59 protein-coding genes (1 of these 59 cut by a window edge) are annotated in these 55,801 nt (G+C 68.2%); 34 read left to right on the forward strand and 25 right to left on the reverse strand.

Going from position 1 to position 55,801, the window contains the following annotated elements:
• Positions 1-115: 115 nt before the first annotated feature.
• Positions 116-571, forward strand: coding sequence for a GNAT family N-acetyltransferase (locus tag EV191_RS23195; protein WP_132879403.1), 456 nt, complete (start codon positions 116-118; stop codon positions 569-571).
• Here the strand turns inward: EV191_RS23195 and EV191_RS23200 are convergent.
• Positions 540-1,679, reverse strand: a complete 1,140-nt coding sequence (locus EV191_RS23200; RefSeq protein ID WP_132879584.1) for an 8-amino-7-oxononanoate synthase — start codon at positions 1,677-1,679, stop codon at positions 540-542. The genes EV191_RS23195 and EV191_RS23200 overlap by 32 nt on opposite strands.
• Positions 1,680-1,834: 155 nt before the next feature.
• Between EV191_RS23200 and EV191_RS23205 the strand changes: the two genes are divergently transcribed.
• Positions 1,835-2,569, forward strand: a complete 735-nt coding sequence (locus tag EV191_RS23205; RefSeq protein WP_132879405.1) for a PIG-L deacetylase family protein — start codon at positions 1,835-1,837, stop codon at positions 2,567-2,569.
• A 65-nt stretch (positions 2,570-2,634) separates the two neighbouring features.
• Here EV191_RS23205 and EV191_RS23210 read toward each other — a convergent pair whose 3' ends face one another.
• Positions 2,635-3,963 (reverse strand): DEAD/DEAH box helicase, encoded by a 1,329-nt coding sequence (locus tag EV191_RS23210; RefSeq protein ID WP_243659186.1) that lies wholly within the window; start codon positions 3,961-3,963, stop codon positions 2,635-2,637.
• A gap of 586 nt (positions 3,964-4,549) precedes the next feature.
• Here EV191_RS23210 and EV191_RS23215 point away from each other — a divergent pair.
• Entirely contained in the window at positions 4,550-5,674 is a 1,125-nt protein-coding gene (locus EV191_RS23215) for an NAD(P)/FAD-dependent oxidoreductase (RefSeq protein ID WP_132879408.1), read from the forward strand.
• Here the strand turns inward: EV191_RS23215 and yaaA are convergent.
• Positions 5,664-6,404: a peroxide stress protein YaaA gene (gene yaaA / locus EV191_RS23220; RefSeq protein WP_132879410.1), complete on the reverse strand. Its 741-nt coding sequence runs from the start codon at positions 6,402-6,404 to the stop codon at positions 5,664-5,666. The genes EV191_RS23215 and yaaA overlap by 11 nt on opposite strands.
• A 164-nt stretch (positions 6,405-6,568) precedes the next feature.
• On the opposite strand from yaaA, the gene EV191_RS23225 reads away from it, so the two are divergent.
• Positions 6,569-7,519 (forward strand): aminoglycoside phosphotransferase, encoded by a 951-nt coding sequence (locus tag EV191_RS23225; protein WP_243659169.1) that lies wholly within the window; start codon positions 6,569-6,571, stop codon positions 7,517-7,519.
• Between the two features lie 60 nt (positions 7,520-7,579).
• Here EV191_RS23225 and EV191_RS23230 read toward each other — a convergent pair whose 3' ends face one another.
• Both EV191_RS23230 and EV191_RS23235 read right to left on the reverse strand, forming a co-directional pair.
• Positions 7,580-8,236 (reverse strand): formylglycine-generating enzyme family protein, encoded by a 657-nt coding sequence (locus EV191_RS23230; RefSeq protein ID WP_207894637.1) that lies wholly within the window; start codon positions 8,234-8,236, stop codon positions 7,580-7,582.
• Between the two features lie 68 nt (positions 8,237-8,304).
• A complete protein-coding gene (locus EV191_RS23235; protein ID WP_132879411.1) occupies positions 8,305-8,661 on the reverse strand; it encodes a VOC family protein in 357 nt (118 codons plus the stop codon).
• A 110-nt stretch (positions 8,662-8,771) separates the two neighbouring features.
• On the opposite strand from EV191_RS23235, the gene EV191_RS23240 reads away from it, so the two are divergent.
• The gene (locus EV191_RS23240; RefSeq protein WP_132879413.1) at positions 8,772-10,520 is read left to right on the forward strand and encodes a proline--tRNA ligase; all 1,749 of its coding nucleotides are present in this window, start codon (positions 8,772-8,774) and stop codon (positions 10,518-10,520) included.
• A 59-nt stretch (positions 10,521-10,579) separates the two neighbouring features.
• Here EV191_RS23240 and EV191_RS23245 read toward each other — a convergent pair whose 3' ends face one another.
• Positions 10,580-11,521, reverse strand: a complete 942-nt coding sequence (locus EV191_RS23245) for a DUF8017 domain-containing protein (RefSeq protein ID WP_132879415.1) — start codon at positions 11,519-11,521, stop codon at positions 10,580-10,582.
• A 140-nt stretch (positions 11,522-11,661) separates the two neighbouring features.
• On the opposite strand from EV191_RS23245, the gene EV191_RS23250 reads away from it, so the two are divergent.
• Positions 11,662-12,747: a YhgE/Pip domain-containing protein gene (locus tag EV191_RS23250; protein ID WP_132879417.1), complete on the forward strand. Its 1,086-nt coding sequence runs from the start codon at positions 11,662-11,664 to the stop codon at positions 12,745-12,747.
• Here the strand turns inward: EV191_RS23250 and EV191_RS23255 are convergent.
• The gene (locus tag EV191_RS23255; protein ID WP_132879418.1) at positions 12,685-13,095 is read right to left on the reverse strand and encodes a YjbQ family protein; all 411 of its coding nucleotides are present in this window, start codon (positions 13,093-13,095) and stop codon (positions 12,685-12,687) included. The genes EV191_RS23250 and EV191_RS23255 overlap by 63 nt on opposite strands.
• 134 nt (positions 13,096-13,229) lie before the next feature.
• Here EV191_RS23255 and EV191_RS23260 point away from each other — a divergent pair, with 134 nt between their 5' ends.
• The 3 genes from EV191_RS23260 to EV191_RS23270 all read left to right on the forward strand — a co-directional run bounded on the left by EV191_RS23260 (position 13,230) and on the right by EV191_RS23270 (position 16,395).
• Entirely contained in the window at positions 13,230-14,384 is a 1,155-nt protein-coding gene (locus EV191_RS23260) for an NAD(P)/FAD-dependent oxidoreductase (protein ID WP_132879420.1), read from the forward strand.
• A gap of 40 nt (positions 14,385-14,424) precedes the next feature.
• Positions 14,425-15,444, forward strand: a complete 1,020-nt coding sequence (locus EV191_RS23265) for an aminotransferase class V-fold PLP-dependent enzyme (RefSeq protein WP_424565497.1) — start codon at positions 14,425-14,427, stop codon at positions 15,442-15,444.
• 114 nt (positions 15,445-15,558) lie between these two features.
• Positions 15,559-16,395, forward strand: a complete 837-nt coding sequence (locus tag EV191_RS23270; protein ID WP_132879423.1) for a hypothetical protein — start codon at positions 15,559-15,561, stop codon at positions 16,393-16,395.
• A 21-nt stretch (positions 16,396-16,416) separates the two neighbouring features.
• Here EV191_RS23270 and EV191_RS23275 read toward each other — a convergent pair whose 3' ends face one another.
• Positions 16,417-17,349 carry a ferritin-like domain-containing protein gene (locus EV191_RS23275; protein ID WP_243659171.1) on the reverse strand — a complete coding sequence of 311 codons (933 nt, stop codon included), beginning with the start codon at positions 17,347-17,349 and terminating at the stop codon, positions 16,417-16,419.
• A gap of 256 nt (positions 17,350-17,605) precedes the next feature.
• On the opposite strand from EV191_RS23275, the gene rimP reads away from it, so the two are divergent.
• The 6 genes from rimP to rbfA all read left to right on the forward strand — a co-directional run bounded on the left by rimP (position 17,606) and on the right by rbfA (position 23,767).
• On the forward strand, positions 17,606-18,220 hold the full coding sequence (rimP, locus tag EV191_RS23280; RefSeq protein WP_243659172.1) for a ribosome maturation factor RimP: 615 nt from the start codon (positions 17,606-17,608) through the stop codon (positions 18,218-18,220).
• Entirely contained in the window at positions 18,221-19,321 is a 1,101-nt protein-coding gene (nusA, locus tag EV191_RS23285; RefSeq protein WP_132879426.1) for a transcription termination factor NusA, read from the forward strand.
• 23 nt (positions 19,322-19,344) lie between these two features.
• Complete coding sequence (locus tag EV191_RS23290) at positions 19,345-19,656, forward strand: YlxR family protein (RefSeq protein ID WP_132879427.1); 312 nt, start codon at positions 19,345-19,347, stop codon at positions 19,654-19,656.
• Between the two features lie 200 nt (positions 19,657-19,856).
• Positions 19,857-22,865 (forward strand): translation initiation factor IF-2, encoded by a 3,009-nt coding sequence (gene infB, locus EV191_RS23295; protein ID WP_132879429.1) that lies wholly within the window; start codon positions 19,857-19,859, stop codon positions 22,863-22,865.
• 91 nt (positions 22,866-22,956) lie between these two features.
• Entirely contained in the window at positions 22,957-23,253 is a 297-nt protein-coding gene (locus EV191_RS23300; protein ID WP_132879431.1) for a DUF503 domain-containing protein, read from the forward strand.
• A gap of 37 nt (positions 23,254-23,290) precedes the next feature.
• Positions 23,291-23,767, forward strand: a complete 477-nt coding sequence (rbfA, locus tag EV191_RS23305) for a 30S ribosome-binding factor RbfA (protein ID WP_132879433.1) — start codon at positions 23,291-23,293, stop codon at positions 23,765-23,767.
• A 41-nt stretch (positions 23,768-23,808) separates the two neighbouring features.
• Here the strand turns inward: rbfA and EV191_RS23310 are convergent, their stop codons facing one another.
• The gene (locus tag EV191_RS23310; RefSeq protein ID WP_132879434.1) at positions 23,809-24,846 is read right to left on the reverse strand and encodes a TRM11 family SAM-dependent methyltransferase; all 1,038 of its coding nucleotides are present in this window, start codon (positions 24,844-24,846) and stop codon (positions 23,809-23,811) included.
• 119 nt (positions 24,847-24,965) lie between these two features.
• Between EV191_RS23310 and EV191_RS23315 the strand changes: the two genes are divergently transcribed.
• Both EV191_RS23315 and EV191_RS23320 read left to right on the forward strand, forming a co-directional pair.
• Positions 24,966-25,964, forward strand: a complete 999-nt coding sequence (locus EV191_RS23315; protein ID WP_243659174.1) for a DHH family phosphoesterase — start codon at positions 24,966-24,968, stop codon at positions 25,962-25,964.
• Positions 25,961-27,319: an MATE family efflux transporter gene (locus tag EV191_RS23320; RefSeq protein WP_207894632.1), complete on the forward strand. Its 1,359-nt coding sequence runs from the start codon at positions 25,961-25,963 to the stop codon at positions 27,317-27,319. Before EV191_RS23315 ends, EV191_RS23320 begins: the two co-directional genes overlap by 4 nt.
• Before the next feature lie 6 nt (positions 27,320-27,325).
• Here the strand turns inward: EV191_RS23320 and EV191_RS23325 are convergent, their stop codons facing one another.
• Positions 27,326-27,886 carry an isochorismatase family protein gene (locus EV191_RS23325; protein ID WP_132879437.1) on the reverse strand — a complete coding sequence of 187 codons (561 nt, stop codon included), beginning with the start codon at positions 27,884-27,886 and terminating at the stop codon, positions 27,326-27,328.
• Positions 27,887-27,900: 14 nt separating this feature from the next.
• Entirely contained in the window at positions 27,901-29,205 is a 1,305-nt protein-coding gene (locus EV191_RS23330) for a nicotinate phosphoribosyltransferase (protein WP_132879439.1), read from the reverse strand.
• A gap of 144 nt (positions 29,206-29,349) precedes the next feature.
• On the opposite strand from EV191_RS23330, the gene clpS reads away from it, so the two are divergent.
• From clpS to EV191_RS23375, 9 genes are all read left to right on the forward strand, one after another.
• Complete coding sequence (gene clpS, locus EV191_RS23335; RefSeq protein ID WP_132879441.1) at positions 29,350-29,649, forward strand: ATP-dependent Clp protease adapter ClpS; 300 nt, start codon at positions 29,350-29,352, stop codon at positions 29,647-29,649.
• A gap of 12 nt (positions 29,650-29,661) precedes the next feature.
• Positions 29,662-30,219, forward strand: coding sequence for a DUF2017 domain-containing protein (locus EV191_RS23340; RefSeq protein WP_132879442.1), 558 nt, complete (start codon positions 29,662-29,664; stop codon positions 30,217-30,219).
• Positions 30,216-31,283 (forward strand): P1 family peptidase, encoded by a 1,068-nt coding sequence (locus EV191_RS23345; RefSeq protein ID WP_243659175.1) that lies wholly within the window; start codon positions 30,216-30,218, stop codon positions 31,281-31,283. Before EV191_RS23340 ends, EV191_RS23345 begins: the two co-directional genes overlap by 4 nt.
• Before the next feature lie 50 nt (positions 31,284-31,333).
• Complete coding sequence (locus tag EV191_RS23350) at positions 31,334-31,801, forward strand: M67 family metallopeptidase (RefSeq protein WP_279388453.1); 468 nt, start codon at positions 31,334-31,336, stop codon at positions 31,799-31,801.
• Positions 31,802-31,880: 79 nt separating this feature from the next.
• On the forward strand, positions 31,881-32,159 hold the full coding sequence (locus EV191_RS23355) for a MoaD/ThiS family protein (protein WP_132879445.1): 279 nt from the start codon (positions 31,881-31,883) through the stop codon (positions 32,157-32,159).
• A 9-nt stretch (positions 32,160-32,168) separates the two neighbouring features.
• Positions 32,169-33,119 (forward strand): PLP-dependent cysteine synthase family protein, encoded by a 951-nt coding sequence (locus EV191_RS23360; protein WP_132879447.1) that lies wholly within the window; start codon positions 32,169-32,171, stop codon positions 33,117-33,119.
• Positions 33,120-33,213: 94 nt separating this feature from the next.
• Positions 33,214-33,981, forward strand: coding sequence for a rhomboid family intramembrane serine protease (locus EV191_RS23365; RefSeq protein WP_243659176.1), 768 nt, complete (start codon positions 33,214-33,216; stop codon positions 33,979-33,981).
• On the forward strand, positions 33,978-34,856 hold the full coding sequence (gene murI, locus EV191_RS23370) for a glutamate racemase (RefSeq protein WP_132879595.1): 879 nt from the start codon (positions 33,978-33,980) through the stop codon (positions 34,854-34,856). The genes EV191_RS23365 and murI overlap by 4 nt, the downstream gene beginning before the upstream one ends.
• Positions 34,847-35,617, forward strand: coding sequence for an MBL fold metallo-hydrolase (locus EV191_RS23375; RefSeq protein WP_132879448.1), 771 nt, complete (start codon positions 34,847-34,849; stop codon positions 35,615-35,617). The genes murI and EV191_RS23375 overlap by 10 nt, the downstream gene beginning before the upstream one ends.
• On the opposite strand, the gene EV191_RS23380 is transcribed toward EV191_RS23375, so the two are convergent.
• Positions 35,508-36,614: a lysylphosphatidylglycerol synthase transmembrane domain-containing protein gene (locus tag EV191_RS23380; protein ID WP_165913068.1), complete on the reverse strand. Its 1,107-nt coding sequence runs from the start codon at positions 36,612-36,614 to the stop codon at positions 35,508-35,510. The genes EV191_RS23375 and EV191_RS23380 overlap by 110 nt on opposite strands.
• Positions 36,615-36,713: 99 nt before the next feature.
• Here EV191_RS23380 and rph point away from each other — a divergent pair, with 99 nt between their 5' ends.
• The gene (gene rph / locus EV191_RS23385; RefSeq protein WP_132879451.1) at positions 36,714-37,505 is read left to right on the forward strand and encodes a ribonuclease PH; all 792 of its coding nucleotides are present in this window, start codon (positions 36,714-36,716) and stop codon (positions 37,503-37,505) included.
• The gene (gene rdgB, locus EV191_RS23390) at positions 37,502-38,107 is read left to right on the forward strand and encodes an RdgB/HAM1 family non-canonical purine NTP pyrophosphatase (RefSeq protein WP_132879453.1); all 606 of its coding nucleotides are present in this window, start codon (positions 37,502-37,504) and stop codon (positions 38,105-38,107) included. Before rph ends, rdgB begins: the two co-directional genes overlap by 4 nt.
• Before the next feature lie 61 nt (positions 38,108-38,168).
• Here rdgB and bcp read toward each other — a convergent pair whose 3' ends face one another.
• The 7 genes from bcp to EV191_RS23425 all read right to left on the reverse strand — a co-directional run bounded on the left by bcp (position 38,169) and on the right by EV191_RS23425 (position 43,649).
• Positions 38,169-38,642, reverse strand: coding sequence for a thioredoxin-dependent thiol peroxidase (bcp, locus tag EV191_RS23395; protein ID WP_132879454.1), 474 nt, complete (start codon positions 38,640-38,642; stop codon positions 38,169-38,171).
• Positions 38,643-38,682: 40 nt separating this feature from the next.
• Positions 38,683-39,201, reverse strand: coding sequence for a hypothetical protein (locus EV191_RS23400; RefSeq protein ID WP_132879456.1), 519 nt, complete (start codon positions 39,199-39,201; stop codon positions 38,683-38,685).
• A gap of 284 nt (positions 39,202-39,485) precedes the next feature.
• Positions 39,486-39,668 (reverse strand): hypothetical protein, encoded by a 183-nt coding sequence (locus EV191_RS23405; protein ID WP_132879457.1) that lies wholly within the window; start codon positions 39,666-39,668, stop codon positions 39,486-39,488.
• A 54-nt stretch (positions 39,669-39,722) separates the two neighbouring features.
• Positions 39,723-41,276 (reverse strand): ArnT family glycosyltransferase, encoded by a 1,554-nt coding sequence (locus EV191_RS23410; RefSeq protein WP_132879459.1) that lies wholly within the window; start codon positions 41,274-41,276, stop codon positions 39,723-39,725.
• Positions 41,273-42,937, reverse strand: a complete 1,665-nt coding sequence (locus EV191_RS23415) for a PH domain-containing protein (protein ID WP_243659177.1) — start codon at positions 42,935-42,937, stop codon at positions 41,273-41,275. Before EV191_RS23415 ends, EV191_RS23410 begins: the two co-directional genes overlap by 4 nt.
• The gene (locus EV191_RS23420; protein WP_341539638.1) at positions 42,934-43,479 is read right to left on the reverse strand and encodes a PH domain-containing protein; all 546 of its coding nucleotides are present in this window, start codon (positions 43,477-43,479) and stop codon (positions 42,934-42,936) included. Before EV191_RS23420 ends, EV191_RS23415 begins: the two co-directional genes overlap by 4 nt.
• Positions 43,476-43,649 (reverse strand): hypothetical protein, encoded by a 174-nt coding sequence (locus tag EV191_RS23425; RefSeq protein WP_243659178.1) that lies wholly within the window; start codon positions 43,647-43,649, stop codon positions 43,476-43,478. Before EV191_RS23425 ends, EV191_RS23420 begins: the two co-directional genes overlap by 4 nt.
• A gap of 216 nt (positions 43,650-43,865) precedes the next feature.
• Between EV191_RS23425 and EV191_RS23430 the strand changes: the two genes are divergently transcribed.
• From EV191_RS23430 to EV191_RS23440, 3 genes are all read left to right on the forward strand, one after another.
• On the forward strand, positions 43,866-45,149 hold the full coding sequence (locus tag EV191_RS23430; protein WP_132879462.1) for a sensor histidine kinase: 1,284 nt from the start codon (positions 43,866-43,868) through the stop codon (positions 45,147-45,149).
• A 5-nt stretch (positions 45,150-45,154) separates the two neighbouring features.
• Complete coding sequence (locus EV191_RS23435; RefSeq protein ID WP_132879599.1) at positions 45,155-45,805, forward strand: response regulator transcription factor; 651 nt, start codon at positions 45,155-45,157, stop codon at positions 45,803-45,805.
• 189 nt (positions 45,806-45,994) lie between these two features.
• Complete coding sequence (locus EV191_RS23440) at positions 45,995-47,005, forward strand: ArsR/SmtB family transcription factor (protein WP_132879464.1); 1,011 nt, start codon at positions 45,995-45,997, stop codon at positions 47,003-47,005.
• On the opposite strand, the gene EV191_RS23445 is transcribed toward EV191_RS23440, so the two are convergent.
• Positions 46,971-47,663 carry a phosphatase PAP2 family protein gene (locus EV191_RS23445; protein WP_132879465.1) on the reverse strand — a complete coding sequence of 231 codons (693 nt, stop codon included), beginning with the start codon at positions 47,661-47,663 and terminating at the stop codon, positions 46,971-46,973. The genes EV191_RS23440 and EV191_RS23445 overlap by 35 nt on opposite strands.
• A gap of 112 nt (positions 47,664-47,775) precedes the next feature.
• On the opposite strand from EV191_RS23445, the gene EV191_RS23450 reads away from it, so the two are divergent.
• Complete coding sequence (locus EV191_RS23450) at positions 47,776-48,780, forward strand: DUF368 domain-containing protein (protein WP_132879467.1); 1,005 nt, start codon at positions 47,776-47,778, stop codon at positions 48,778-48,780.
• A gap of 229 nt (positions 48,781-49,009) precedes the next feature.
• Positions 49,010-50,080 carry an IS110 family RNA-guided transposase gene (locus EV191_RS23455; RefSeq protein WP_132879468.1) on the forward strand — a complete coding sequence of 357 codons (1,071 nt, stop codon included), beginning with the start codon at positions 49,010-49,012 and terminating at the stop codon, positions 50,078-50,080.
• Positions 50,081-50,161: 81 nt separating this feature from the next.
• On the opposite strand, the gene EV191_RS23460 is transcribed toward EV191_RS23455, so the two are convergent.
• From EV191_RS23460 to EV191_RS23470, 3 genes are read right to left on the reverse strand one after another with little or no spacing between them, the layout of a single operon-like run.
• Positions 50,162-52,246: a M28 family peptidase gene (locus EV191_RS23460; RefSeq protein ID WP_132879470.1), complete on the reverse strand. Its 2,085-nt coding sequence runs from the start codon at positions 52,244-52,246 to the stop codon at positions 50,162-50,164.
• 57 nt (positions 52,247-52,303) lie between these two features.
• Positions 52,304-53,308: an adenosine deaminase gene (locus EV191_RS23465; protein ID WP_132879471.1), complete on the reverse strand. Its 1,005-nt coding sequence runs from the start codon at positions 53,306-53,308 to the stop codon at positions 52,304-52,306.
• A gap of 14 nt (positions 53,309-53,322) precedes the next feature.
• Entirely contained in the window at positions 53,323-53,559 is a 237-nt protein-coding gene (locus EV191_RS23470) for a MerR family transcriptional regulator (protein ID WP_132879473.1), read from the reverse strand.
• 107 nt (positions 53,560-53,666) lie between these two features.
• On the opposite strand from EV191_RS23470, the gene EV191_RS23475 reads away from it, so the two are divergent.
• Positions 53,667-54,335, forward strand: coding sequence for a molybdopterin-dependent oxidoreductase (locus EV191_RS23475; protein WP_132879474.1), 669 nt, complete (start codon positions 53,667-53,669; stop codon positions 54,333-54,335).
• 16 nt (positions 54,336-54,351) lie between these two features.
• Here the strand turns inward: EV191_RS23475 and EV191_RS23480 are convergent, their stop codons facing one another.
• Positions 54,352-54,816: an SRPBCC family protein gene (locus EV191_RS23480; RefSeq protein ID WP_132879475.1), complete on the reverse strand. Its 465-nt coding sequence runs from the start codon at positions 54,814-54,816 to the stop codon at positions 54,352-54,354.
• A 63-nt stretch (positions 54,817-54,879) separates the two neighbouring features.
• Positions 54,880-55,801, reverse strand: the 3' portion of a protein-coding gene (locus EV191_RS23485) for an o-succinylbenzoate synthase (RefSeq protein ID WP_132879477.1). The gene runs 65 nt beyond the window's last position; only the last 922 of its 987 coding nucleotides appear in the window; the start codon falls outside the window, past its right edge; its stop codon occupies positions 54,880-54,882.

Here is a 55,801-nt window from a genome sequence, read left to right on the forward strand (position 1 = left end):
TCGAGGTTGTTCGTCACACAATGATCTTGGAAGCCCTCCACCTACTTCCCCAGCGCGACACGCTTCACGTGATCTTCACGGAATCATTCATCTAGCGGGCGGTAAGCTCGGCGCGGTGGCACCCATCTTGCACTCCGCGACGGGACCCGAACTGACGGCGGCGCAGCTCTACCAGCTGCTCCGGCTGCGCACCGAGGTGTTCATCGTCGAGCAGGAGTGCGCCTACCAGGAGTTGGACGGGCGGGATCTCGCCCGCGATACGCGGCACTGGTGGCTCGCTGCGCCCGCCGCGCCGGACGAGCCGCTTGCCTACCTGCGCGTGCTCACCGAGCCGGCCGGCGGCTACCGGATCGGCCGGGTGGTCACCGCCAGCGCCGCCCGTGGCGACGGACTCGCCGGCCGGTTGTTCGGCGCAGCGCTTGCCGATCTCGGCGATGTGGACTGCGTACTCGACGCGCGCACCTATGTGCAGCACTTCTACGCGGGCTACGGGTTCACGCCGGTCGGTGCGGAGTTCCTCGAAGACGGCCTCGAGCACATCAGGATGCGCCGGGCGGCGCCTGTTCGGTGATCACCTCGACCACCTTGGCCAGGTCGGCCTCGGTGAGGTCGGCGCGGGCGGTCAGCCGCAACCTGGACACCCCGTCCGGCACCGAAGGCGGCCGGAAACAACCCACCACGACCCCGGCGGCCCGGCAACCGTCCGCCCAGGCCACCGCCGCCTCCGGGGACGGCGCGCGCACCGAGACCACCGCCGCGGCCGGCGTGCTCACGGTGAATCCGGCGGTGCTGAGCGCGGTACACAACGTGGCCGCGTTATCCACCGCGCGGGCGGCCAGATCCGGTTCGTCCCGCAGCACCTGCAGCGCCGCGAGCGCGGCCGCCACGCTGCCAGGGGCGAGCCCGGTGTCGAAGATGAAACTCCGCGCCGTCTCGATGAGCTGCCGGATCACCCTGCGCGGGCCGAGCACGGCGCCACCTTGCGCGCCGAGTGATTTGGACAGTGTGAAGGTGGTGACCACGTCCGGATCGGCAATCAGCTTGGCCTCGGCCACCGCGCCCCTGCCGCCAGCGCCGAGCACCCCGAAACCGTGCGCGTCGTCCAGCAGCAGCCCGGCGCCGTGCTGCCGGCAGGCCGTGGCCAGTTCGGGTAGCGGCGCGAGATCCCCGTCCACGGAAAACACCGTGTCGCTGACCACCAGGGCTCGCTCGGTGCGACGGGTGGCCAAGGCATGCGCGATGGCCGCGTGGTCACCATGCGGCATGGCGGCCACGTCCGCCCTGGAGAGCCGGCAGCCGTCGATCAGCGAGGCATGGATGTACTTGTCCGTGACGATCGCCGAGCCCTGCCCGGACAGCGCGGTGACCGCCGCGAGATTGGCCAGGAAACCGGAGGAGAAGACCAGCGCGGCCTCGGTGCCGCAGAACGCGGCCAGCTCGCGTTCCAGATCGCCGTGCAGCTCGGTGGTACCGGTGACCAGCCGAGAGCCGGTGGAACCCGCGCCCCAGCGCAGCGCGGCAGCCGCGGTCGCTCCGGCGACTCGCTTATCCCTGGCCAGTCCCAGATAGTCGTTGCTTGCCAGATCCAGCTGCGCCGCATCCGCTGGACGCGGCCGCAGCCGTCGGACCAGCCCAGCCGCGCGGCGCTGCTCGGCCTTCTCGTCCAGCCAGTCGAACACCGCCTCGGGCGGTTTCCCGTACCCGGACTGGTTGGCGCCGGACTGGTCAGGGGCGGGCTGGCTGCTGCTGGGTTGGTTCACACCCGGCAGTTTCGCACTATCGCCGGCATCGGTTGGCGCGCAGGTACGTCGGCACTGTCGCTACCGTGGTGCCTATGACGGAACAGGAGCAAGGCGCGGAACTCGCGCCGATGCCGGAGGACTGGCAACGGGCATTGGCCGTGGTCGCGCATCCGGACGATATGGAGTACGGCAGCGCGGGAGCGGTCGCCAAGTGGACCGATGAGGGTCGCTCGGTTGCCTACCTGCTCGCGAGCAAGGGCGAGGCCGGCATTGACGGGATGTCGCCGGAGGAAGCCGGACCGCTGCGGGTTCAGGAACAGATCGCCAGTTCGGCGGTCGTGGGCGTGCACGACGTGGAGTTCCTTGACCATCCGGACGGGGTCATCACCGATCAGCTCGCGCTGCGCAGGGACTTCGCGGCGGCGATTCGCCGGTACCGGCCGGAGCTGGTCATCACGGTGAACCACCGCGAGTACTTTCCCGGCGGGATGTTCAACATGGCCGACCACCGGCACGTCGGGACGGCGGTGCTGGACGCCGTGCGGGATGCCGCGAATCGCTGGGTGTTCCGGGATCTGGAGCTACCGCCGTGGCAGGGCGTGCGGTGGATCGCCATCGGCGGATCGACGATGGACACCCATGCCGTGGACATCTCCACGACGATGGATCGGGCGGTGGCCTCGCTGCGGGAGCACCGCGCCTATCTGGCCGCGCTCGGCGAGCACGGCATGGCCGATCCCGCTCCGTTCCTGCGCGAGCACGCCGAGGAAACCGGAAAACGGTTCGGCGGAGTGCTGGCTACCTCGTTCGAACTGATGCCGGTCTAAGCCTGAAGAACGCGAAAACGCCCCGTGACCGCAAGATCGCGGTCACGGGGCGTCTGGTGCGCGGGCTATCCGTGGAACCGGCGTCCACTTCGGCGCGGCGCGCCGCTGCCCCCGTTCCGGTGTTCCCCGTTCCGATGCTCGCGAGCCCTACGCTCCGCGCGGTTTCCGGTGAACTGGCTCCGGTTACCTGGCCGCCGGTTGCGTGCGGGACCCCGGCCGCCACCGCGTTCCTTCTGCTTCGGCTCGGGTACCGGTACACCGCTCGGCGTCTGCGCGCCGGTGATCTGTGCCAGCTCCTCGGCGCCAGGGCTCACGTTGGTGCTCTTCGGCCGTACCCCGGCGCGTTCGGTCAACCGCCGAACGGTCCGCCGCTGCTCGTGCGTGACCATGGTGACCACGGTGCCCGAGGCGCCGGCGCGCGCGGTGCGGCCAGCCCGGTGCAGGTAGTCCTTGGCGTCCGCGGGCGGGTCGACATGCACCACAAGGCTGACGTCCGGCACGTGGATACCGCGGGCGGCCACATCGGTAGCGACCAGCACCGGGGTGGTGCCGGAGCGGAACTCGCTGAGTACCCGGTTGCGGGCGCCCTGCGTTTTGCCGCCGTGCAGCGCGCCGGCCGCGACGCCGGAATTGCGCAGGTTCTCGGTCAACGTGTCCACATAGGTCTTGGTGCGCACGAACAGGATCGTGCGGCCCTCGCGGGCGGCGACCTCGGTGACCACATTCGTCTTGTCCCGTGCGGCGACCACCAGCAGGTGGTGATCCATCAGACCGGAGCTCTCGGCGCTGGCCTGTGCCGCATGCGTCACAGGGTCGGTGAGGTAGCCACGCACCAGCGTGTCCACCTCGCCGTCCAACGTCGCGGAGAACAGCAGCCGCTGCCCATCGGCCGGAGTCTGGTCGAGGATCTCGCAGATCTGCGGCAGGAAGCCCATATCGGCCAGCTGGTCCGCCTCGTCGATCGCGGTGACCTGCACATCGGACAGGTCGCAGGTGCCCTGGCGCATGTGGTCGGCCAACCGGCCCGGCGTGGCGATCAGCACATCGATGCCCTTACGCAGCGCCTGTTCCTGGCGGACGAAGGCCATCCCGCCGACGCTCACCCCGCACCACAGGCCCATGGCCTTGGCGAGCGGGATCAGCGCGTCGTTGACCTGCAGAGCCAGCTCCCTTGTCGGCACCAGGACCAGCGAACGCGGTTTACGGGACGCCGATTTTCCGCCCTGCAACTTGGTCAGCAGCGCGAGTCCGAAGGCCAGTGTCTTTCCGGAACCGGTGCGTGCCCTGCCGAGCACATCGCGGCCGGCGAGCGCGTCCGGCAGGGTGGCTGCCTGGATCGGGAAAGCCTTCTCCATGCCCTGCGCGCTCAGCGCGTCCAGAAGCTTCTCCGGCAGACCGAGCTCGGCGAAGGCCGTCGTCGGCGCCTCGCTGTCCGGCTGCTCGCTGACCTCCCAGACCGCGGGCTCGGTGTTCGCCGGCTGCTCGACCGGTGCTTGCCGGGCGTCCCTGCCGTGGCTGGACCGGTGCCGTGGCCGGCCACGACGGGCGTTGTCGTTGTCGCCGCGGCGCTCCGCTACAGCACGGTTCTGGGCTCCGGCACGGCTCTGGGCTCCGGCACGGTTCTTGCCAAAGCGTTCGGGCCGCTGCTTGCGGGATTGGCTGGAATTCCGGCGCGCGGCGGCGCCGGCTGACGATGGGTGTGGCACTGTGACCTCTCCGAGCACGCGGCCACACTGACGGCACCCCAGGCAAACGGGCCCGCGAACGGCTACGGCTGAATACTGTGAAATGGTTTCGGTGAATCGTTGAACACGACCGCCGCCGCACCGCGCGCGGTACGCGACTCATAGTACTTTACCGTACGGCTATCCTGCGGTTTTCCCGGCCCCGTCCTGGCCAGCTGGGCAGGCTTGTTCGTAACGCTGTTCGTTTACTGGCGCCATGCTTGATCGTGACTGACGTGACCTGTTGGGTGTTGGTATGCGGGTCATCGTGGTCGGTTCCGGGATCGCCGGAATGAGCTGCGCGTATCAGCTGGTGCGGCAGGGCGTGCGGGTGCTGGTCGTGGATGCCGGGTTGTCCGGTCTTGCCACCGCGGCCGGCGCCGGGATCATCTCGCCGTGGACCAGCCGCAGCCTCGCCGGTCCGACGTATCAGTTGGCCGCGCGGGCGGCCGCGTACTACCCGGAGCTGGTTGACCAGCTCGCCGAGGACGGTCAGCGGGAGACCTCGTTCGAGATCGTGGGTGCGCTCACGGTGGCCGAAGATCCGGCCGAGCTGGACGCGGCCTACCAGCGGGCGACGGAGCGAGCGGCAGCGGAGCCCGCGGTCGGTACCGTGCGGCGGCTCGACTCCGCCGAGGCCGGCGCGCTGTTTCCGCCACTGGCGGCGGAGTTGGGTGCGGTGCATGTTTCCGGCGCGGGTCGGGTGGATGGTCGAGTGTTGCGGACCGCGCTGGGCGCCGCGATCCGGGCGCTTTCCGGTGAGTTCGTTACCGGTACGGCCACGCTGAACGTGGCCGCGGCCGGCACGGTGCGGGGCGTGCAGGTCGCCGGTACGAGCTACGAAGCCGATGCGGTGGTCGTCGCCGCTGGCGCGTGGAGCGGCGAATTGCTCGCGCCACTCGGGGTCAGGCTGCCGATCGCCCCGCAACGCGGCCAGATCGTCCACCTCGGTCTGGACGGCCGGGACACCTCGGCGTGGCCAGTGGTCCAGCCGATGTCCAGCCACTACCTGCTCGCCTTTCCCGGCTCGCGGGTGGTCGTGGGTGCCACCAGGGAAACCGGCGCCGGATTCGACTACCGGGTCACCGCGGCCGGTCAGCACCAGGTGCTTGGCGCGGCGTTGCGGGTCGCCCCCGGTCTCGGCGCGGCGACCGTGCTGGAGACGCGGGTCGGGTTTCGTCCCGCGGTGCCGGATGGCAGCGCGGTGCTCGGTCCGCTGCCGGACAATCCCGAAGTGCTGCTCGCCACCGGATACGGCGCCAGCGGGCTCACGCTCGCCCCGTACGGCGGGGCGGTACTCGCCGAGCTGGCCGTTGGTCGTCCGGCGCCGATCGACCTCACGCCATTTCGCCCGGAGCGGTTGTGGACGACTACGGGGTGAGCAGTTCGAGCTCGCCAGGCCCGGTCTGGTCCAGCTGGATACCGGCGGCGGTGGCGACCGCGAGCAGGTCTCGCATGTTCGCCGGTTCCTTTCGTGCGCTGCCAAGTACCCGGGCGAGCTGGCCTTTGTACGCCTTGTTGTGGTGGCTCACGGTGACCCGCTTGCCGGCCGCGTTACGGGTGACGACGCGAACGGTCACCGCATCGGGAATCCGGGCGAGTGCGGCGTAGGGGCCGGAGCGGAGGTCGACGACCAGTCCTGCACGTTCGGCGAGCACGGGTTCCAGCACGGGGCGCCAGAACGAGCGCAGCGTGCCGATCCCGGGCAGCGTGGTGCCGCCGGAAAGTCGGTAGGCGGGGATAGCGTCGGTGCCGTGCACGATGCCGAACAGCGCGGAGGCGACCGCGAGCCGCCGGTCGGCGCGGGCCTGCTCGGTGCGGCTGAGCCCGGCGAGATCCAGCGCGTCGTAGAGCACGCCGGTGTAGCGGCGCAGCGCGGGCATGGTCGGCGCGCTGTGCAGCTCGGCGTTGCGGCTCACCTCGGCCTCCTGGCGTGCCGAGATGCCAAGTACGCGCAGGCTTTCCGGGATATCGGCGGCCAGCGTGCGCAGCGCGTCGGTGAGCTTGCGGCGCGCGGGGGCCAGTTCGGGCAGCGAAAGGCCGTCGATGTCCAGTGGCGCGCCGGTACCACCGGTGGCTTTGGTTTCCGAGGGCGGAAGGATGACCAGCACGCTACCGAGGGTAAGCAGTATGGATTCGCGACAGCGCAACCGGGGCGGGGGCTCATTCCGTAAGATGATCTTTGTTGCGCTGAGTGTCGCTCGCGCGATCCGGTACGCGGGGAACCCTGGACGGTATGTGAGCACTACGGGAGTGGTGGCTGGGTGGTGAAGGCATGACCTCGATCGCTGATCCAGCGGGCGTCGTCGCCCGGTCCTGGAGCGAGCTGCCCGATCGCGTGCATCGGGCGGTACAAGCTGAGCTCGGCGTCGAGGTCATTCGCTCGTTGCGGCAGACGGGGGAGATCGACGGCAGTGTGGTCTGTCGACTGCGGCTGGCCGATGGCAACTGGGCATTCGCCAAAGCGCTGCCGACCGGGCATCCGTTGATCGGTACCTACCGGGCCGAAGCGGAGGTATCCGCGCATCTGCCGGAGCTCGCGCCGGTACCGCAGCTGCGCGGCGTGGTGGAGCAGGATTGGTTGGTGCTGCTGTTCGCCGATATCGACGGGACCAAGCCGAATCTACGGCCCGGCTCGCCGGACCTTGGCAGCGTGCTGGCGACGCTCGGCCGTGCCGCGCGCACGCTGACGCCCGCGCCGATCCCGGATGCTCGGGAAGCCCTGGACGACCTCGGCCTGCTGTTGCGGGGCTGGCAGGAACTACAGGCCATCCCCGGGGTTGCGCTCGATCCCTGGGCCGAGCGCAACCTCGATTCGCTGGTCATGCTGGAAAGCGCGTGGCATCCATGGGCGGCGGGAGACACCCTGCTGCACAACGACATCCGGCCAGAGACCATGGTCAAGGTGGGGCCGGGCAAGGTGTTGCTCGTGGACTGGTGCTACCCGGCGCGGGGCGCGGCCTGGCTGGATACCGCTTCGCTGGTACCGCAGCTGCTGCTTGCCGGGCACGCGGTAGGCAAAGCGGAACGGCTGGTGCTCCGCCGGCCGGAGCTGGTCGATGTGCCTGCCTGGGCGGTCACCGGTTTCGCCACCGCGCTCGCCGGGCACTGGGAACGCTGCTCGCGGTTGCCGGAACAGGTTGGGCTGGAAGGTAATCGGGCTTATCAGGCACGGGCCGCGGCGGCAGCGCTGCGTTGGGTCGCGCACCGCACGCGGTGGAGCTAGCCGGGAACGTCCTCGCCGAACCGCAATCTTTAGGGATCTTGCGGTCCAGCGGCGTCCAAGCTAGCCGGTCGTGCCTGGCGAACGGGCGAGGCGGAATCCCACGTCGTCGATCCGCAGCGTGGGGTGACTACGCCGGCGTACCGAGGCGCGGCAGCTCCAGTGCTCGTCGAACCAGCCGCCACCGCGCAACACGCGATAGCTGCCGTACACCTCCGCGTCGTACAGGTCCCAGCACCACTCCCAGACGTTGCCCAGCATGTCGTAGAGACCCCAGGGATTCGGTTGCTTGCCGCCGACGTCGTGGCTTCGTTCCCGAGAGTTGGCCCGGTACCACGCGATATCGTCGAGCTCCCCGTACCGAGGCCCGGTAGTTCCCGCGCGACAGGCGTGCTCCCACTCGGCTTCGGTCGGCAGCCGGTATCCGTCCGCGGTGGGGTCCCACTCGATGTCGTCATCCGCATCGGCTATCCGATACGCGGTCGCCAATCCCTCGCGTTCGGACAGTGCGTTACAAAAGCGGACCGCGTCCCACCACGAAACCTCGTCGACCGGAAGCCGCGCGGTCTCGACGGGGCCCAGCCGCATACCGGTGACCGTCGCATAGCGCGAGCTGGTGAGAGCGAACGTCGCGAGCTGGAAGGGCGCGACGTCGACCACCCAGCTGCGCCGCGTTCGCCGGTCCGTCAGGGACACCTGTCCCGGCGGAATCGACCGCATCCCGTCCTGGCCAGCACCCATTCCACGTGCTTCGTCCGCCGTCACGAACAGGAAATCTAGCCAATCATTCAGTGGTTGGCGACGCAGAACACGTTGCCCTCCGGGTCGGTCAGCACAGTCCAGGTGAACTCGCCGTCTGGCGAGGTATTCGTTTCGTGCTCGGTAGCTCCCAACTCGACCAGCCGGCGCACCTCGGCCTGCAGATCGTCAACGCCGAAGTCCGGATGCATGCGGTTCTTGCCCTGTCGCGGCTCGTCGACCCGTTGCAGGGCGATCGCCGGCTGCCCTTCTTGCTTTGAGCTCAGCATCATGAACTGACCGTCGTAGTCGAAGGCGACCTCGAGGTCGAGAGCGGCCACCCAGAACTTGGCGAGCTCGCTCGGGTCGACACAGTCGATGGTGAGCATGGCTAGTTGGTATCTCATCGCGGCGAAGCTACCCGGCGGGTCCGACAGAGTTCCGGCCGCTTGAGCCGCCCGGACCGGCGTTGACTACGCTCGCGGCTACCTCTGCGATCGGACGAGGAGTCGAAGCCGTGATCACCAGGATGTCGTCGTTGTTCCTGCGCACGCTGCGTGAGGACCCGGCGGACGCCGAACTGCCCAGCCACAAACTTCTGGTACGCGCCGGGTACATCCGGCGGGTGGCCCCAGGCGGCTACGCCTGGCTGCCGTTGGGTATCCGGGTGCTGCGGAACATCGAAAAGGTCGTTCGCGCGGAGATGAACCGGATCGGCGGCCAGGAAATCCAGTTCCCCGCGCTGCTGCCGCGCGAACCGTACGAGGCCAGCGGCCGCTGGACCGAGTACGGCCCCGCGCTGTTCCGGATCAAGGATCGCAAGAACGCCGACTTCCTGCTCGGCCCCACCCATGAGGAACTGTTCACGCTGACCGTCAAGGGCGAGTACAGCTCCTACAAGGACTTCCCGGTGATCCTGTACCAAGTCCAGACCAAGTACCGGGACGAGGAGCGGCCGAGGGCGGGACTGCTGCGCGGCAGGGAGTTCGTGATGAAGGACTCCTACTCGTTCGACCTGGACGATGCCGGACTGGACAACTCGTACCAGGCACACCGCGGCGCCTACATCAAGCTGTTTGACCGGCTCGGGCTCAAGTACGTGATCGTCTCCGCCATGTCGGGCGCCATGGGTGGCTCCAAATCCGAGGAGTTCCTCGCGGAAAGCCAGTACGGCGAGGACACCTTCGTGCGTTGCCTCGAATCGGGTTTCGCGGCGAATGTGGAAGCCGTGCGGACCCCGGCCCCGCCGGCGATCCCGATCGACGGTCAGCCCGAGGCGCAGGTGCACTACACGCCGAACACGCCGACCATCGAGACCCTGGTCGACTACCTCAACGCCGAGGATCTCGGCCGGACCTTCACCGCCGCGGACACCTTGAAGAACGTGCTGGTGAAGACCCGCGAGCCGAACGCGAAGGAATGGACGCTGCTCGGCATCGGCGTGCCTGGTGACCGCGAGGTGGACGTCAAACGCCTCGAAGCGGGTATGTACCCGGCCGAGGTCGCACTGCTCGAGGAAGCCGACTTCGCCGCGAACGCCTTCCTGGTGAAGGGTTACATCGGGCCGAAATCCCTACAGGACAACGGAGTTCGCTATCTCGTTGACCCGCGTGTGGTTTCCGGCACGCGGTGGGCGACCGGCGCGGACAAACCCGACCACCACGTGGTGGATCTGGTCTGCGGTCGTGACTTCACCCCGGACGGCACGATCGAGGCCGCCGAGGTGCGCGAGGGTGACGCGTCCCCGGACGGGGCCGGCGAGCTGGTCGCCGCGCGCGGTATCGAGATCGGGCATATCTTCCAGCTCGGCCGCAAGTACGCGGACACCTTCGAGCTGGACGCGCTCGGTCCGGACGGCAAACCGGTCCGGATCACCATGGGTTCCTACGGGGTTGGTGTTTCCCGGCTGGTCGCGGCGATCGCCGAGCAGCACCACGATGATCTCGGACTGGTCTGGCCGCGCGAAGTGGCGCCGGCCGATGTGCATATCGTCATCGCGGGCAAGGACGAGTCGGTGCGCGAAGGGGCGGAGCGGCTGGCCGCGGAACTCGACGCGGCCGGTGTCGAGGTGCTGCTGGACGACCGCACCTCGACCCCAGGCGTGAAGTTCGCGGACGCGGAGCTCGTCGGCATACCGACCATCCTGGTGGTTGGCCGGAGCCTGGCGAACGGGGTCGTGGAGATCAAGGACCGGGCCAGTGGCGAGCGCACCGAGGTAGCCGTGGACGCCGCCGTGAGCACGCTGGTGGAACTCATCCGGGGCTGACCCTCGGCCAGTCGACCAGGGAAAATATCGCGATTAGCACGCTAAACGCGATATTTGGGTCACTCGGCTGGGCGTAGGCTGGCCACGATCTTGTCCACGTCCGCCTGCTTGGTCGAGTCTGCCTTGCCCTGCGGGTTGAACAGCAGGAACACCGCGGTCTGCCCGGAGTTGTCGAAGGCCACCGTGGTGATCTTGATCGTCTTCGCGTCGCAGACGCTCGGATCGCCCGGCCGCACCTCCATCGACGTGGTGTGCGCGGAAATCTGCCCATCGGCCACCTTGGTCGTGCTGGCCTGTGGCGCATCGTTGTCCGACTCGGTGACCGCGTCGGCCCACAACTTGGCCGCGGCCCTACTTGCCCCGCGTGGCTCGGCCTCCCCCGCCGTCATGAATCCGGTGGCGCCGGCATACGGCCCACCCCCGTCGGCGCAGGCCGGTGGGTCCGCGAAGGCGACCCCGTGCATGATCACCAGCGGTTTACCGTTGTCGTCCTCGAGGCCGGTGCGCATCCCCGGCGATTCCACCGACCAGTTCGACGGCACGTCGTAGGCGACGCTGTCGTCCGGCGAGAGCACGCCTTGCCAACCGGGGGTGACCGCGTCCGTGGTGGAGCCGGTCGGGCCCGAATCGGTTGTGTCAGCCGGCTCGCTGCTGGCCGGTTGGCTCGTCGTTGTCGGTGCCGCCTGCCGCGCATTGCGCTGACCCTGCCGCGCCGTCGCGTTCTGCTCATCCGAGCCGGTATTCAGCACGATCAGCGCGGTAACCCCGCCGATCGCCAGTACCGCGAGCACGGCGACGGTAACCAGGAACTTCGTCCGCCCCTTCGGTGATCCGCCTGGCCCACCGGTCCCACTCGAGCCCGAGCCGCCCGCGGTGGAAAACACCCCGAGGCCCTGATAGTCGCTCGAACCCTGGTAGCCGCCGAAGTACGGCGCAGGCCGCTGGTACGGCTCGCCCTCTGGTGATTCGCGGCGCGGATCACCGCCCCCTGGTGTGCTCATGCCAACCACTCTAAGTGGTGATCCACCTGCTGGCCGGACGGCTCGCGCCGGCCTCAATTAAACAGGCGTTGACTTTTTTCTCGCGAGGTGTCACCGTTGGGTTCACGATAATTCAATGAGAAATGAATTCGGAGGAAGTCATGTCGGGACCGAACACCACGAAGCCGGGTGCGCTGGTGTCCATCGCCGTCGCTGTCGGCGCGGTGGCCGTGGCGGTGCTCGGGATCCTCACCTTCGGCGTGCAAACCACGGCAGCCCCGGATGGTGTGCCGCTCGCGGTCGCCGTTCCGGAGCAAGGACCGGCGGCTACCGCGCTGCGGCCGGTCGCGCAACGCGTCGCTGGCCAGGGCGGGGAGGAGATCAGCTGGACGGCCACCACGCCGGAGCGGGCGCGCGCGATGCTGACGGACAAGGACGTCTACGGGGTACTCGAACTCGCTCCCAGCACAGACGCGGCGCCCGGCCTCGCGCCCACGGTGCTGACCTCGGGGGCGATCAACCCCAGCGGCACCCAGCTGGCGCAGCAGGTACTGACGAGCGCGGCCCAGGGCGTGTCCCAAGCCGCCAGCGCGCAGGGGCTGGCGGTGCAACCAGTACAGGCCGAGCAACTGCACGAGGCGAGCTCGGCAGCGCGCAGTGCCCCGTTGGCGGTGACCGCGCTGTCCTGGATCGGCTGCCTTGCGGCCGGTGCGGTGTGCACCATGCTGTTCACCCGCGGCGGTCGGGTCGCCGGGCTGGGCAGTCGACTCTCGCTGCTACTTGGCAGTGCCGTGCTGGTGACCGGCGCATCCGCCGGACTGCTCGCGTGGTGGGACGGTTCGCTCCCGCTCGACACCGATGTGCTCGGGTTCATGCTGCTGATCGCCGGCGCTTTCGCGGCGGTGCAGGGCGCCCTGTTGCGGCTGCTGAAACTGCGCGCGATGGCGGTGCTCGCTCCGCTGTACCTGATGGCGCCCTCGGTGGCCGGGCAGGTACCGGAACTGCTGAACCCCGCCTACCGCGCGGCGCTGTGGTCCTGGACGCCGTTCCGGTTCTCCACCGAGGGCCTGCGCAGCGTGCTGCAGGGCACCCCGGGGGCACCGGATGTGCGCCAGGCGGTGTGGGTGCTCGGTGGGATGCTCCTCGCCGGCCTGATCGTGCTGCTCTGGCCTGGCCGGCGTGGCTCAGCCGCGCAGCAGGCTCAACCGGACGCGGCGGAGCGGGTTGTCCCGGTTGGTGTCCACTAGGCACACCGACTGCCAGGTGCCCAGGGTGAGTACGCCACCGAGCACGGGGATCGTGGCGTAAGGGGGAATCAGCGCGGGTAGCACGTGGTCGCGGCCATGCCCGTGGGACCCATGCCGATGCCGCCAGCGGTTGTCGGCTGGCAGCAGGTCCCGCAGCGCGGCAAGCAGATCATCGTCGCTACCCGCGCCGGTTTCCAGGATGGCCAAACCCGCCGTCGCGTGCGGTACCCAGACATGCAGCAGCCCGTCTTCCGCGTCGACGTCCTCGAGAAAGCGGACGCATTCCTCGGTCAGGTCGTAGACCACCTCGGCGTTCCCGGTCGCGATATCCAACTGCTTGCTGTCCATTCCGGCACGGTAACCATGCGCGGGCATCAGGTGTGAGTGCGGTCACCGGATCCGCTTGTCACAATCCGCTAGGCCGTTCCCGTCCTTGCTGTGCAGGGGCGAGTGCGAAACGGCGTGCGATGGAGGGTGTGACGATGACGACGCGAATCGTGGTTCTCGGTGCTGGTTATTCGGGGCTGGTCGCCGCGCAGCTGGTAGCCAGGCATGCGGATACCCACGTCACCCTGGTCAACGCGAACGAGTGGTTCGTCGAACGAGTGCGGCTTCACCAGGTGGCGGCCGGGCAGCAGGTCCGGCGCAAACAGATCGCACAGCTGCTCGGTGATGCACCAGTCGAGCTGGTGATCGACCGAGCGGTGGCGATCGACGCGGCGGCGCGGGCGGTGCGACTCGCCGGTGGCGACCAGCTCGAGTACGACATGCTGGTGTACGCGATAGGCAGTCAGTCCGATGTGGATAGCGTGCCGGGGGTTGCCGAACATGCTTACCCGGTCGCCGGCGTTGGGGAGGCTGACCTGCTGCGCGAGCGACTGGCCGGCGCCGATGCGGTGACCGTCGTCGGCGCGGGGTTGACCGGGCTCGAGGCGGCGACCGAACTGGCGGAGACCACGCCCGCGTTGCGCGTCCGGTTGGTGACCGAAGGGCAACTTGGCGCGGCGCTGTCGAACCGTGGGCGCGCGCATCTCTGGCGGGTGTGCCGGCGTCTTGGCATCGAGGTGCGGGAGAACGCGCGGGTCACCGAGGTGGACGCGCACGGAGTGCACCTGGCTGGCGGCGAGCGACTTGCCGCGGACGCGGTGATCTGGACGACCGGGTTCCGCGTGCCCGAGCTGGCCAGCGCGGCGGGATTCACCGTGGACGGGCGCGGCCGGTTGGTTGTGGACGATTCGCTGCGCTCGGTCTCGCATCCGGAGGTGTTCGGCATCGGCGATGCGGCAGCGGCCCACGGGCCGGACGGGAATGAGCTACGGATGGCCTGCGCGACCGGGCTCCCGCAGGCGCGGCACATCGGGCGGGCGATCGGGGATCTGTTGGCAGGCAAGGAAACCGGACCATTGCGGTTCAGGTACGTCAACCAGTGCATCAGCCTCGGCCGCCGCGACGGACTGATCCAGTACGTGCGCGCCGATGACACCCCGATCGAAGCGGTGCTCACCGGACGGCTGGCAGCCACCTACAAAGAGGTCATCGTGCGCTCCGCGCTTGCCGCGCAGCGCTTTCCGGATCTGGTGCGGCTGAGCCCAGGTGGCGGTCGGTCTCGCCGGGAGTCCGCACCAGCTAACCGGTAACGGCCCGATGTCTACAGTTGGCGACGTGGTTGATTGCGAAATTCGTAAGTGGGGCGGCGAGTCTTTCACGGTCCCCGCCGGGTATCTGAACACCGCGAGTATCGGGATTCCGCCAGCCAGTACGGCCGATGCGGTCCAGACCGCCGTCACCAACTGGCGGACCGGCGCCGCGCGGGCGCCGGAGTTCGACGAGCCGGTCCGGATCGCCAGGGCCGGTTGGGCGCGGCTGATCGGAGTGCCGACGGACCGGGTGGCGATCGGCGCGAGCGTCAGTCAGCTGGTTGGCCTGGTCGCGGCCACCGTGCCGGACGGAGCCAGGGTGCTCACCGCGGCCAACGAGTTCACCAGCGTGAGCTTTCCGTTCGCGGCGCAACATGCCCGTGGGGTTCGGGTGGACGAGGCGCCGCTCGCTGATGTGCCCCGGCTGGCCCCGGATTACGACCTCGTCGCGGTCAGCGTCGTGCAGTCCGCGGATGGTGCGCTCGTCGACCTCGAGGCACTGCGGGCCAGCGAGGCGCGCGTGCTGCTCGATGTGACCCAGGCCGCCGGCTGGCTGCCGCTGAGCCTGGACTGGGCAAGCTGGGTCGTCGGCGCCAGCTACAAGTGGTTGTTCGCGCCGCGTGGCGCGGCGTGGATGGCCGGCGGGGAGGCGGAGCTGGCCAGCCTGATGCCGCATTCGGCCAACTGGTACGGGGGAGAGGAGCCCTGGCAGAGCGTCTACGGCCTGCCACTGCGGCTTGCCGAATCGGCACGTGCCTTCGACCTCTCGCCGGTGTGGTTCGCGCAGGCCGGCGCAGCCGTTTCGGTGAACTGGCTGGCTGAGCTGGACCTGGCCGCGGTCCGCGACCACTGCGTCGGCCTTGCCAACCAGGTGCTGGCCGGGCTGGGACTGCCAGAGGGTGAGTCCGCGATCATCGCGCTGGATCTGCCGGACGCGGGCGCGCGACTCGCCGCGCACGGCATCGCGACCGCGTCCCGTGCTGGCCAGACCAGGCTGGCGTTCGCGCTGTACAACACCAGCGAGGACGCGCAGGCCGTGCTGACCGCACTGCGCGGCTGAAGCGACCTGGGCGGCCGAGTGATCTGGGCCGCTGAGCGAGCTGGGCCGCTGAGCGAGCTGGTCGTTCGCGCGTGGCATGGCTTGCGGCCAGCCGAGCGGCTACCGTGACGGTTCGTGTCCGAGCATCGCCAGCATGACACCCCGCGGCCACGGCCCGGCGGGGTGTCCGAGGGCGATACCGAACCGATCCCCATCCAGCTGTCCGGAACGCTGGACGACGATATTCCCGTCGATGACGGCGAGCTGTTCACCTCGCTCGGTGCCCGGGCGCCGGCCGAACCGACGCCGCGCCGGCGGATTCGCCCCGGCGAGGCGTCGGGACTGCTCGCGGTCGCCGTACTGGCCGGGCTGCTCTGGTGGTTCATCCGGCAGGATGACGATCAGCGGGCGGCGAGTGACGCCGGTCAATCCAGCCAGTCCAGCCAGCCGAGCGAACCGGGTGAGCCGAACCAGACCGGTGAGCGGACCCAGCCGAACCAGCCCGACCGCAAGCCCGAACGGGTCGGCGATACCGGCTACTTCGTCGAGGTCGCGCCGGTACACGCGAGGACCTGTCGCGCGAACTCCTACGGTCGGGTCACCGAGTTCTTCGCGGACACCGACTGCCGCCGGCTGTCCAGGGCGCTCTACACGATCGGTCGCGGCGCCGAACGCGTACTCGTCTCGGTGTCCGTGGTGCAGATGCCGCGGCCGGCGGGCGCGGCGGCGCTCAAGCGGATGACCGACACCAGCGGCACCGGAAACGTCGCCGATCTGGTTCGCGCCGGGCGGGCTGGCTCCGCGGATTTGCCGAAGGTCAGCGGCGGCGCCTACGCATCGGCGGTATCCGGTAACCGGGTGACCATCGTGGAGGCGGCCGCTTTCAAAGCTGGGGTGGGCGAGCAGCGGCTGACCGAGGCCGCGACCGGTGCGCTGCGGCTCGGTAACCACACCGCGGCGCCACCCCGCTAGACACGGCGCGCCCGTCGTGGGTCAGCCCGGTTTGCCTGGCAGCGCGAGCACGCTCGGCGCCTCGCCGGCTTCGGCTCGCCACAGTGCGCACCGCCGTGCCGAACTGGTCAGCGCCCGCAGCGCGAAGCCACGCAGTTCGGCGTTATCGGTGTGCTCGAGCACCGCGCGCCAGGCGATCGTGCAGTCGTCTTCCACCTGGACCACGAGTGTGGTCGCGGACGTCTGGTCGGTGATGTCTTCCGGCGGCACGTACCCGGGCTGCGCGGGTCGCGGGGTCGAGCCGGCCACGGTGAGCATCCGTTGCGCGCCGTCCCGCCTTGCCCGGTGCTCCGCGGTCGCCTTGCCAAGCCCCTCGTCGAAATCGGCTGGCAGGTAGGCGCTGACCAAGCCGTAGGCCCACATCGCGGCGTGCTCGGCGCCCAGCGCCTCCTGGAGTACCTCCACCGCGTCCTCGGCGAGCGTGTTGCCCTCGGCCGGCCGCAGTTCCTCGATCTCGTTCTCCTCTTGCCCCGCGGCGAGGTCCGGCGCGAGCTGGCGGAGGCTGGCGCAGGCCGCGACCACCGAGCCGAGTAGTCCGGCGCGATAGGTGGGCACCCGCGCGACGAGTTCCATCGCCGCCTGTTCCGCGGCGGCCAGCGCCTTGCCGAGCTGCGCAACCGACTCCGCCTTGCCGCGCGCGGGGCCGGGTTCGGGCGCGGCGTCATCCGGCGGCCGCTCGCGGTCCACTTCGGCCTGTAGCGCGGTCGCGTGTGCCTTTCTGGTGTCGGCGACCAGGCGCAGTTGCGCGGCGAGCGAGGGATCGCCTTCGGCGAGCGCGGCCGCGTCGCGCGCATCCCGTCGCGCGGTCGCGGCCAGCTGGCGCAACGGATCGGGCTCGTCCTCCGTATTGGTGCACGCGGCGACCACCGGTGCCGTGCCAGCGGCGAGCCCGGCGAGCAGTACGGCGCGTAACACCGTACGGCGGCTGGGCGCCTGCGATCTGGGTGCTTGCGATCTAGGTGCTTGCGATCTGGGCGCCTGCGATTCGGAAAAGCGTCGGACCGTCACGGCTGCCATCCTGCCAGGCAGCCGTCGATCACCGGGCGCGCAGCGTGGCCGGCTGCGCCGCGCGATCGCGATCGGACGAGATACGCTGAGCTATCTGGCCGGTGAGTGCAGCGCCGGCCGCCGCAACCTGGCTGCACGCGAACGCGAGGCGAGGAGACCAAACGTGACCGGCCAGCAGCGCGAAGGGGCATCCGCGCGGGGCGCCAAAGCGATCGCCGCCGAGCTTGAACCGGTGGTGGCGAGCGCGGTACGAGGCGCCGGATACGAGCTCGAGGAGCTCGATGTGCAGCAGGCGGGGCGCCGCAGGCTGGTCAAGGTGATCATCGACGTGACCGACGACCGTGCCGCCGCGGGCGCGGAGGGAGTCGGCCTGGATGAGATCGCCGAGGTCAGCAGGGCGGTTTCCACGGCGCTGGACGCCGATGACGGCCTGTTCGCCGGCGCCTACACGCTCGAAGTCACCTCACCTGGGGTGGACCGGCCACTGACCAAGCCGAAGCACTGGCGCAGGGCGCGGCTGCGGCTGGTCAAGGTCAAACTGGCCGATGGCAATGCCTTTACCGCACGCGTGGGCAACGCTGAACTCGACCCTGCCGGCGGAGTCGAGCTGCTGCGGGATGGCAAGCTGGGTCGGCTCGGCTACGCGGAAATCGAGCGCGCCGTGGTCGAGGTGGAGTTCCGTGAGCCGCCGGCCGCGGAGATCGCGCGCATCACAGACTCGGGTGGAACAGGTCAGGGCGCCGGGGAAGGCTCCGGCGTCGAGAAGGAGGAGTCCTAAGTGAACGTCGATATCGCTGCGCTGCGGGCGATCGAGCGCGACAAGGACATTCCCTTCGAGACCGTGCTCGGCGCGATCGAAAGCGCGCTGCTCACCGCGTACAAGCACACCGAGGGCCACCATCCGCACGCCAAGATCGATATCGACCGGAAAACCGGCTTCGTTCGGGTGCTTGCCCATGAACTCGGCCCGGACGGCGAGATCACCGAGGAATGGGACGACACCCCGGAGGGCTTCGGGCGCATCGCGGCGACCACCGCACGGCAGGTGATCCTGCAGCGGTTGCGCGACGCCGAGCACGAGAAGACCTTCGGCGAGTTCTCCACAAAGGAAGGCGAGATCATCGCCGGGGTGATCCAGCGGGACGCGAAGGCGAACTCGCGTGGCGTGGTGATCGTCCAGGTCGGCGACACCGAAGGCGTGCTCCCCGCGGGTGAGCAGGTGCCGGGGGAGAGCTACCAGCACGGTAGCCGGATCAAGTGCTACGTGCTCACCGTCAGCAGGGGGATGCGCGGCCCGCAGATCACGCTTTCCCGTACGCACCCGAACCTGGTGCGAAAGCTGTTCGCGTTGGAGGTACCGGAGATCGCGGACGGGACCGTGGAGATACCGACCGTCGCGCGGGAAGCGGGGCACCGGTCGAAGATCGCGGTTCGCTCCACGGTGCAGGGCGTCAACCCGAAGGGCGCGTGCATCGGGCCGATGGGCGCCAGGGTGCGCAACGTGATGAGTGAGCTGGGCGGGGAGAAGATCGACATCATCGACTACTCGGATGATCCGGCCGAGTTCGTCGGGAATGCGCTCTCGCCCGCAAAGGTTGTTTCGGTACGGGTTATCGACGAGCGAGCCAAGACGGCGCGGGTGGTGGTACCGGACTTTCAGCTCTCCCTGGCAATCGGCAAGGAAGGGCAGAACGCCCGGCTGGCCGCGCGGCTCACCGGCTGGCGGATCGATATCCGTAGCGACGCGGTTCCGGACAGTGTTGCCCATCAGGTGGGTGCGCACCCTGGGGAAACGCCGCCGGAAGTGCCCGGCGGGGTGGCCAGTGACGAAGGTGACATCGGTTCCGCGCCGGCTGCGACATCCGGTTCCGCCGACTGAGGCGCCGGACGATAGACTTAGGTGTGGTTCGACGTCCACGATCGGCAGCCGCGCGTCCTGAACACGTCACTGGTCCGGTTCGGACATGTATCGGCTGCCGCGCGCGGGTGTCGAACCAGGAGCTGCTGCGGGTGGTTGCGGACGGCGAGGCTGCTGTTGTAGATCAGTATCGGCGCCGCACCGGGCGTGGTGTGTGGTTGCATCCCAGTCCGGACTGCCTGGCCGCCGCTGAGAAGCGCAAGGCGTTCGCGCGAGGATTACGGGTCTCGCGAGCGCTCGACGTGGACGGCGTTCGGCAATGGGTGGCGCGGCACGCTCAGCGGGATCGGGTATAGCGATACCTCGGCCGAACGATGGTGGCCGTGGTCATGCCCGGGAACGTGACAGTTGGCGCGGGACCTTCCCGTGTCGAGTAGGAACCAAGGAAGCAGGTCGACCCGTCATGAGTCAGCCGTGAAGCTGAAGCCATGAACGCGCGACGATAAGACGAGGTCGAGCGGGTACTTGCCGCCGGCCTCAGCGGACGAGGAGAGCAGTGGCAGGCAAGGCCCGTGTGCACGAGCTCGCGAAAGAGCTCGGTGTTACGAGTAAGGAAGTACTCGCGAAGCTGCAGGAGCAAGGCGAGTACGTGAAATCAGCATCGTCGACGGTCGAGGCGCCGGTAGCGCGCCGGCTGCGGGATGCCTTCCCCGGCGCCGGCAAGGCGGAGGGCAAGGGCAAATCGCGGGGTAAACCCGCCCCGAGCAAGGCCGCGGAAAGCAATGGCTCGGCCGTGTCAGCCGAGCCAGCGCCGGCCGAACCCGTGGCAGCCGAACCGGCGGCGTCGAGTGCGGCGGAATCCGTCGTGGAGAGCAAGCCGCGAGCGGTCGCGCCCAAGCCGGGACCGCGGCCAGGCCCGCGTAAGCCGGCCGAGAGCCCGAAGCAGGAAAGCCAGGACGTGCCCGACACCAAGGGTGGCCAGGAAGCGCCGGCCGCGCAGGCAACCGAACAGCAGCCGGCGGCCGCCGCCGATTCCTCGGATGGTGGCCAGGCGGATGGCGGCCAGGCTGATGGTGGTCAGTCCAAGGGTGGTGACGCCGGCGCCGTGGTGCCGCCGAAACCACAGGGACCCAAGCCTGGCCCGAAGCCAGGTCCGCGTGCTCCCCGGGTCGGCAACAACCCGTTCGGGGTTGGCGCGGGGTCCGCGCCGCAGCGGCAAGCACCGCCGCAGCGGCAGGGCGGTCAGCAGGGCGAGCGTTCTGGCCGGCAGGGCGGTGGCGGCGAAGCCCGTCCGGCCGCGGGACAGCGTGGCGGCGCGCCGAGTGGCGGTCCGCGGCCTTCGCCTGGCTCGATGCCACCCCGGCCGAACCCAGGCATGATGCCGGCCAAGCCGGCTCGTGGTGGTCCTGGCGGCGGTGGCCCCGGTGGCGGTCGCGGTCGTGGCGGCCCTGGCGGCGGCGGTCCCGGTGGCGGTAGGCCAGGCGCTGGTCCACGCGGTGGCGGCGGTGGCCGTCCCGGTGGTCCCGGTGGTGGCGGCGGCCGTCCCGGCGGCGGTCCAGGTACCGGTGGTCCCGGTGGTCCCCCCAGCGGTGGCGGCGGGTTCCGCGGCGGCGGTCGTGGTGGTCCCGGCGGTCGTGGTGGCGCGGCTGGCGCGTTTGGTCGCCCCGGCGGTCCCTCCAAGAAGGGGCGTAAGTCGAAGCGGCAGAAGCGCCAGGAGTACATGGACAACATGCAGGCGCCTTCGGTCGGCGGCGTCCGCCTGCCCAAGGGCTCCGGCGAGACGATCCGGCTGCCGCGCGGTGCTTCGCTGACCGACTTCGCGGAGAAGATCAACGCCAACCCGGCCTCGCTGGTGCAGGTGCTTTTCCACCTCGGCGAGATGGTCACGGCGACCCAGTCGGTCTCCGACGACGTGCTCGAACTGCTCGGCACCGAGATGAACTACCAGGTGCAGGTGGTCAGTCCGGAAGAGGAAGACCGCGAACTGCTCGAGTCCTTCGACATCACCTACGGCGAGGACGCGGGTAGCGACGAGGACCTCGCGGTGCGGCCGCCGGTAGTGACCGTGATGGGTCACGTCGACCACGGTAAGACCAGGTTGCTGGACACCATCCGGAAGACCAAGGTCGCCGAGGGCGAGGCCGGCGGGATCACCCAGCACATCGGTGCCTACCAGGTAGAAACCGAGCTGGAGGGCGCCCCTCGGCTGATCACCTTCATCGACACCCCTGGTCACGAGGCGTTCACCGCGATGCGTGCCCGTGGTGCGAGTTCCACGGATATCGCGGTGATCTTGGTCGCCGCGGACGACGGCGTGATGCCGCAGACCGTGGAGGCGATCAACCACGCGCAGGCCGCGGGCGCGCCGATCGTGGTGGCGATCAACAAGATCGACGTGGAAGGTGCGAATCCGGACAAGATCCGCCAGCAGCTCACCGAGTACGGGCTGGTCGCCGAGGAGTACGGCGGCGACACGATGTGCGTGGAGATCGCGGCGAAGCCGGGGATCAACATCGACAAGCTGCTCGAGGCGATCCTGCTGACCGCGGACGCCACGCTGGACCTGCGGGCCAACCCGAATATGGAGGCCCAGGGTGTGGCGATCGAGGCGCATCTGGACCGCGGGCGTGGTCCGGTGGCCACCGTCCTCGTGCAGCGCGGCACGCTGCGCGTCGGGGACTCGATCGTGGCCGGCGACGCGCACGGCAGGGTGCGGCGGATGGTCGACGAGTACAACGAGGACGTGAAGGAGGCGACCCCGTCGCGGCCGGTGCAGGTCATCGGGTTCACCTCGGTGCCAGGCGCGGGTGACACGTTCCTGGTCGTCGACGAGGACCGGGTGGCACGGCAGATCGCCGAGCGGCGGCAGGCCCGTACGCGTAACGCGCTCAACGCGCAGAAGCGCAAGCGGGTCAGCCTCGAGGACCTGGACTCCGCGTTGAAGGAGACCAGCCAGCTCAACCTGATCATCAAGGGTGACAACTCGGGTACCGTCGAGGCACTCGAGACCGCGCTGATGAAGATCGAGGTTGGCGACGAGGTCGAGCTCAAGGTCATCCACCGTGGCGTCGGTGGGATCACCGAAGGCGATATCAACCTGGCGATCGCGGACAACGTGATCGTGATGGGCTTCAACGTCCGCGCGGACGGCAAGGCCACCGAGCTGGCCAACCGCGAGGGCGTGGATGTGCGCTACTACACGGTGATCTACCAGGCGATCGAGGAGATCGAGAATGCCCTGAAGGGCATGCTCAAGCCGGAGTACGAGGAGGTGGAGCTCGGCAAGGCCGAGGTCCGCGAGGTGTTCAAGTCCTCGAAGTTCGGCACGATCGCTGGTTGCCGGGTGACCGCTGGCGAGATCCGGCGCAACGCGAAGGCCAGGCTGCTGCGGGACAACGTGGTTGTCGCGGAGAACCTGCCGGTCAAGTCGCTGCGCCGGTTCAAGGACGACGTGGTCGAGGTCAGGGACGGCTTCGAGTGTGGTCTCACGCTGGGTTCGTACGCCGATATCAAGGTGGACGACGTGGTGGAGACCTACGAGATGCGCGAGAAGCCGCGCGCCTGAGTGACGCCTGCCGGGGGTTCGGTCTGCGGACCGCGCCCCCGGCACCGGCCACAGTTTCCAGAAAACCACTACTCATCACCGGTGATGCCCCGTGTATGTCGGTGCGCTCGAGCTGGATGTGCTGCTCGGAGACGTGCATTCGCTGAAGCAGAAGCGCTCGGTGGTGCGCCCGGTGCTCGCCGAACTGCGTCGCCGGTTCGAGGTGTCGGTTGCCGAGGCCGGCTACGCCGAACTGCATCGGCGGAGCCTGATCGGCGTAGCGGCGATCGCCAGGGACGCGGCACATGTGCGCGAACTGCTCGACTCCTGCGAGCGACTGGTAGCCGCGCGTCCCGAGCTGGAGCTGCTCTCCGCGCGAGAGCGCTGGCTCGGGCCCGACGATGAGTAAATGATCGAGTGCAGGACCTTAAGTAAAGGAGAAGGTCGTGGCCGACCAGGCCCGCGCCCGCAAGCTGGCCAAACGTATTGCCCAGATCGTGGCGTCCTCGCTGGAGCACGAGGTGAAGGATCCCCGCATCAGCCGGGTGACCGTGACCGACGCCAAGATCACCGCGGATCTACGGGACGCAACGGTGTACTACACGGTGCTCGGCGAGCAGCTGGATGCCGAACCGGACTTCCCCGGCGCCGCGGCGGCGCTGGAGTCGGCGAAGGGTGTGCTGCGCTCCCGGGTCGGTCAGGGCACCGGCGTGCGGTTCACGCCGACGCTGACCTTCGTCGCGGACACCGTGCCGGATGGTGCGCGGCGGATCGATGAGCTGCTTGAACAGGCCCGCGAAGCCGACGCCGAAGTGGCAAGGCAAGCCACCAACGCACAACCTGCCGGCGAGGCCGACCCGTACCGCACCTCGCCTGAGGATGTCCCAGACGCCGAGGACGCAGCGGACTCCGAGGCTCGCTAACCTTAAAGAACGCGATTACGGTGCGTGTGCGTACTGGGTGGTTAGCTCGCGGGTTTGTGCGCCAGCACCAGGTTACGGGTGATCGCCTGGTCCACCCGGTGCGCGAAGTCGAGTTCGGCGTGCCGGATCTCGAAGCCCGCAGCTGCCAGCAGCTGGTGCAGGTCATCGGTGCGCAGCACGTAGGTGTTCCAGGAGATCCCGATCGCCCCGCCGGGACGAAGTAGCTCGGCCCACTGCGGGATCGCTTCGGCGAGCAGCTCGGCAGGGCGACGGGCCGGCGCGGCGCCAGCCGCCCGCCTGCTGCCATGTTGCACCCCGTACGGCGCGTCGGTGACGATCAGATCGAATTCGCGCGGGCGGAAATGCTCGGCACACCGCGTCGTGTCCGCGTGCACGAACCGCAAATGCTGGGTCTGGCCGGCCTTGTAGGCGTCCTTGTCCGCGGCGAACTCGACTTCCAGGTGCTTGCCAAGGGTGACCTTGTTCCGCCGGATCTGTCCGGACGTGGCGCGGTGTTTGATCCGCTTGTTCTTCAGCCAGGTACGGAGAAACCGTTCGTACTCCTCGAAATCCTTTGTCGCCAGGTCCATCCCGGACGCGTCGCCGCCGTACATGATCGCCTGGTTCAGCGTCGTTCCCCTGCCGCACATGGGATCGAACACCCGCAGCGGTTTGTCCAGCAACTCGGCCGGCCGGTCCGTGCTGAGCGCGGTGGTGTTGAACAGCAGTTTGGTGAACAGCTCGTTGGTCTTACCCGAATACTTCTGGATGGTCAGCAGATCCGAGTCGTACCGGTCCAGCCGGCGCACCGTGATGGGCCGCAGCGCGTCCTCGGTCACCTCGAACAACGCGTACAGCGAGGACAGATTGGACAGATAGGCGACGTCCCGCTCGGTGAGCCGTCCGGTATGGAACGTGAGGTAGTCCACGCCACCGATGGTTTCCTCGGCGACGTTCTCGATGGTCCCTTCCAACACCGTGCCACCGAAGACCGCCAGCTCGGCGCGCATCAGCTGCACCGAGTTGGCCGTATACACCCGGTTCGCGGCTGGCAGGACGAGGATCGCGTACTTCTGCATGGCTGGGCACACTCACGAATTCAAGATGGCGGTTCGAACCGGACTGACGAGCGTGCGCGATGTTACCTGGCTGCTACCTGACTGCTTTAGCGTCGCCCGGCACGCGTAACTTGCACCCCGTGGATGAACTGGAACAGCGGCTGCGGGTGGCTGCCGACGTGTTGACCGATGCCCGGGACGTCACGCTGCTCGCGCATGTGAAACCGGATGCGGACACCTTCGGCAGCGCGGTGGCACTGGGCTTGGCGCTGCGTGGCCGTGGCGCCACCGTCCGGGTGTCTTTCGCCGATCCGGCGGACGGGGTGCCGGAAACGCTGCGTTGCCTGGATTCCTCCGGTTTGGCGGTGCTGCCGGACGAACTTCCGGAAACTCCCGAAGTCCTGGTCGTGCTGGACACCGGCAGCCTGGGGCGACTTGGTTCGCTCGCCGGGCAGGTGCACGCGACCCGTGCCGCCGGTCGGCCGGTGGTGGTGCTCGATCACCACGCCTCCAACCCGGGTTACGGCACGCATAACGTCGTGGACGAGAACGCCGAGGCGACCGCGGTGCTGGTGCTCGCACTGCTCGACGAGCTGGGCGTACAGCTGGACGAGCCGATCGCCAGGGGCCTCTACGCCGGGCTGATGACCGACACCAGTTCGTTCCGCAGGGCCACCCCCGCGACGCACGCGATGGCCGGGCGACTGCTCGAGGCCGGCGTGAACCCGGACGAGCTGGGTAGGCAGCTGGTGGACAACCTGCCGTTCAGCTGGCTGGGCGAGCTGGCCACGGTGCTTGGCACGGCGCGCTACGAACCGGCGGTGCTGGATGGCTTGGGCCTGGTACACGCCGTGGTGCCGATCGAGATCACCGCGCGCGCTCGGATGGACGATGTGGAGACCGTGGTCGACCTGCTGCGGGCAACCAACGAGGCCGAGGTCGCGGTGGTGCTCAAGGAGATGCGGGCGGGGGAGTTCACCGTCTCGCTGCGGGCGAAATCGCGCGTGGATGTTCGCTCGGCCGCGCAATCCCTCGGTGGCGGCGGCCATCGGCTGGCCGCGGGCTGCACGTTGACCGGTACGGCCGAATCGGTACTCGACGACCTGCGAACCGCGCTCGCCGCGGCTGAACGGCTGTGAGCGCGCAGGACACCGGGCCACCTCAACCGGAAGAAGCGACCCCATCGGACGGCGCGCCGTTGCGGCGGGTACTCAAGCTGGCGTTTCCCGCGCTCGGCGTGCTCGCGGCCGAACCGCTCTACCTGCTCGTCGATACCGCGGTCGTCGGGCATCTTGGCGCGCTGCCGCTCGCCGCGCTCGCCGTCGGCGGGGTCGTGCTCGCGCAGGTATCCACCCAGCTGACCTTCCTTTCCTACGGCACGACGGCCCGCACCGCGCGGTTGTTCGGCGCCGGCCGGCGCAGCGAAGCCGTCGCCGAAGGGGTGCAGGCAACCTGGCTCGCGGTCTTTGTCGGACTGGTCGTGCTGCTGGTGGGACAGCTACTCGCCGCGCCGATCGCGAGCCTGCTCTCCGGCAGCGAGGAGATCGCGGAGAGTTCGGTTCGCTGGCTGCGGATCGCGCTGTTCGGCGCGCCACTGATCCTGATCACGATGGCCGGTAACGGCTGGATGCGCGGCGTGCAGGACGCCGTGCGCCCGCTGCGCTACGTGCTTGCCGGAAACGCGATCTCCGCCGTGCTGTGCCCGATCCTGGTGTATCCGGTTGGCTGGGGGCTGGAAGGTTCGGCCGTGGCCAATGTGGTCGCGCAGGTGATCTCGGCGGGGCTGTTCATTCGGGCGCTGCTCGTCGAACGCGGTCGTGGCGTCTCGTTGCGGCCGAAACCGGCGGTGATGCGCGCGCAGCTGGGCCTCGGCAGGGACCTGGTGTTGCGCAGCCTGGCCTTCCAGGCCTGTTTCGTCTCCGCGGCCGCGGTCGCCGCGCGAACCTCGACCGAAGCGGTCGGCGCGCATCAGGTGGTGCTTCAGCTGTGGACGTTCCTCTCCCTGGTGCTCGACTCGCTGGCCATCGCCGCACAGTCGCTGGTAGGCGCCGCGCTCGGCGCGAGGGCAGGGGATCAGGCGCGGCGGATGGCCGGTCAGATCGCCAGGTACGGGCTGGTTTTCGGCTGCGGGCTCGGCGTGCTGTTCGCCGCGGTATCCGGCGTACTGCCCAGGGTGTTCACCGCCGACGCGGGCGTACTCGCGGAGATCCCGAACGCCTGGTGGTTCTTCGTCGCGCTACAGCCGATCGCCGGTCTGGTGTTCGCCCTGGACGGGGTGCTGCTCGGCGCGGCCGACGCGGCGTTCCTGCGCACCGCGACATTGCTCAGCGCCGCGACCGGGTTCCTGCCGATGATCTGGCTCTCGCTTGCCTTTGGCTGGGGACTGCTCGGCATCTGGAGCGGGCTCGCGCTGTTCATGGTGTTGCGGATGGGCGCCGTACTCGGCCGGATACGTTCCGGCAAATGGGCGGTGCTTGGCGCCGTGCGCGGCTAACGCCGGTTAGCGGCCGGCCACGGTCGGCGTGCCGACGAGTTCGACTCCGGCCGCGCGCAGCTCGGCAAGGGCGGCGGTCACCGTGGGTTCGGCGACACCCGCGGTCATATCGAGTAGCACGGTGGCGGCAAAGCCTTCGCGTACCGCGTCCAGCGCGGTGGCCCGTACACAGTGGTCGGTCGCGATGCCGACGATGTCCACCTCGTGTACTTCGTTGGCACGCAGCCAGAAAGCCAGTTCACCGCCTTCGAAACCGGAGTATCCGGCGGAAAAACGTCCTTTGGAGACCACGAGGTCGAGCGGGGTCACATCCAGCTCGGGATGGAACGACGCGCCAGGCGTGCCGGCCAGACAATGCTGCGGCCAGGAATCCACGAAGTCCGGCTGCGCACTGAAATGCGCGCCGGGATCGATGTGGTAGTCCCGCGTTGCCGCCACCCGGTGATAGCCGGTGCGCGCCAGGTGCTCGCTGATCCGCACGGCCACCGCCGCGCCGCCGGAGACCGCGAGCGCGCCGCCCTCACAGAAGTCGTTCTGCACGTCCACCACGATCAGTGCGGTGCTCATGGAGCCGAACCTACTCATGGCTGCTCGTCGAGGAAAGTAGTGGGAATCGCGGGTTCGCCCTTGGACAGTTTGAGTCCCTCCCATGGCAGGCTGATCAGCGCCTCGCGGACGCGTTGCCGGCTGTCGGTGAGACTGGGCAGGCCGTCCACGGGTTTTCCCTCGCGCAGCAACGGTATCTGCAGCTCGCGATCACCCGGTTCCGGTGTGGGGCGCGGTCCGGCCGAGGGAAACACCAGCTCCGCCAGCGCGGTGCCGGTGTCCTTGTGCCGCCGCACCGCCAGTTTGCGACCACCGCGGGATTCCTTGTGCTCGCTGCGCTTGGCTACCGGATGCCCGGCCACGTCGACCAGCTTGTACACCATGCTCGCGGTAGGCGCGCCAGAACCGGTGACCACCGAAGTGCCGACACCGTAGGCGTCTACCGGCTCGGCGCGTAGCGCCGCGATCGCGTATTCGTCCAGATCACCGGAGACCACGATCCGGGTGTTGCGCGCGCCGAGCCGGTCCAGCTGTTCGCGGGCTTGCCTGGCGAGTACGCCGACGTCGCCGGAGTCGATCCGGATCGAGCCGAGCTCGGTACCCGCCGCCTCGATCGCCCGCGCGATGCCAGTGCTGATGTCGTAGGTGTCCACCAGCAGCGTGGTGTTCGCGCCAAGGGCCTGAACCTGCGCTCGGAAGGCGTCCAGCTCCCGGTCGTGCAGCATGGTGAACGCGTGCGCCACGGTGCCCATGGTGGGGATCCCGTACCGGCGGCCAGCCTCCAGGTTGGATGAACTGCCGAACCCGGCGAGGTAGGCGGCGCGCGCACTGGCCACCGCGGCCGTTTCATGGGTACGCCGCGAGCCCATCTCGACGAGCGGTCGGCCGTGCGCGGCGCTGACCATCCTGGCTGCCGCCGAGGCAATGGCGCTGTCGTGGTTCAGAATGGACAGTACGAGCGTTTCCAGCAGGACCGCCTCGGCGAAGGTGCCGCGCACGGTCAGCAGCGGGGAGCCGGGGAAGTACAGCTCGCCCTCAGGGTAGCCGTCCACGTCGCCGCGGAAGGTGTAGTCGGCGAGCCAGTCCAGCGCCTGGTTGCCGACCACGCCGGTCCGCGCGAGCGCGTCCAGTTCGGCCTGCCCGAAGTGGAACGATTCGATCGCCTCGACCAACCGCTGGACGCCACCGACCACGCCGTAGCGGCGCCCGTCCGGCAGCCGCCGCGCGAAGACCTCGAAGGTGCACGGCCGCTGCGCCGTGCCATCGGTGAGCGCACTGGCCAGCATGGTGAGCTCGTAGTGATCGGTCAGCAACGCGGTGCTCGGTTGGTTGCTCGTCATGGTCCGAGCTTAAGCCGCGGATTTCCCGCCCGTCCCCAGCGCCCACCAGCTCGCTAACCTCAAAGAACGCGGTCACGGAGTGTGCCCGGCCGCCGAGTTGCCCTACTGGCACACCGGGTGGTTCGGGCATGCCACCATGGGACCATGACCACGCCTGTCGAATCCGAGCAAACACAGGCCGCTCCGGTCGGTGCGGAGATCGCCGAAGAGGACAAGCCGTGGCAGACGGTCGTCTGGAATGATCCGGTCAACCTGATGTCCTATGTGACGTACGTCTTCCAGAAACTGTTCGGGTACAGCAGGGACCACGCCACCAAGCTGATGCTCGATGTGCACCACAAGGGCAGGGCGATCGTGTCGTCCGGTTCGAAGGACAAGGTCGAAGGCGACGTCGCGCGGCTGCACGCCGCTGGACTGTGGGCCACCATGCAGCGGCCCGCCTGAAGGAGTTGACGGTTGAAACCCTGGCGCCGTAAGGGCAGCAAGATCGTCTGCACCTTCGAGCAGCAGGAGGCGGCCATCGTGCGCGGGCTCGTCTCCCAGCTGCAGGACATGCTCGCCGCCCGTGCCGACGAGGCACCGCAGGACGAGCTGGCCGAGCTGACCGGCATCAAGGCCGGTCCCAGTACTTCGCCGGATGATCCGGTGCTCTCCCGGTTGCTGCCGGACTTTCACCGGCTGGACGCGGATCACCCCGACCAGGCCGAGATGGACTCGGCTGGCGCGTTGCGTTCGCTGCACGAACCCGCACTACTCGCCGCGAAGAGCGAGGTGGCTGCGCTGGTGATGGACACCTGCCCGCCAAACGGTGGTGAGGTACGGCTGTCCCTCGAACAGGCGGACTCCTGGGCTACGGCGCTCAACGACGTACGGCTGGCTCTCGGCACCGCGCTGGACGTGGACGAGAACATGCCCGATGAGCTGCCCGAGGACGATCCCCGCGCTCCGCATCTCGGTGTCTACCACTGGCTGACCTGGGTGCAGGAAAGCATGCTCCAGGCCCTGACCGGATGACTGCTGACCGGATGACTACTGGCCGGCCGGCCCAGCCAGGTCCCGGTAACGCGATCACCGATGTGCCGGGCATCCGCGTCGGCCACTACGAACGCCTCGGCGACGGATGGGCGAGCGGCACCACCGTGGTGCTCGCCGGGGACGGCACGGTTGGCGCGGTGGATTCCCGGGGTGGCGCGCCCGGTACGAGGGAAACCGACCTGCTGGTACCGGAGAATCTGGTGCGACAGGTGCACGCGGTATGCCTGTCCGGGGGTAGCGCCTACGGCCTCGCCGCCGCGGACGGCGTGCTGCGCTGGCTCGCCGAGCGCTCCGTCGGGCTACCGGTTGGTCAGCAGCCGCACGAGGTAGTGCCGATCGTGCCGGCCGCCGTGCTGTTCGACCTGCCGGTCGGCGACTGGGGTAACCGTCCGGACGCCGACTTCGGCTACGCCGCCTGTGCCGCCGCGGGCGATGGACCGGTCGCGGAAGGCTGCGTCGGCGCGGGCGCCGGCGCGCGGGTGGGCTCGCTCAAGGGCGGCTTGGGCACCGCGAGCGTGCGGGTTGACGAATTCACGGTTGGCGCGCTCGCGGCGGTGAACGCCGCGGGCGAAGCGGTGGATCTGAGCACCGGTCGTCCCTACGCCGCCGACGCCGAGCTGGCCGGCGAGTTCGGCGTGGCCAAGTGGCCAGCAGCGCCAGCACAAGGGTTGCCGAACGGCGGCACCGAGCTGAACACCACGATCGGCGTGCTCGCGGTGGACGCACGGTTGGACAAGGCCGAATGCCGCCGGCTCGCGGTCGCCGCGCAGGACGGCCTCGCCCGCGCCGTTCGTCCCGCGCACACCATGTTCGACGGGGACACCGTGTTCGCGCTGGCCACCGGCCGGCAGCCGTTGACCGACGACGAGCGGGCCGCGGATCCGAGGTTCGGCGGTCCGGGTAGGGCCGCGCGACTGGATCGGTTGTGCACCGCCGCTGCCGAGGTGTTCGCGCGCGCCATGGTGCACGGGGTGCTCGCGGCCCACGGCGTGGCCGGCCTGCCCGCCTATCGTGAGGTCTGGCCAGCCGTGGACGCGCTCTAACCAGTTCCCACGGTGTGGGCGGCGCGTGATCAAGCCTTAGGATGGGATACGTGTTGCAGATCCGGCGTGACCTCGTAGACGCGATATGGGCGCATGCCCGCCGGGACCACCCGGACGAGGCTTGTGGCGTCGTCGCGGGCCCCGAGCCGGCCGGGCCGCCAGAGCGGCATATCCCGATGGACAACGCGGAGCGCTCGCCCACCTTCTACCGGTTCGACTCGATGGAGCAGCTCAAGGTGTGGCGCGAGATGGACGCCAACGACGAGGTGCCCGCGGTGATCTATCACTCACATACCGCGACCGAGGCCTATCCCTCCCGCACCGATGTGTCCTTCGCCTCCGAGCCGGATGCCCACTACGTGCTGGTTTCCACCCGCGTACCGGAAAACACCGAGTTCCGGTCCTTCCGCATTGTGGACGGGGAAATCACCGAGGAACCGGTGGAGATCGTCGAGTCGTACATGTTCACGCACACTGGGGCCGACGACGTTCCAGATCGTGCCGCGGAACGTGACTGAGCCCGCATAGGGGAATTTCCTGGCGGGCGCGAGCGTCGCACCTGCTGAATACCGGCCTGACTAGCGGAGGTTTGAACTTATGGCCGTCACCGTGTCCATCCCTACGATCCTGCGTACGCACACCGGCGGAGAGAAGTCCGTGCAGGCCGCGGGCAGCACCGTGCTCGAGGTGATCGAAGACCTCGAGGCCAAGCACGGCGGCCTCAAGGAGCGCCTGGTCAAGGACGAGAAGCTGCACCGGTTCGTGAACGTCTACGTCAACGACGAGGACGTGCGCTTCGCCGGGGGACTGGAAGCTAGTGTCGCGGATGGCGACAACCTGACCATCCTGCCCGCGGTCGCGGGCGGTATGCGGTAGGAGCAGGTCATGGCGCGGTACGACTCGCTGCTCGACGCCCTTGGCGATACCCCGCTCATCGGGCTGCCCAATCTGTCGCCCGCCGAGGGTGTGCGCCTGTGGGCCAAGCTCGAGGACCGGAATCCAACCGGCTCGATCAAGGATCGTCCCGCGCTGAAGATGATCGAGGACGCGGAGGCGGAAGGCCGACTCCGGCCAGGCAGCACGATCCTCGAACCGACGTCCGGGAATACCGGCATCTCGCTGGCCATGGCCGCGAAGCTGAAGGGCTACGGCCTGGTCTGCGTGATGCCGGAGAACACCTCGGACGAGCGGCGGCAGCTGCTCCAGGCCTACGGCGCGCGGATCGTGTTCTCGCCGGCAGCCGGCGGCTCCAACCAAGCGGTGGCGCAGGCCAAGGAGCTGGCCAAGCTGAACCCGGACTGGGTGATGCTCTACCAGTACGGCAACCCGTCCAATATCGCCGCGCACTACACCGGAACCGGCCCGGAAATCCTGCGTGACCTGCCGAGCGTGACGCATTTCGTGGCCGGTCTCGGTACCACCGGCACCCTCGTCGGGGTGGGCAGGTACCTGCGAGAACAGAAACCGGACGTGCAGATCATCGCCGCCGAACCGCGCTACGGCGAGCTGGTGTACGGCCTGCGCAACCTGGACGAGGGCTTCGTGCCCGAGCTCTACGACGAGGAGGTGCTCACCGGTCGGTACTCGGTGGGCTCCTATGACGCGTTGCGGCGTACCCGCCAGCTGCTCGAGACCGAAGGGATCTTCGCAGGGATCTCGACAGGGGCGATCGTGCACGCGGCGCTTGCCGCCGCCGACAAGTCGGTGCGGGCAGGCAAGGAAGCCGATGTCGTGTTCATCGTGGCGGACGCGGGGTGGAAGTACCTGTCCACCGGCGCGTATTCCGGCACGCTTGACGAGGCCGCGCAGCGGCTGGACGGCCAGCTCTGGGCCTGAACCTATTTGGGCCTGAACCTATTTGGGGAGATGTTCACGATTTCAGGGTTGAGCCCGGACGCGGCGCGCGGCAAGGCCACGTAACCTCGAAGGCGTGGACCAGACACCAACGCCGCCCACACCGCCGGCCAAGCCCGCGCCAGCCAACCGGGTGCTGCCACCGAGGCTGAAGCAGTCCGCGATCGTGATCGTCGGCTTCACCGCGCTGCTCTACCTGGTGGAGCTGCTGGACGTGGTGCTGCCGGTCAACCTAGACAACGGCGGCATCGTCTCGCGCAGCCTTTCCGGGCTGGATGGCGTGCTCTGGGCGCCGCTGCTGCACGGCGACTGGGCACATCTGCTCGCCAATACCGCGCCGGTGCTGATCTTCGGATTCCTCGCGATGGCCGGCGGACTCGGACCGTGGATCGCGGTGACCGCGACCATCTGGATTCTTGGCGGCCTGGGCGTCTGGTTGATCGGCCCCGGCGGTAACACCGTCACCATCGGTGCTTCCGGCGTCGCCTTCGGCTGGCTGGCGTTCCTGCTGGTACGCGGCCTGTTCAACCGGAGTATCAAGCAGATCGGGCTCGCCGTGCTGCTGTTGGCGTGGTGGGGCAGCATGCTCTGGGGAATCCTGCCCGGTGAACCGGGGATCTCCTGGCAGGGGCATCTTTTCGGCGCGCTGGCCGGGATACTCGCCGCCTGGTTGTACGCGCGGGCGAACCGCGGCAAATCGGCTGGCCAAGCGAGCGCGGCGGCATCGGGTCCAGCAACGCTGGGGACCGAGTTGACCGGAAAAGGGCCGACCGGCAAAGGGCCGACCAGTAAAGGTAAGGCGAAAACCGGCCGGTGGGCGCGGTCGAGCGGCAAAACCGGATGAGCACGGTCGAGGGCACCGCGCCGATCGGGATTTTCGACTCCGGCGTGGGTGGCCTGACGGTGGCCAGGGCCGTACTGGACCAGCTGCCCGCCGAGCGGCTCCGCTATGTGGGTGACACCGTGAACGCGCCATACGGTCCGCTGCCGATCGCCAGGGTGCGCGAACTGACCCTGCGGGCGATGGACGGACTGGTTGACAGCGGGGTGAAGGCGCTGGTCATCGCCTGCAATACGGCCTCGGCCGCCTGTCTGCGGGATGCCAGGGAGCGCTACGACATCCCGGTCGTGGAGGTCGTACTGCCCGCCGTGCGGCGCGCCGCGGCGGCCACGCACAGCGGGCGAATCGGCGTGATCGGCACGGCCGGCACCGTTCGCTCCCGTGCTTACGAGGACGCCTTCGTCGGGGCCAGCGGAGTATCAGTGATCAGCGCGGCCTGTCCACGGTTCGCCGATTTCGTGGAACGCGGGGTGACCAGCGGGCGGCAGGTTCTCGGCCTCGCGCAGGGCTATCTGGAGCCGCTGCTGCGCGCGGAGGTGGACACGCTCGTTCTCGGCTGCACCCATTATCCGCTGCTCACCGGGGTGCTACAGATCGTCATGGGGCCCGAGGTGACGCTGGTATCCAGCGCGGAGGAGACGGCCAAGGACCTCGTGCGCGTGCTCACCGAACGTGACCTGCTTGCCGAACTGGACCCGTCGCGAGCGCCGCGGCACGAGTTCATGGCGACCGGGCCGGCCGAACCGTTCACCAAGCTCGCCCGCCGCTTCCTCGGCTTCGGCTACGAGGTGGACGCCTTCCCGCACGTCAACCTGCCGGCGCTCGCGCGCAACGGCGAAACACCCGATGGTGTGGCACGCTCCCAGTCGTGCGGTTGACAATCCTGGGCTGTTCGGGCAGCGTTCCACGCCCCGACGCGGCCGCCTCCGGCTACCTGCTCGAGGCTGATGGTTACCTGCTCGGCATCGAACTGGGCAACGGGGTGTTGGCGCGGTTGATGGCCCTGCGCGATCCGTTCGCGCTGAACGCCTTGCTGCTCAGCCATCTGCATCCGGACCACTGCGCGGACTTCAGCGCGCTCACGGTTTATCGGAGATACCACGCGGCGCCGCCCTACGACCCGCGGGCGCGCCGGCTGCCGGTGTACGCGCCGGCCGAGGCACCGGAGCGGTTGGCCTGCGCGCATGCCGCCGATGCCGCGGAACGCGCGGATGCCGACCTCGGCGATGTGTACGAGTTTCACCCGCTGGCGGCCGGCGACCTGCGGCTCGGTCCGTGGCACATCCGGGTGGTACCGATGCGGCATCCGACCGAGGCTTTCGGGTTCCGGATCTCCGACGGTGAGCGGGTGCTCGCCTATACCGGCGATACCGCGCACTGCGCGGGACTGGACGAACTCGCGACGGGCGCCGATCTGCTGCTCGCCGAGGCCTCCTGGACGGACGCGCCGGAGCGGCCGGCCGGGGTGCACCTTTCCGGCGTCGAGGCCGGCCAGCTTGCCGCCCGCGCCGGGGTCGGCCGGCTGGTCGTCACCCACGTACAGCCGTGGACGGATGCGAACGCGGTGCTCGCCGAGGCTCGCGGCGCGTACCGGGGAGACGCGCGGCTCGCCGAGCAGAATGCGGTTTATCAGCTGTGAGCTCCGCCCCGGCGCGACCGCCAGGCAACGCCATGGCGAGTAGGCCGAACGGGATGATCAGCCAGCAGGACAGCAGCCGATAGCAGAGCACGGCCGCCGCGGCAGCCGGTTCGGCGGCGCCAACGGAAAGCAGTCCGGCGAGCAGGCTTGCCTCGATCACGCCGATGCCGCCGGGGGTCAGTGGGATCTGCCGCACGACCTGCACGGTGAGGTAGAGCAGTGCGAGCTCGGTGACCTCCAGCGGCAGGCCAAAGGCCAGCGCCGTAGCGGTAAGGCACAGCAGATCGGCCAGCCAGTTGCCGCAGGCCGCGCCGAAGGCGAGTAGCCAGTGCCGCCTGGCAATCCGGCGCGCCGAACGGACCGCGTCCGCGAGCTCGGCGAACTGGCGGCTCAGCCGCGGCCAGCGGGACGGCGCCGGCACGGTAGCCACGGGTTCGCTGGGCTGCGGCCGCGTTCCGGCCCTGCGCCTGGCAACGGTTCTGCCGAGCAACAGCAGGCTGGTCACCAGTGTGCCGAGCAGCGCGCTGGTGACCGGTAGTCCCAGGGTGCTGGCTAGCTGGCCGAGCGCGGGGACGCTCATCCCCACCGCGAACAGCGTGAGCAGCGCGCCAAAGGAGAACAGGCCACAGATCACCAGCACGGCGCTGGCCGTACCCTGGTCCGCGCCACGTGCGCGGAACTGGCGAAACGCGTAGGCCGCGGATATCGCGGAGCCAGCCGGCAGGCTGAAGGTGATCGCGGTGCGGCCGTAGGCCAAGGCGAGCGAGCGGGGTAGCCGGATCGAGACGCCGAACGCGGCGAGCACTCTGCGCTGTAGCCGAGCGAACATGGCCAGCGCGGCGAACTCGGCGACCGCGGCGATCAGCAGCCAGTGCGGTTGCGCGGACCGTATCGCGGCGGCCACGTCGCTGAGATCGGGTAGCCGATCCCGCAGCGTCAGGTAGGCGATCACCAGCGCGACCAGCGCGCCGACGACCTTGGCCACAGTTTTAATCACAGGTTTAATTCTGCGCTCGAGTGCCGTCGTAAATCAACGCTTGTTGAAAATTTTGATGCCCCGGATGAGCGGGAAATGCTTGCATTTAGGCTGGCGGTCGTGGCGAGAAGTGATGGCAGGAAAGACGGCGAGCTCCGTCCGGTGAAGATCACTCGTGGTTTCCAGCGGCACCCAGCGGGCTCGGTGCTGATCGAGTTCGGCGAGACCAGGGTGCTGTGCGCGGCCAGTGTCACCGAGGGGGTGCCGCGCTGGCGGACTGGAAGTGGGCTCGGCTGGGTCACCGCGGAGTACGCGATGCTCCCGTCCGCGACGCATACCCGGGGCGACCGCGAGTCGGTCAAGGGCAAGCTCGGCGGGCGTACTCATGAGATCAGCCGGCTGGTGGGGCGCTCGTTGCGAGCCTGCATCGACCTGGCGGCGCTCGGGGAGAACACCATCGTGATCGACTGCGACGTGCTACAGGCCGATGGCGGTACCCGGACGGCGGCGGTGACCGGAGGTTACGTCGCGCTCGCGGATGCCGTGACGTGGTTGGGCGCGGCCGGGCGGCTTGCCGACCCGAAGCCGTTGTCCTGCGCGGTATCGGCGATCAGCGTGGGTGTGGTGGATGGCAGGGTGCGGCTGGATCTGCCGTACGAGGAGGATTCCCGTGCTGAGGTGGATATGAACGTGGTGGCCACCGATGCGGGCACGATGATCGAAGTGCAGGGCACCGGCGAGGGCGCCACCTTCGCCCGCTCCACATTGGACAAGATGCTGGATTCGGCACTGGCCGGTTGTGCCGAGCTGAACAAGCTACAGGCGGCCGCGCTTGCCGAGCCTTACCCGGGCACGCTGCCCGAGCCCACGCCGAAATCGGGTAGGTCCGGTAAGAAGGCGAACAAGTCGTGAGCACGTTGGTGTTGGCCAGTCGTAACCAGAAGAAGCTTGGCGAGTTGCGGCGCATTCTCGACGCGGCAGGGGTGCACGGACTCGAGGTGATCGGGCTGGACGAGCTGGCGCCGATTCCGGAGTCGCCGGAAACCGAGCCGACCTTCGAGGGCAACGCCGTCGGCAAGGCGGTGGATGTGGCCAGGGCCAGCGGGCTACCCGCGGTCGCCGACGATTCGGGGATCGAAGTGGACGCGCTGAACGGGATGCCGGGGGTGTTGTCCGCGCGCTGGTCCGGTAAGCACGGTGACGACAAGGCAAACCTGGAGCTGCTGCTGGGGCAGCTCGGCGATGTACCGGACGAGCGGCGTGGCGCGGCTTTCGTCTGTGCCGCCGCGCTGGTCACCCCGGCGGGCGCGCAGACGGTGGTGCGCGGCGAATGGCGTGGCTCGCTGGTCCGGCATCCGCGGGGTGCCAACGGTTTTGGCTACGACCCGATCTTCGTGCCGGAGGGTGCTGAGGTGACGGCAGCGGAGCTGTCCCCCGAAGCGAAGGACGCGGATTCGCATCGCGGGCGCGCCCTTCGCCTGCTGCTGCCCGACCTACGCGAGCTAGCTCCCTGACCGCAATCTTTAGGGATCTTGCGGTGACCGCGCGTGGTCGCGTTCTTTAAGGTTAGCGGGCCTAGAGGTCTAGGTCGCGGCGCAGTTTGGCTACGTGGCCGGTGGCTTTCACGTTGTACTGCGCGGTGCTGATCTTGCCCTCCGCGTCGACCACGAACGTGGACCGGATAACACCCTGTACCACGCGGCCGTAGTTCTTCTTCTCGCCGAAGGCGCCCCATTCGGCGAGCACCGTCTTGTCCGGGTCGGAAAGCAGCGGAAACGTCAGCCCCTCGGCCTCGACGAACGTGGCCAGGTTCGCCGGCTTGTCCGGCGAGATCCCGAGCACCCGCATACCGGCGGCGTTGAACTCGGCAAGGTTGTCGCGGAAATCGCAGGCCTGCTTGGTGCAGCCAGGAGTACCGGCAGCGGGGTAGAAGTAGACCACCACCGACTGCCCTCGGAAATCCGCGAGGGAAACCGGATTGCCCGCACTGTCCGGCAAGGTGAACTCGGGCGCTGGATCACCGGGGGAAAGACGCTTCTGCTCGCTCATAGTCGTGGACGTTACCGCTGAGCCCACAAGCCGTGCGCGGCTACCGGGTGCTGCCGGTGTAGGTCAGCAGCGACCCGCGACCCGATTCCATGATCAGCTCCAGTGGGACGGACTCGGGCGGCACGGTGAACGCGACGGTGAACCTCGCGGTGCCGCCGGTCGTGACGTCCGTGGTGTTCGAACCCATTCCGGTATAGCCCTGCGTGGAGTCGATGACCTGCTTCATCGGCTGCCCGTCCGCGGTCAACAGCACCGACATATCCGCCAGGTGGTAACGCGTGGCCTGCGCGTTGTCCAGGGTGATCTCGAAGGACACCGCCCGCGCCGCCTGCGGATAGGCGGTGTCGCTCGGTTGGAACTCCTTCGGCTGTGACACGGTGACGCGCAGACCATCGCTGAGTTCCCTGGTCTCGCCAAACCGCGGTTCGCCCTGTTGCCGCACCTGTACCTGCGCATCACCCGACGCGGGCGTAGTGGCCGGTTGCTCGGCGCAGCCAGCGATCGCGAGTACGCAAAGGCAAGCCCCAAGGGCGATACCCGTCGCATTCGCGAATCTCATTCGCGTCGACTTCACAGGGCCATACCTTTCACCGGGCACACCTTCCCGCGTCCGGCCATTCGCAGGCCGGGCCGTTACGCCAACCGATCCAGCGCGACCGGCTATGCCATTACTCCGACCACAACTCTGCTGCAGCCGACGGGCGGAGGCGAGCGAAGTTAGGCGCTTGAGGCAGACCTGGTTTCCGGCTGTGGCCTAGCCGTGATCCGTTACTCAAAAGGGTGTGACACTCATCATCGATCTGGGGCGATGCGGTCGATGTGCGGCGAACGCGCACCGCGAAATCAGGTAGCCAGCGCGAAGAACACGATGAACAACCCGACACTGATCAACCATGCAGCGATCAACCAACCGAACTCCCGACCGGCGCGCAGCGCGCGATTGTCCTCGCCGGGCACATAACCACCACGGGCCTCGAACCAGTCGACCCACCGTTGCGCCAGGCGCAGCGGATTCAGTGTGCGCACCCGGCACCTCCCCAGACGTTGTCGCCGACGTACCGGCTAGCGTAGCGTCCCGCCTTACTCTTCTGGCATGAAGTTGTACAGATGCATGCGGGGCCACAACGTGTCCCAGTCGGCGCGCGGCTGCTCCGCGTAGAAGATCGTGGCGCCGAGTTTGGTGTTGTCCACCTGCACGCTGTTGCGGATCGTGCCCGCTTTGCGGACCGTGCCGAAGAAGTCGTTCAGGTATTCCGAATGGCCGCCGACGAACAGCACGGCCTTGGTGTCTTCGGGCGGCTTGCCGAAGAACCAGTATCCGCGGTGTGGGCTGTACACCTGGACGTCGCGCAGGCCAACCGAAGGGCCATAGAAGTCGAGCGCCGAGGCTTGCCAGTACGAACCGGTCAGCAGCGCGGTGTTCGCGCGCTGCGCGGGCGTTAATCGGGCATAGGCCCGGGCCGCGTCTTCGGCCACTTCTGGCCAGCCCGTCTCCGCTTCGGGCAGGTTGATCGGGTTATACAGCGGCTGGTCATCCTGCACGGTCACCGGATTCAACGGCAGGAACGAGATCGCGAACAGGGCGGAAAGCGCCCAGGCCGGCCAGCTGACCGACCAGCTCCACCAGCGCCGCCACCGCGGTTTCTCCCCCTCGCGGCGCAGCTCCACGGCGCCGACCGCCCAGCACAGGGCGAACAATCCGGCTATGTAGTACGGCCGGCCTTGGCTGACCAGCACGAAGACAAGCACGCCGAGCGCGGCGAAGCCAAGGAACCGGTAGGCGCGCATCTCCGGCGCCGAAAGCAACCGCCACAGCCCGTAGCAGGCGAGCACGGCGCCGGAAAGCAGACCGAGCATCACCAGTACCGCGGGAACGAAGAAATAGTCGCCGCCGGCCAGGAACTGCTCGTAGCTGATCGCCTTCTGCATCTCCAGCTGCGGCCAGCCGTTCGCGGTCTGCCATATCAGCGTGGGCAGCGCGCTGAGCAGTGTCAACGCACCGGCAAACCGGAGTTTAGGCCGGCCGAGCAGCTGCCGGGGGCCAAGGATGAGCACGGCGAGCACGATCATGATCCAGAACACCGGGATCAGCATTTTCACCTGGACGGCCACCGCGGTAACCAGTCCAGCCAGCAGCAGAATGTTGTCCTGCCGAGTCCGCACCCAACGCACGACCAGCCAGGTCAGCAGGGTCCATAGGAACGGGTCGAGCATCTGCGTGGCCATCCAGTGACCCGCGCAGGCGAGCAGGAACGGCGAACTCGCGGACGCGGTGACGGCGACGACCTGCGCACCGCGCTTGCCACCGAGTTCCCTGGCCAGCAGCGCCGTGATCACCGCGCCGCAGGCGGTGATCAGCACCGAAGGCAGCCGCAGGGCGACCAGCGAGCCAGGGAACATGCTGTCCATCCCGGCGGCGATGAGCGGGATCAGTGGAGGCTGGTCGGCATATCCCCAGTCCAGGTGCTTACCCGCGGTGATGAAGTACAGCTCGTCACCGAAATAGCCGTATCGGCCTATGGTGAGCAGCATGAGCAGGCCCATCGCGCCGGCGATGGCGAGCACCGGCCCGCGGGCGAACGGGGCGAGTTCGCTCGTGGGCCGGCTGGTGGGCTCGCTCAGCGTGGCGCTCATCCGCGCTCCTGCTCCATCCGTTCCACGAACGGGGCGAGCAGTCCGGGCACGGCCCGCTCGGCGAGCAGCACTCCGTCGCGCATCCCGATATCCCTGACCTGGTACGCACCGCTGCCCGCCGCCGTGGCCGCGGTGATGGTGCACAGGCCAGAGCGACGTTGGAAGAACGACCGGCGCAGCCGCCAGCCGATGATCCCGGTGCGCTGCAAGGCGACCGTGCTGCGCAGCCCGGTGCCCGACCTGGTGACCAGATACCGCTCGGTCAGCCCATGGCCGAGGTTGCGGTAGGCGTCCACGGCGAACAGCGCGGCGATCGGCAGCAGCGCGAGCGCGATCAGTGCGGGCCAGCCGGGAAACCAGCTGACCGTCTCGCCAAGCACCCACAGCGCCACGCAGCCGGCCAGTACTGGCGTCAGCGACCAGACCAACCGCCGACGCAGCGCTGCGAGCGGGTGTCGCTTGCCGGAAAGCGCGGTGGTCGGCGCGGTTTCCTCATCAAGTACCCGCGCGCTGATCGCCTGCGCCGTGGTCAGTGGCGCGGGCGGGAGCAGGGTATCCACTCGTTCCAGCGCGTCGTTGCGGCCGCTCATCCCGGTGGCCACGGCGTGTGTACGCGCGCCGTGGCCCAGCCGGAGTAGGAACGGCTCGATGATCTCCACACCACGCAGTCGACGGCGTTCCAGCGTGAGCGAGCGGGTGGTGAGCAGGCCGCGCCGCACCCGGAAGGCCTCGGCCGCGCCACCGGTGTTCGGATCGGCCACCGTCTCCCTGGTGAGCTCGAAGCGCCACCAACTTTCCACGAACAGCACCAGCGAACCAAGCACCCCGAGCACTAGCGCGACCAGCACGATCGCGCCGATCGACAGCCACAATGGATGGGCTTCGAATTCGGCGATGGCTTTACTGACAAGTCCGGATTCGATCGGGTTCAGGCCGATCAGGTCCAACGGCTTGTACACCGCGGCGAGCAGTAGGCCGACGGCGAGCACCGAGGACAGGGTCAGCGGCGCGTACCGGATCCAGGACCAGTTCAACCGGCTGAGCACGTGTGCGGCGCTGTCGTTGCCGTCCGCGCTGACCGGGTCCGTGTCGAACGTGTTCGCCGCGTCGTCCGGTTCGGCGGCGGCCACGGCTGGCGAGATTTGCCGCGCGCCGGTGAGCAGCCGCGCGCGGAGCCGTTCGGCGACTGGCTGGGCGAGCGCGTCCAGCTTCAGCTCCTCGTCCTTGCCCGTCTGCTGGCCAGTGCCGATTTTGACCACCGCCACGCCGAACGCCCGCTGGATGGGGTTGGCCGTGCTGTCCACACTGCGAATCCGGTCAACCGGAATGGATCGCCGGTTCCGGAAAAGCACGCCGGTGTGAACCTCGAAGCGCTGCTCGGTGATTCGGTACTGGGTTTTCCACCAGTGCACCACGTCGAACCCGACCACGCCGATCACCAGTACGGCGGCGCCGCTCCAGATCAGCCAGCCGGGCAGCTCGGACCGAAAGTGCAGGCTGGCGCCGACGGCGACCGCGATACCGACGAGATATACCGCGGTGACCGCGATCGTGCGCCGATCAAGGCGCTGCCAATCGGTGACGATCGCCCGCTCGTCCGTGACGTCGGTGGCCGGCGGGGCGGCGGGCAACTCGTGTGCTGGCGGTTGGTGGCCGCTCACGTGGCATCCCCCGGAGTCGCGTGCGTGGTCCTGGTCAGCTGATCGACTAGTTCTCGTGCCCGGCGCTCGTCGAGGCCGTCGATGCTGATCGCGCCGGCCGAGGATGCCGTGGTCACCGTGACGCTAGCCAGACCGAACAACCGCTGCACCGGGCCGCGTTCACTTTCCACGTTCTGGATCCGGGACATCGGGGCTATCTGCCAGTGCTCCAGGAACCAGCCCTTTCGGGTGAACACCGCCTCGTCGGTGACTTCCCACCGGCTGACCGCATAGGACCAGCGAGGTTCGACCAGCACCACGGCTATGGCGACGACGGTAAGCGCGGTCGCCAGCAGCCATGCGTAGGAAAGTTCGTCGAGCCAGGTGGTGGCCGCGATCCAACCGGCGACCACCACGGGTACCGCGATGGTCAGCCATTGGGTCGTCCACCACCAGATCGCGCGTCGTTCGACGCGGTTGTGTGGCGCGCGCAGCCGGACAAACTGCCCTGTCGGCTCGGTTGGTTCGGTCACCTGGTCTGTCATATCCGTTGCCTGACTCATGTCCGCTGCTTGGTTTTCGATTCCGTAGCGGCGACGATCGCGACGCCGAGCACCCCCAACACGATGCTGGCGAAGAGTTCGTAGCCGCTCAGAAAGTCCAGATAGTTCACCAGAAACCAGCTACGGCCCTCGCCAATGAGATTGTTCAGTGCTCCTCCGCCGCCCTGCACTATGAGCAACGTACCCAAGACATTGCCGGCTAGTCGCATGCCGCCCCCTTTCTGACCTCGTTCGATGGACGGAATGTCCACTGCATGTACAGGTTGTCGGGTTCGCCACCCGCCACGCAGCGGCCGGCGGACTGCCGCCGATAGCCGAAGGTTTATGAGTGGAGGTCGACTTTGGTCGGCTGCCTGGCTATGGCACGGCACGTAGGGTTCAACCGCATGGAGCGCGGTGTGCTTACCCAGCGGCCCGGTGGCGAGGCGCGCCGGGCAGAACGGCGTGGCCTGCGCTGGTTACCCGCCGTGCTCACCACCGACCCTGATGCCGAGCGGCCGGATGCGCTGCCCAAACGATCCACACGCGACTGGCTCGTGGACACGGTGTGCTTCCTGTTCGCGGGCTGCTGGGGGATACTGGTTTCCTCAGCGGTGCTGACCACCGGTGCGGCTCCGGACGAATCGTTGCTGTTCGCGGATCAGATCGCGGCGGCGCTGGCCTGTGCCGCGCTGTGGACGCGACGCCGCTGGCCGGTGGGCCTCGCGCTGGCCCTGCTGCCGATCTCGGTGTTCTCCGAACTCGCTGGCGGCGCGATACTGGTCGCGATCTTTACCGTGGCCGTGCACCGGCGCTGGCCCGCGGTGCTGCTGGTGGTCAGCCTGCACGGGTTAGCGATGCTGCCGTACTACGCGCTGCGCCCCGAAGACGGCACGCCGTACTGGGTGTCCGTGGCGGTGACCCTGCTGATCTGCCTGGTGCTTGTCGCCTCCGGAATGCTGGTACGCGCCCGCCGGCAATTGGTGATCTCGCTTCGCGAACGGGCACGTCGGGCCGAGACCGAAGCGCGACTGCGCGCCGATCGGGCACGCCACCTCGAGCGAGAGCGGATCGCCAGGGAAATGCATGACGTGCTCGCGCACCGGATCTCGTTGCTCAGCGTGCATGCTGGCGCTCTGGAGTTCCGGCCGGACGCGCCACCGGAGAAAATCGCGAGCGCCGCCGCGACCATCCGGGACAGCGCCCGGCAGGCGCTCGAGGACCTGCGCGAGGTGCTCGGCGTACTGCGCGGCGGGCAGCTCGCCGACGGCGAGGCCAACCATCCACAACCGACACTCGCCGATGTCGCCGGGCTGGTCGAGGAATCCGCCGTAGCCGGCATGCGGGTACGACTGGTGGCCGCGCTCGACGATGGCGCACTTGAGCTCGAATCGGCGGACGTCCCCGCCACCGTGGGCAGGACGGTGTACCGGCTTGTCCAGGAGGGTCTGACGAACGCGCGCAAACATGCGGACGGCGCCGAGGTCACCGTGTCCATTACCGGATCCGCGGGACACGGGATCGAGGTGCTCGTGCATAACCCGGTTACCGGGCACGGGGTCGGCCTACCAACCGGTGGAGCTGGGCTGGTTGGGCTGGCCGAACGGGTGGAGCTTGCCGGCGGCCGGTTGACCTTCGGCCAGGCCGATGGTGAGTTCCGGTTGCACACCTGGCTACCGTGGCGAGGGTGAGCGAGATGATCCGGGTGTTGATCGTCGACGACGACGCACTGGTGCGCGCTGGGTTGGCCATGATGCTGGACGGCGTCGAGGACGTGGTGGTGGTTGGCGAGGCCGCGGACGGCGATCAGGTACCGGCCGCCGTTCGCGAGCACGGTCCCGATGTGGTGCTGATGGACATTCGGATGCCGAGGGTGGACGGTCTGGTCGCGACCGAGAAGCTACGGGTAATGGCCCAGCCGCCCGAGGTGATCGTGCTGACCACTTTCGATTCGGATGAGAACGTTCTGCGCGCATTACGCTGTGGCGCCAGCGGTTTCCTACTCAAGGACACCCCGCCCGCGGAGATCATGCACGCCGTCCGGCGGGTCGCGGCAGGGGAGCCGATGCTGTCTCCCGGGGTGACCCGCACGCTGATCACCCATATCGCCGGCGGTTCCGGAACGGATCGCAAGGGGCGCGCGGAGTCCACTCTGGAGAGTTTGAGCGAGCGGGAGGTCGAGGTCGCGCTCGCCATCGGGCAGGGCAAGTCGAACGCGGAGATCGGCGCGGAACTGTACATGAGCCTGGCCACGGTCAAGGCCTACGTTTCCCGCCTGCTGACCAAATTGGACATGAACAACCGGGTGCAGATCGCGCTGCTCGTGCACGACGCTGGGCACATCTAGACCATGACCGCCGGGCCCGGAAGGTCGCGAAATCGACTGCCAGCCACCAGCGACCGCGTTTCCGTCGAAGGCAACCTGGGCCAGCCGGCGCGCGTCTAGCTTGATAGGTGTTGAATCGTGGTCAAGCGGCCGAACAGAGTTGGGTTACCGATGGCGTAGCTTCGAGTTTCGTACCCTGGAGGTTCTTCGGTGCTCCGTATCCACTTCGGAGTCGATGATCTGCAACGGGTCCGGGTGGCATCCGCGCCCGACCCATTGTGGGAACTCGTGCTCAGTGTGAACAAACTGCAGTCCCCAGGCGTCCATGGGCACTACACCGAATGGCGTGCGCTCGCCAGGGGGCGGTTGCGGGCGGGCGGTATGGAACGCTCGATGGGTCTGCTGCGTACGCTGGTGCCCGCACGCGGGAACTTCCCGGACTTCCTGACGCCGTGGGAGTCGAGTTTCAGTCTCGAGGCTGGCTACGAGTCGATCAAGCAGGTGCCAGCTGATCTGGTCAACAAGGATCTCGCGGGTGCCTTTCGCCGGAGGCAGGCGCCGGGTTGGGTGCGAGAGCTCGCTGATCGGCGCGGCGTGGGAATGCGCTTGGTGGTTAGCGCCCTGCGGCAGTACCACGGTGAGCTGCTTCGGCCCTACGAGGACCGGATCGTGCCGAGGGTCGAAGCCGATCTCGCGGTGCGTAACCACGATCTCGCCGCCCAGGGGCCGGTTGGCCTGTTGCGTGGGCTGCCCGAGCCGATCGAATGGAAGGATTGCGGACCGATCGGTACCGAGTCGGGTGGGGTCCTGGAAGCGGACTATCCAACCGAGCACGAGGTGCATCTGTCCGGCAGGGGGTTAACCCTGGTACCGAGTTTCTTCTGTGTTGGCGCGCCGGTGACGCTGATCAACGGCGAGCTGCCGCCGGTACTTGTCTACCCGGCCGCTGCGCCGGTGCTCGACGGGACGGTGGGTTCGATGTCCGGGCGGCGACGGGACCACCTCGCGGGTCTACTCGGCGCGACCAGGGCGCATATCCTGCGCAGCCTGACCGAGCCGCGTTCCACCAAACAGCTCGCCGAGCTGGTTCGGGTCAGCTCGCCGGCGGCGAGCCAACATCTCGCGCTGCTGCGCGGCTCGGGACTGGTCACCAGCACGCGCCGGGGGCAGTCGGTGCTGCACGCGATTACTCGGCTCGGCCGCGACCTGATCGACCAGTAACGGGCCGCGCCTGGTCGCCGGGCATGCGCGGGGTGGGCAGGCCGGATTCCTGGCTGGGTTCGGCAGTGCCGCCGGGTTCCGCGGTACCGAGAAACCGGTGTCGGCCCCAGCCAACGAGCCGGGTGGCCGGCGATGTGCCGAATCGATAGACGAGCACTGCGACGGCCGCGCCGAGGGCCAGCCCCACGGCCACATCGTGGGGATAGTGCACGCCAACGAAGATGCGGGAGAACCCGGCGAACAGTCCGAGCAGGACCAGTACCGGAGTCAGCTTGCGCCAGGCGAGTGCCAGCGCAACCGCGGCGGCCGCGGCGATGGTGCTGTGGTTGCTTGGAAACGACCAGCTGTCCATCGGCGGGCAGGTCGTGATCGTGGCCGCCCGGTCCAGCACGGCGTGGCAGGGGCGCTCCTGCTGTATCGCGCTTTTCGCGACCGTGCTGCACAGGTAGGCGATGGTCGGTGCGACGGGGATCAGCAGGGCTCTGGCCAGTGTCGCGGCCGAACCGTGTCGGGCCAGCCAGATCGCGATCAATCCGAGGATCGCGAACAGGAACAGCACACCGCTGGTGCCTAAGTCGACGACATCCTGTAGCCAGCGCGGCGTACCGGCGGCGAAGTCGACGATCGTTCGGTACCACTCGATGCTGAACTCCGGCACGGGTGTTTCCTGCTCCTCTCAAGGCGATTTCCTGGATCACCGGTTATACACGCTGTCACCGGACGTGACCCCATCGGCCGACCGGGGGTTGAAACTGGCTATCGTGTGGGGTATGCCCACGCCTTGGAAACAGTCGCCGCTGAACGTGCTGCGCGGCAGCATGATCGGTGCGGTGGAAACCGTGCCCGGAGTAAGCGGCGGCACGATCGCCCTGGTGACCGGTGTCTATGGCCGGATCATCGACTCCGCGAGCCATCTGATCTCCGGGCTACGACTGTTGATCAGCGATGGCCTCAAGGGGCGCGGCCTGGCCAGGGCGAAGGCTCAATTGCGCGCGGTGGACTGGGCCGTGGTGCTGCCGGTCCTGGTTGGCATGGTCGTTGGCCTACTGCTGGCGGCTCGGCTACTGGAACCAGTGTGGGAGCACTACCCACAGCAGGCGTTCGGGCTGTTCTTCGGGATGATCCTGGTCTCCGTAGTGATCCCGCTACGGGCAATGGAAAGCCTGCCGCGGGGCAGGGACTACCCGCTGATGGCGGGGGCTGTCGTGGCCGCCTGGCTGCTCACCGGGCTGCCATCCGGCGATATTCCGGATCCGCCACTGTGGTTCGTGAGTATCGTCGTCGCGTTCGCCGTGGCCGCGCTCGCGTTGCCGGGCCTTTCCGGGGCATTCGTGTTGATGATCGTCGGGATCTACGCGCCGACACTCAGCGCGGTCAACGAGCGAGACTTCGCCTACCTCGGCGCCGCCCTGCTTGGTGCGATTGTCGGTTTCGGACTGTTTGTCAAGGTTCTGCAATGGCTGCTACAACATCGCCGACAGGCCACGCTCGCGGTGATGACCGGGCTGATGATCGGCTCACTGCGCGCGCTGTGGCCATGGCAGGACGGTGATCGAGCGCTGCTCGCGCCAAGCGGTGATGCGATCGGCTTGGTGGTGGCACTGATGGTGGTTGGTGCCGCGATAGTGGCCTTGATCATCTTCGTGGAAGCGCGATTCGCCGGCACTGATCCGAAGAGCCTGGTCGCGCCCGCGCCCGAGCCCGCCGAGCCGGCGTGGCCGGAGCGCGAGCCCAGCGAGGACGAAGCACCAACACGCCCCCGCCAACCTCGCTAACAGTGATGATGTGGGTGGGTGCCTCTCGGTGTGGGTGTGACCCGCTCTCTAACTGACTTTGGGTCTTGTTGTGGATCTGTCGGCCCGTGCCGGGAGGCACCCGTTCGCACTCACCGGTGTTGGCGTTGTGACCTGATAGGAGCCTGGCCTAGAGGTCCCATCACTGTTTTGTCCGTTCGCCTGGCTGGTGCGTGTTGCCCGTGTCAGTCGAGTAAAAAAAGGGGCAGCGATGACTACCATCGCACACGATTCGGTCGAGGTCACTGGTGGTGTGGACACTCACAAAGACACTCATACCGTGGTGGCGGTTGATATGACGGGGCGAGTGTTGGGCACGGCCCAGTTCCCCGCGAACAGTGCTGGATATGCCCGTTTGCTGAGCTGGCTACGGTCTTTCGGGACACTGGTCCTGGTGGGTGTCGAGGGCACGGGTGTGTATGGCTCCGGACTGGTCCGCTACCTCACAGCCGAACGAACAGCGATCGTCGAGGTTGATCGCCCGAACCGCGCAACCCGCCGTCGGCGAGGGAAATCTGACCCCATCGATGCCGAAGCCGCCGCCCAGGCGGCCTTGTCGGCCCGGGGCACCAGCATCCCCAAAGACCGTGACGGCCGCGTCGAGGCCCTCCGCAACCTACGGGTAGCCCGCCGCAGCGCCATCACACAACGAGCCGACACACAACGACGCATGAAAGCCCTCATCGTCACCGCCCCCGACACACTGCGCCAACGACTCCGAGCACTCAGCGACCGTCAACTCATCCACACCTGCGCCACCACACGACCCGACCGCACCCGCGCCGCCGACCCCACCATCGCCACCACACTCGCCCTACGACACCTCGCCCGACGACACCAACAACTCACCACCGACATCACCGAACTCGACGACCTCATCGCCCCCCTCGTCCACGCCATCAACCCCCACCTATGCCACCTGTCCGGCGTCGGCCCCGACGTCGCCGGACAACTACTCGTCACCGCCGGCGACAACACCCACCGACTCCACTCCGAAGCCGCCTTCGCCATGCTCTGCGGCGCAGCACCCCTGCCCGCCTCCTCCGGCAACACCCACCGACACCGACTCAACCGCGGAGGCGACCGACAAGCCAACGCCGCACTACACCGCATCGCCCTATGCCGCCTGCGATGGGACCACCACACCCGCAACTACGCCCAACAACGCACACACCAAGGCAAAACCAAAAAAGAAATCATCCGCTGCCTCAAACGCTACATAGCCCGCGAGATCTACAACACCCTCAACCAAACCACCCCACACACCCCTAGACATCCATAGGAGCATCCCTAAAGAACGCGGTCACGCCCCGTGGCCACAAGATCCTTGGGGAACGCGGTCACGGGGCGGCGCTCGTACTGGTTAGCGCGTGCCGCGGTCGGCGGCTTTCGCCGCGTCGTTCAACACGCCGGTGAGCAGCGCCAGATACTTCCGCGCGGTGGCCGTATCGCCGTCGTCCAGCGCGCCGTTCACGCCCGGTAGTTCCTGGACGGCGTAACCGGTGTACTCGCCGGGCGCGTACACCTGATGCCGGTACCAGTCCCTGCCGGGCAGCCCGCGCTCGCTGGTCAACGCCCGCTCCTGGGCAAGCACAGCCGCACTCACCCGGTCGAACTCGGCTTGCTCGCCGCCGCTGTTGGTGAGTTGATCACGACGGCTCTCCAACCGTTCGGTCGCCTCCTGCCAGCGTGCCGCGACCTGCTTGGCGCCGGTGACGTTCAGCCCCCGGTCCGCGACGTCGTCGAGGTACCCCTGCACCGACTCGGCGTAGCTGGCGTAGCCGAGCTGCAGCACATCCGACTGGGCCAGGCGTAGCCCCACCATCCCAGTCACCTGCGCGGCCTGTGCGTGGCCGATGTAGCCGGGATCGAGGAACTTGGACATCATCTGCAAATCATCGATCGTGCTGTGATACTCCCCGCCAGGGGTGCTGAACCCCGCAGCAGCCGAGGCGATGCCGAGATGGTCGAGGAAGGCGGTGTAGTCCGAACCGCTGCCCAGCCGTCCTGGTTCCGGTTGTGCACCATCCGAGTTCGCCACCCAGTTGTCGTACACCGTGCCATGGTTCGGATCAGCCACGTCCTTGGTCACCGAGCGCAGCGTGTCATCCAGCGCCGGAACCGCATCCGCGCTGAAGTTCTTCCCGCCGGTGCCATCCATGTTCAGGTAGGCGACGGCGCCGTCCAGCAGGTCATCGGCGTACTGCTCGGCGTACTCGGTGGAACCGAGCAGGCCGTACTCCTCGCCGTCCCAGCCGGCAAGCACGATGGTGCGCTCCGGCTGCCAACCCTGCTCGAGTAGTTTGGCCAACCCGTAGCCGATCTGCATGGTGGATACCCAGCCGCTGGTGTTGTCGGCCGCGCCGAAGGTCCAACCGTCGTAGTGCGCACCGATGACGATCTTCTCCTCCGGCTTGGTGCTACCGGGAATCTCCGCGACCACGTTGTTCACCGGAGTCTGCTCGTAGTCGATATCCAGGTTCAACTCGGCTTCCGTGCCACCGGGGCCAACCTGATACGGGAAGTCCAGCCCGCCTTGCCACTCCTTCGGTGCTTCTGGCCCGTCCAGCGCCCGCAGTAACGGTTCCGCTGCACCGTAGGAGATCGGCGTCGTCGGGACCTGCGGCAGATTGCCGGCTTCTTCGGGATCCAGCCGATCGGTGCCGGGCACCGAAGGTTCGCCAGGCGTGAGTGGATCTCCCGGATAGTTGAAGATGTACTGCACACTGCCTCGCTGGATGGAATCCGCGGGACGCCACGGCCCTTCCGGGTACACTGGTCCCTGGCCGAAGCCATCGTCGGCAGGATCGGAGTAGATCAGCACGCCCTTGGCGCCGTGCTCTTCGGCCACTTTGGACTTGACGCCTCGAAAACTCTCGCCGTAGCGCACCAGCACGATCTTGTCCGTCACGTCCACGCCGAGTTCCTCGAGTTTGGCGTAGTCATCGGGCAGCCCGTAGTTGGCATAGACGACCTCGCCGGCCACGTCACCGGCGGGGGAGTAGGCGTTGTAGCCGACGACAAGATCGTCGTAGTGCTCCTCGTGGCTGGGGTAGGGCGCTTCCTTGACGCTGAGTTCGCGCTGCTGTGGTGCCGTCATCCGGACGCTGATGTCCCGTGGCGTGGAGGCATAGACGGAGTAGCTGTCCAGCTTCGCGTCCAGGCCCCATTCGCGAAGCTTGTCGACCGAGTAGTCGGCGCTCTCTCTGGCACCTTCGGTGCCGACCAGCTGGGGCTTGCTGGCCAGGGTGGTGCTCAGTTGTTTGGCTTGGGCGGGGTCGATGGACTCGCGGAACAGCTTCTCCAGCTCGCGTTGCTCCGTGGACCGGTCAGGGGTGAACCCGGGCAGCGGTTCTTGCTCAGCGACCGCACCGGGCGTCGCGGCGAACAGGGCTAACGCCGTTGTGGTGGCGAGCCCCAGCACATGAATTCGACGAATCGTTCGCATAGTGAACGATTAAACGACGGTTGTGCCGCAGGTCACCATCCCCCAGACGTCCGAAATTCACGGTTTCGCTGCGTACTCGGTGATCTCATCGAGTAGTCGGCGCTGCCGCTCGTGCGGCAAGAACGACGCGCGGATGGAATTGGTCGCCAGCTCGTACAGTCGTGCCTCCGGGATGGCCAGCTGTTCGTGGATCGCCGCGAAGTTGTCGCCGACGTAACCGCCGAAGTACGCGGGATCGTCCGAGTTGATCGTGACGAGCAGCCCTTCGTCAAGCAGTCGCGGCAGTGTGTGCGCGGCGAGATCCGGGAACCCGCCAAGCCGCACGTTGGACAACGGGCAGACGGTCAGCGGGATCTGCTCGATCCGCAACCGGCGGACCAACTCCGCGTCCTCCAGCGCCCGGATGCCATGGTCGATTCGGTGCACGCCCAGTTCGTCCAGCGCCTGCCGGACGTATTCCGGCGGCCCTTCCTCGCCGGCGTGTGCCACCGTGCGCAAGCCCAACTTGGCCGCTTGGCGGAAGACCTCGGTGAATCCCGCCGGCGGATAGCCCACTTCGGCGGAGTCAAGGCCAACCCCGATGATCTGGTCCAGGTGTGGTTCGGCGGCACGCAGCGTTTCCATCGCCGACTCGGCGGATTCATCCCGCAGGAAGCACAGGATGAGCTCGGCCGAGGTCTCGGGCGCGGCGTCGCGAACCGCCGCGCTCAGGCCGTTGATCACGGTCGCGATCGGCACGCCACGGCGGGTGTGCGCCTGCGGGTCGAAGAAGATCTCCGCATGCCGGACTCCTTGCGCGGCGGCGCGCGTCAGGTAAGCACTGGCGAGATCGGCGAAGTCGCGTTCGGTGCGCAGCACCGCCATATTCGCGTAGTAGATATCTAAAAAGGACTGTAGGTCGGTGAACCGGTAGCGCGCCCGCAGCTCGTCCACCGAGTCGTACGCCAGCGGCACCTGGTTGCGGGCGGCGAGATCGAACACCATCTCGGGTTCGAGCGTGCCCTCGATATGGACGTGCAGCTCGGCCTTCGGGATTCGCGAAATACCGGGTTCGCTTGGCATAGCGGGGACGATACCTAACGCTGCCTTCCGCCCTGCCGACGTTTCGCGGTTACCGCCTGTGGCCTGCAGCCGCAGGCGGCCGCGGTATCCGCGCCATGCTGCCAGGCGCGCACCGAGTCGGTGTGTACCGACCAGCGGCCGTTCGGCACCCGCTGGTGCCCGTGCAGCTCGCCGGATTCCAGCGCGAGGTAGATCCGCACTGGATTGCGTTCGACGAGCTCCGCCACTTCCTTGGGAGTCAGCCAGGTCATGTTCCCGTCCTAGTGACCGAGACCACGGGGCGCCCGATGAGTTGTCCGGTTTCACCTGGTTGCGCAGACTGCTAACCCGAGTAGGGCACGAATAGGGTGGGGAATCGATGGCTGATACCCACCCAAACAGGTTGCCTCGTGGCCAGGCTCCCGCCGCGCTACTGCGCTTCGGGTTGCCCTGGTTCGCCGGAGTGCGGCCGGTAGTGCCGGAGCGACCGCACGTATGGGCCGGCGGGGTGGTACGCCGACCCAGCCAGTTCGACCTGGCCGAGTTACTCGCCCTGCCGCGCCAGCATGCGCGGCGCGCGGATCTGCACTGCGTCACCACCTGGAGCGCCACGGACCTGAGCTGGAGCGGAGTGTCGTTTCGCGCGGTCCACGAGCTGCTTGCCGAACGGGTTCAGCCGCATCCCGGCTGCCGGTGGGTGCGCTTCACCGGGCTGGACGGCTACCGGAGCTGCCTGGCTCTCGACGACGCACTGGCCGATGATGTGTTGCTGGCCGATGCCCTCAACGGCCAGCAACTGACGGTCGACGAGGGCGCGCCGGCACGGCTGGTAGCTCCCGCGCATTACGGCTACAAGAGTGTCCGGCACGTCTGCGCGATCGAGTACCTGCGCGCCTACGACTCCGGTTCGGCGCGGTGGCTCGGCCATCCGCGTGCTCGGGTGGCTCGGGAGGAGCGCAGCCGGTTCCTGCCCGGCCGGGCGTGGCGACCGATCTGGCGCGCGTTACTACCGCGTGTCCGGGCCCGCTACGCGCGAAGCCACGGCTGAATCGCCGGACGGCGGCCTATTCGCGCTCGGCGATGCCCTTGATCGCCGCGAGCGTGGCGGGGATGCCGGTGCGCGCGGACCGGATTCGGTGCTGCACCTGGTTCGGAGCGTCGTCGCCGAACTTCTCATCGAAGAACTCGAGGCCGGCGGGCAGAAACTCCCACGACTCGGTCAGCCGGGTAGCGTCATCCACCGGTTCCAGCGTGTAGCTCCAGCGCACCAGGTTCCCGTTCACCACCCAGGTGAACTCCTTACCGCGTTCCGCGACCAGCACCTTGGACCTGGTTTCCCAGGTCCGGCCGGGTTCTTCGTTCCGCCCGTTGAACCAAGCGCCGGCATAGGGGCCGGCGCCCTCATCCCACCAGCATTCCTTGCACACCGGGCTCCACTCGCCGGTTCGCGTGACATCGGAAACCAGGTCGTACAGCTTTTCCGGGGAACAGGCGACGACGATCGACTCTTGGTAGGTCAGTTCGCTCATGCGGCCATGCTAAGTGCTTGATCCGTGCTCCGGGACCGGTAACGCTCGGTTCGCGACCGCGGGTTACCCGACCTGTCCGGCATCGACCAGCGCGCGAACGCGAGCCAGCCGGTTGCGCCACCAGCTGGTCTCGGCCGGTGCGTAGCGTTCGAGCAGGGTTGCTTCCGGCGCCGGTGGTGTGCGGGGTACGGGCAGGTAGCCGTCGACTGGGCGGAACCCGTCGGCTTCGGCCACCAGGTCCTGCTCCAGCAGCGAAAGGGTGCCGAGGCCGCAGGCGAAGTCCAGTTCGGGCAGCGCGCCGGCGAGCGCGAGCTGTGCCGCCAGTCCGACGCTGGTTTCCAGCGCGGAGGAGACCACACACGGCAGCCCGGCGGCTTCCGCGACCCGCAGGGCACGCCGCACCCCGCCGAGGGGCGTGCATTTGATCACCGCGATATCCGCCGCCCCCGCGACGGCCACCCGCAGCGGATCCTCGGCCCGCCGGATGGACTCGTCGGCCGCGACACGTACCGCCACTTTCCTTCGCACGGCGGCGAGCTCGTCGATGGTGCGGCACGGTTGTTCGACGTATTCGAGACCGTGCGCCGCCCGGTCGAGCTGGCGGATCTGGGACACCGCGGCGTCGGTGTCCCAGGCTCCGTTGGCATCGACCCGGATCGCGCCCGCTGGGCCGAGGGCGGCGCGGACGGCCTCCACCCGAGCGAGGTCTTCGGCGAGCGCTCCGGGATGGTCGGCAACCTTGACCTTGGCGGTTCGGCACCCGGAGCTGGCGACGAGCTCGTAGGCACGCTGCGGGTTCACCGTGGGCACGGTGCAGTTGATCGGAACGCGGTCCCGTACCGGCTCGGGCCAACCCATCGTGCACTGTTCGATCGCGGTTGCCAGCCATGCGGCCGATGTGGCGTCGTCGTAGTCGGCGAACGGGCAGAACTCACCCCAGCCGGCGGGACCTTCGAGCAACATGCCTTCGCGCACGGTGATTCCA

This window comes from Tamaricihabitans halophyticus (genome assembly GCF_004340875.1).
In the GTDB taxonomy this organism is placed as follows: Bacteria; Actinomycetota; Actinomycetes; order Mycobacteriales; family Pseudonocardiaceae; genus Tamaricihabitans; species Tamaricihabitans halophyticus.

Excerpts from the sequence above, each read along its gene's own strand:
- EV191_RS23205 (WP_132879405.1), top strand. The coding sequence starts at position 1,835 with ATGACGGAACAGGAGCAAGGCGCGGAACTCGCGCCGATGCCGGAGGAC.
- EV191_RS23215 (WP_132879408.1), top strand. The coding sequence starts at position 4,550 with ATGCGGGTCATCGTGGTCGGTTCCGGGATCGCCGGAATGAGCTGCGCG.
- EV191_RS23225 (WP_243659169.1), top strand. The coding sequence starts at position 6,569 with ATGACCTCGATCGCTGATCCAGCGGGCGTCGTCGCCCGGTCCTGGAGC.
- EV191_RS23230 (WP_207894637.1), bottom strand. The coding sequence starts at position 8,236 with ATGCGGTCGATTCCGCCGGGACAGGTGTCCCTGACGGACCGGCGAACG.
- EV191_RS23235 (WP_132879411.1), bottom strand. The coding sequence starts at position 8,661 with ATGAGATACCAACTAGCCATGCTCACCATCGACTGTGTCGACCCGAGC.
- EV191_RS23245 (WP_132879415.1), bottom strand. The coding sequence starts at position 11,521 with ATGAGCACACCAGGGGGCGGTGATCCGCGCCGCGAATCACCAGAGGGC.
- EV191_RS23250 (WP_132879417.1), top strand. The coding sequence starts at position 11,662 with ATGTCGGGACCGAACACCACGAAGCCGGGTGCGCTGGTGTCCATCGCC.
- EV191_RS23255 (WP_132879418.1), bottom strand. The coding sequence starts at position 13,095 with ATGGACAGCAAGCAGTTGGATATCGCGACCGGGAACGCCGAGGTGGTC.
- EV191_RS23260 (WP_132879420.1), top strand. The coding sequence starts at position 13,230 with ATGACGACGCGAATCGTGGTTCTCGGTGCTGGTTATTCGGGGCTGGTC.
- EV191_RS23310 (WP_132879434.1), bottom strand. The coding sequence starts at position 24,846 with ATGCAGAAGTACGCGATCCTCGTCCTGCCAGCCGCGAACCGGGTGTAT.
- EV191_RS23325 (WP_132879437.1), bottom strand. The coding sequence starts at position 27,886 with ATGAGCACCGCACTGATCGTGGTGGACGTGCAGAACGACTTCTGTGAG.
- EV191_RS23330 (WP_132879439.1), bottom strand. The coding sequence starts at position 29,205 with ATGACGAGCAACCAACCGAGCACCGCGTTGCTGACCGATCACTACGAG.
- clpS (WP_132879441.1), top strand. The coding sequence starts at position 29,350 with ATGACCACGCCTGTCGAATCCGAGCAAACACAGGCCGCTCCGGTCGGT.
- EV191_RS23345 (WP_243659175.1), top strand. The coding sequence starts at position 30,216 with ATGACTGCTGACCGGATGACTACTGGCCGGCCGGCCCAGCCAGGTCCC.
- EV191_RS23355 (WP_132879445.1), top strand. The coding sequence starts at position 31,881 with ATGGCCGTCACCGTGTCCATCCCTACGATCCTGCGTACGCACACCGGC.
- EV191_RS23360 (WP_132879447.1), top strand. The coding sequence starts at position 32,169 with ATGGCGCGGTACGACTCGCTGCTCGACGCCCTTGGCGATACCCCGCTC.
- murI (WP_132879595.1), top strand. The coding sequence starts at position 33,978 with ATGAGCACGGTCGAGGGCACCGCGCCGATCGGGATTTTCGACTCCGGC.
- bcp (WP_132879454.1), bottom strand. The coding sequence starts at position 38,642 with ATGAGCGAGCAGAAGCGTCTTTCCCCCGGTGATCCAGCGCCCGAGTTC.
- EV191_RS23400 (WP_132879456.1), bottom strand. The coding sequence starts at position 39,201 with ATGAGATTCGCGAATGCGACGGGTATCGCCCTTGGGGCTTGCCTTTGC.
- EV191_RS23410 (WP_132879459.1), bottom strand. The coding sequence starts at position 41,276 with ATGAGCGCCACGCTGAGCGAGCCCACCAGCCGGCCCACGAGCGAACTC.
- EV191_RS23420 (WP_341539638.1), bottom strand. The coding sequence starts at position 43,479 with ATGAGTCAGGCAACGGATATGACAGACCAGGTGACCGAACCAACCGAG.
- EV191_RS23430 (WP_132879462.1), top strand. The coding sequence starts at position 43,866 with ATGGAGCGCGGTGTGCTTACCCAGCGGCCCGGTGGCGAGGCGCGCCGG.
- EV191_RS23435 (WP_132879599.1), top strand. The coding sequence starts at position 45,155 with ATGATCCGGGTGTTGATCGTCGACGACGACGCACTGGTGCGCGCTGGG.
- EV191_RS23450 (WP_132879467.1), top strand. The coding sequence starts at position 47,776 with ATGCCCACGCCTTGGAAACAGTCGCCGCTGAACGTGCTGCGCGGCAGC.
- EV191_RS23455 (WP_132879468.1), top strand. The coding sequence starts at position 49,010 with ATGACTACCATCGCACACGATTCGGTCGAGGTCACTGGTGGTGTGGAC.
- EV191_RS23460 (WP_132879470.1), bottom strand. The coding sequence starts at position 52,246 with ATGCGAACGATTCGTCGAATTCATGTGCTGGGGCTCGCCACCACAACG.
- EV191_RS23465 (WP_132879471.1), bottom strand. The coding sequence starts at position 53,308 with ATGCCAAGCGAACCCGGTATTTCGCGAATCCCGAAGGCCGAGCTGCAC.
- EV191_RS23470 (WP_132879473.1), bottom strand. The coding sequence starts at position 53,559 with ATGACCTGGCTGACTCCCAAGGAAGTGGCGGAGCTCGTCGAACGCAAT.
- EV191_RS23475 (WP_132879474.1), top strand. The coding sequence starts at position 53,667 with ATGGCTGATACCCACCCAAACAGGTTGCCTCGTGGCCAGGCTCCCGCC.
- EV191_RS23480 (WP_132879475.1), bottom strand. The coding sequence starts at position 54,816 with ATGAGCGAACTGACCTACCAAGAGTCGATCGTCGTCGCCTGTTCCCCG.